Below are 57,671 nucleotides of genomic sequence, written 5' to 3' on the forward strand. Positions count from 1 at the left end.
TGCAGATGGTCAGCATAAGGTTGAAGAAGGTATGAATACATTCGGAGTTAAGTTAAATGAAGCTACTGCTGGAACGAAAAAGATAGCAGATGGTGCTACAAATTTAGCTAGTGGATTTACGAAATGGGGAACTGGGTTTACATCATTACAAGAAGGTGTAAATCAACTTGCGAGCGGGGGAACAGAGCTGAATCATGGTGCTGATCAGTTAACGAACGGACTTGTTAAACTTGACGATGGTGCGAAAGAACTTTCTACGAAATTGGGAGAGGGCGCAGAGAAGATAGCGGATGTTCGCAATGATGATGCACGCAATACGATGTTCTCAGAGCCAGTTCAGTTAGTGAAGTCAACAGTTTCTGACGTGCCTAACTACGGTTCAGGCATTGCGCCATATTTCTTATCACTTGCATTTTATGTTGGCGGAATTATGGCATCGAATATTTTACCTCTTGGCCGCAGACAAAATATGAAGGTAAGCGGAACGGTACATTTTATTAATAAACTAGGATTGGTATATTTAATTGGACTTATTCAAGCGCTACTCGTAGATGTAGTTGTGCTAGGTGTTATGAAATTAGAAGTTGCAAGTGTGCCACTCTTTGTTTTATCAAGTATCGTTATTTCCTTTACGTTCATGACGTTTATTCTTATGTTAGTAACGGTATTTGGTCTTGTTGGAAAGTTCTTAGCGGTAACGCTTCTCGTCTTGCAATTAGCGACGAGCGGTGGGACTTTCCCAGGAGAATTAAATATAGCTGTTCTTAGCAAGATTGGACAATTTCTCCCAATGTCCCATTCTCTTAGAGGATTGCAAGATGTGATTTCTTTAGGAGATTGGTCGCAATTACAAATGCAAATTTTAATATTGTTATGCTATCTTGTTGTTGCTGGTGGAATTGCTTGGATCACGAGCCATATACAACATAGGGAAACGAATGCAGAACAAGTTTCTTAAAATGAAAGAAGCTATCCGACTTTTTCGGATAGCTTCTTTTTTATTTGCGTTCCATTACCGCAAAGTAATTGTTTTCATTATCAGCAAAGTTAAAAGCTCTGCCAGTAGGTAAATCTACAACTTGTCCAACAGTAACGTTTTTCTCAGAAAGATCTTTATATAGTTGATCTAAGTTGTTAGAGAAGAACATAAGTGAAGGAGTACCTAAGTTTAATTCAGGTTGCATCTTTGCAATTAACTCTTTATCGTGAAGAACGATGCTTGTTCCTGCTTCTTTTGACGGTGCAATTTCAATCCAGCGAAAACCTTGTTCGTTATTTTCTTCCGCAATAATTTGGAATCCTACTGTCTCAGTCCAAAATTGCATGGCTTCATCTTGATTATTTACATATAGCATAATTTGTCCAATTTGATTAATCATAGGTGTGTCCTACTTTCTTTTCGTGTATGGAATTCTATTATATCAAAGATATGGTTTGAATACCTTTTCGTGATTTTTCCGAAGTGCAATCTTAGCCCATTTCATATTTGCCCTAGGAGAAGGTCCTGTAATCCACGTATGAAATGGTAGTGCACTGCAAATGACCATTGTTGAAATCGAGATTGTGGCTGTTATTGTAAATAATAATAGGCTATATAATATTGTGTTTTCTTGCAGTGTGAATAGAGAAAGAAACTTTGTACATAGTTGCAAGAAGAAAAAGTGAGCTAAATAAGCACCATATGTGTAATTCCCGATAAATCGTAAAGCTTTATATAAGAAACCGCGTCTCTGTACGATTGTAATAGAAAGCACGTAAAGTATGATAATTTCGCATACGATATATAAAAACATAGACGGTTTTAAATAAGTCGAAACGGTTAAATGAATAGAGTTTGCTCCGTAAAAACTAAATAACTCATAATTGATGAATAAAAATAAGATAAAAAATAAGATTGTAATAAGCGGAATATGTTTTATGACAAATGTACGCCACGCTTTTAGTGCGACAGCAGCGATTCCTCCCATGACGAAATAAAATGAGTAGAAGAAGAAGGAACGGTCTGTATAATGTAAAATGGTTGAGCTAGTCAATTTCTCGCCATTAAAAATGTAGTGCGAAGAATACCACATTAAGAGGAAATATAGGCAAGCAAAGACGGTCATATATTTATATATGTCTTTTTTATTTTCTGTTCGTTTTTGAAACCAATAAAATAGTGTGCACAGTAAAGGGAACAGTAGGTGAATTTGAAACATCATAATCACATACCAAAGATGGGGTGCGGCTGTTCCGAGTAATAAACTTTTTATTCCGCTTTGTAGTGTAATCATATCGTTTGTTGTTAATAAGTAAAGAATAGACCAGAAGAGATAAGGAATGAGTAAATGTGCGGCTTTTTCATAAATATATTCTGCGTAGGCAAGTTGCTTTGTATATTGACGAATTAAGTGGAAGCCGACGATAAATATGAATGCAGGTGCTGAAAATTTTGCGAGATTAAATAGCATACCCATAATGAGGGATTGCTCAAGTAAAACATGTCCTTGATTCATTGTATATAATAACGAACTTTGCAAAACGACAGCAAGGAATGCAATGCTTTGCAAAACTTTAAATTCAGGTGCGCTTTGTGTCATTAGGTCCATCTCCTTTTCCATACATGATTATAGTACGGAGAATAGATAAGAGGTGTGGAATATTTGTGAAGTTTTTAACAAATTTGTGGCGGAATAGATTATATCGACGATTTTTCGGATATATCGTTCATAACTTCAAATATATCAACGATTTTTTCAATATATCGACGTTTCGACAAGGGATATCGACTTATCAACAAATAACGACAAAAAGAGGATGCTCAAAACGAGCATCCTCTTTCTAACTATTAAGCAAATTTGTTTTTGATCCAGTTCTTACCTTCTACAAGGCGAGCTGTCATTACGGCACAAGCGTTATCTGCTGTTACGTTTAACATCGTTGCAGGAGGATCAATGATTGTACTGATTGCTGCGATAATTGGCAATGCTTCTGGCGGGAAGCCATATAAAGAAACGATTAACATTTCACCAATCATACCGCCGCCTGGAATAGCGCCCATTACTGTTCCTACTAATAGAGAAACAACAAGTGCGATTGCTAATGTTTTCGGTCCTTCGAATTCCATGTTGAAAATACCGAATAAGAAAGCAATTTTTAATACGCCGCCTAAAACAGAGCCGTCTTTATGAAGTGTAGATCCAAGAAGGACAACTGTTTCACGAACGTCAGAAGAGATACCCATTTTCTTCGTTGCTTCTAAGTTCGCTGGAATACTTGCGGCACTACTACAAGTTGCAAGAGATGTAACTGTAGGAGAGACCATGTTCTTCCAAAATACTTGTACACCTTGCTTGCGACCTGCAAGGTATGCATAGAACGTAAAGAATACAAAGAAGTAAATAAGAGACGCTGGATAGTATACCATTGCTGCTCGGAAGTAAGTTCCAAGAAGCTGTGGTCCGAATTCACCAACTAATGCTGCGAAGTAAGCAGCAAGTCCGATTGGAGCGTAGTACATAATGAAAGATACGACTTTCATTGAAATTTCTGCACCAGCTTGTAAGAATGTAGCGAATGGCTTTCCTTTTTCGCCAACTGCTGAAGTTGCAATCCCCATTAAGATAGAGAAGAAAATAAGAGCTAACATATTTTCACGAGATAGTAACTTCGAGAAGTCAGATACTGTTAAAATACCGACGATTTGATCTGCAACACTAACAGCTTTGCCGGCTTTGTCAGGTTGTGTTAGTTCTAGTACAACACCTTGTGCTGGCGGGAATACTTTCACGACAATAATCATAAAAATAGCAGCTAAAATACTTGTAAATAAGAAAGTCCCAGCCATACTAGACATAATTTTACCGAAACGTTTTAATCCATCCATATTAGCAATAGATGACGCGATGCTAAAGAACACTAACGGTACAACAATCGTAAACATTAAGTTTAAGAAAATGTCACCAAGCGGCTTTAAAGCAACTGCATCGGCACCCATGAAATAACCAATGAAACCACCAATTAGGATAGAAGATAATAAAATAAGTGGAAAGCGATATGCCTTCATAAATATATCCTCCTATCAATTAAAAAAATCATACTGAATTATTATAGCGAGTTAAAGCCCTCTTTACTAGGAGAATACGGATAGATGGAATAGCGTGAAAACCGAGAAATTTTTGTTTTTAAGCTCGGCATACAGCAGGAAATCTAGACATATATATTTGTAACCTAGTTGTGGTAAGGGATGCGCCATCATTTAGGTTGAGAAGAAGGGGGAGGGAAGCGAGATGAATATTTTGCTTTGCTGTGCAGCGGGAATGTCTTCCAGTTTGATTGTTACTAAAATGGAGAAAGCAGCAGAGGCAAGAGGAATAGAGGTAAAGATTTGGGCTGTATCAGGTTCTGAAGTAAATAGCCATATTGATAAAGCTGATGTACTTTTACTTGGGCCACAAGTACGTTATTTATTACCGAAAATGAAGGAATTATGTAAGGAGAAAGGGGTACCTGTTGATGTCATTCAATCCGTTCATTACGGACTTTGTAATGGGGAAGCTATCTTGCAAGCAGCTTTGTCAATGAAACCATGAGGAGAGTGGGATAGATGATACGGTTTTTAGAGAAATATGTAATGCCGGTAGCAGGAAAGGTTGCAGAGCAGAGGCATTTGCTAGCAATTCGTGATGGACTTGTATTGACGATGCCGTTCTTAATTATAGGATCATTTTTCCTCATCATTAGTGCTTTACCAATACCAGGTTATAATGATTTTATGGCAGGTTTGTTTGGGGAGAATTGGCAGAGGGCTTTGGGGTATCCAGTTAGTGCAACTTTTAATATAATGGCTTTAATAGCTGTTTTTGGAATCGCTTACAGACTTGGAGAATATTATAAAGTGGACGCTTTAGCATCCGGGGCATTGTCGCTTGTGACGTTTTTACTTGCGACACCATTTCAAGTTGCATATATTATACCAAGTACAAAAGAGAGTGTACTTGTAGAAGGTGCTATCCCAGCTGTATTAATGGGAAGCCAAGGGTTATTTGTAGCAATGATTATTGCACTTATATCTACTGAACTTTATCGGTTTATTGTACAAAAAAAGATAATTATAAAGATGCCAGAGACAGTTCCGCCAGCTGTGACACGTTCATTTGCCGCGCTTGTTCCAGGATTTATTGTTGTAACGGTTATTTGGCTTTTACGCTTAATTATAGAAAATACTTCTTTTGGCAGTATCCATAATATTGTAGGGCAAATTTTACAGGAACCACTTAGTGTACTTGGTGCTAGTCTTTGGGGCGCAATAATAGCTGTTATTCTCGTTCATGTTCTTTGGTCATGTGGAATTCATGGAGCTACTATTGTTGGTGGTGTAATGAGTCCCGTTTGGTTGTCGTTAATGGATCAAAACCGAATTGCTTACCAAGCAGGGCAAGATATACCAAATACGATTACTGCACAGTTTTTTGATTTATGGATTTATATGGGCGGATCTGGTGCAACGCTTGCTTTAGTTGTAGGAATGTTATTATTTGCCCGCAGTCAGCAATTAAAAAGTATAGGTAGATTGTCAATTGCGCCTGGTATATTTAATATTAATGAGATGGTAACTTTTGGGATGCCAATTGTCATGAATCCAATTTTATTAATTCCATTTATATTGGTTCCAGTTGTGTTAACAATTGTTTCTTACTTTGCAATGGAATGGGGATTAGTTGCTCGTCCGAGCGGTGCTGCTGTTCCTTGGACGACACCAATTCTATTTAGTGGATATTTAGGATCAGGTGGGAAAATTTCAGGTGTTGTTTTACAACTTGTTAACTTTGCGCTTGCATTCTTCATTTATTTACCGTTCTTAAAAATATGGGATAAACAAAAAGTGGCGGAAGAAAAGGGGGAGTAAAGAACTAAAATGGATACGATAGAAACGAAGGCCTTTCACTTAATCTTGCATGGGGGAAATGCGAGAAGTTGTTCAATGGAAGCAATTGATTGCGCGAAGCGTGGGGAGTTTACAGAAGCAGAAGCGAAATTACAAGAAGCGTTAGAGGAATTAAAAGAGGCACACCGTGTACAAACGGATCTCATACAGAAAGAAGCCGGTGGTGAAAAGACCGAAGTTACCCTTCTGATGGTGCACGCACAAGATCATTTAATGAATGCAATTACGGTGAAGGAATTAGCGAGTGAATTTGTAGAATTATATAAGAAGATGTCGGTAGCTGAATGAACCTTGCGTATGCAAGGTTTTTTATGTATGTGTCTGTACCATCAGTGGAATGTCCGTTCCACTGATGGTATTTACAATCCTCCTTTTTTACAAATGAGTAAGAGTGATATTTAATCGACAGTAACAATTTCTCCTATACCACGAATCAGTTTTTTTATATGCATCTCATTTGGTTTCAATATACTTACGATATAATCAATCGCTATTTGCGGTTCAACGGTTGTACCGCACGTATAACAGTCGATGGCTGCAAAGTTTTTTTCTGGATAAGTGTGAATAGAAAGGTGGCTTTCTGATAGTAAAACTAAAACAGTAACGCCATGCGGATGAAATTCTTTTGTACTTACGTTTAAAACGTGGGCACCAGATTGATCAGCAGCGTGAACTAAATGATGTTCTAAAAAGTAAATATCATCTAATAGGGAAAAATCCACTCCCCATAAATCTACTATTATATGCTTACCGAAAGTAGAATATTCCATAAGGTAGCGCTCCTTACTATAATGTTGTTAAAATTCCATTTCCTGTTTGTAACATTGATGTAGGACAAGATTCGATTCTGAGTTTAAAAGAGCGAGATTACGTTGTTCTAAATGTTCTTCTCTAAATTGAAATAAAGGAGAAAGAAGGGAAGGTAATGTTCGAGGCGTTGGCACTACATATAATTGCTCAATTTGATCGAGTACATAGGCAGAATTAGCGGCAATATGAAATCCCCAGTCAGTTCCGAAAGAAGGAACGATTGTATGATAACTTTTCACAGTTAATCCCGCATGTTCAATTGTATTACCGATACTCCAATATACTAGAGGTGCATCAGCAGGTGAATTAGATTGGCAGACGAATGCCCCATCTTCTGTTAAGAATGTAGCTATCCGAGCAAAAAGTTCGCTTGTATATAAAGTACTTAAAATTTCTGTTGCTGGATCAGGAAAATCAATAATAATTACATCGTATAAGGATGAAGGAGAATTTAGAAATTCTTTCGCATCACATACGTGCACATTCACGCGACTATCCAAAAATGCATTGTTGTTTAAAGATACTATTTCTGGAACATTACGTGCCATATTAATCATTGCCTCATCTAAATCAACAAGGTCTACATGTAGCACAGTTTCATATTTCAAAACTTCTCGCAGGGCAAGGCCATCGCCACCACCTAATATGAGAACACGTTTTGGATCAATTACTTTTGACATAATTGGATGTACAAGTGCTTCATGATAAATTTGCTCATCAACGGAACTAAATTGTAATTGCTTGTCCAAATATAAACGGATATCGCTTACTTGTAGCAAATGAATATTTTGATAATTGCTTTTTTCATTCAATAAACTTGTATGTTCACCAGCTTGTATTTCTTTTAAAGAAATTTCATCCCATATATCTAGGTTGTGTGAATCCGTGGGTACTATGACTACATTTTCCGTTTGTGCTTGCTTGTCCTGTTTATCCTGTTTGTCCTGCTTATTTTCTATTTCCTGCTGTTCTAGTTCAAATTTGTTAGAGTCTAATTCAGAACGTTTGTCTTTTTTATAGCTTATTATTCGATAAATCTTTATTTTGCTTTGTTTTCTATGTTTTGGCATAGGAATCCCCTTTCGAATTGTGTTACTTTACTCTATTCTATGTGATTTAGTAGAGTTTGCTTGGACAATAGATAGAGGAGTTTTTTTAATAGATTTTCACGCTAAAAAAATTTTTTAGTGTTTTTTTTGTTTTAAACACAACTAGACAACTAAACACTAATCTATTTTCATACAGTTATGTGTTAAAAGCGTGTTGTTTTATAACACACTGTGTGTTTTTTGATCGACACACTAATTGAAAGCGTTAACACACAAAGAAAATAGTCGAAAAAGTGCTGATTTTAGTGGTTTTAAAAAGTTGGCACGCTAATTGCATTAATAAATAGCGTAAAGAAAAATAAATAAAATATAAATTTTTTATACTACACAAGGGGGATTTTCAAATGAATATTTTATTATGTTGCTCAGCAGGGATGTCTACAAGTTTACTAGTTACAAAAATGGAAGCGGCTGCAAAAGCTCGCGGTCTAGAAGGAAAGATTTGGGCTGTATCTGGGGATGCAGTAAAAACAAATATCGATCAAGCAGATGTATTATTACTAGGACCACAAGTTCGTTACATGCTGTCTTCAATGAAAACGCTTGCTGATGAGAAAAACGTTGGAATCGACGTTATCAATCCAATGCACTACGGCATGATGAATGGAGAAGCAGTTTTAGATCACGCATTAACACTAAAAAAATAATTAGGGGGGAAGCGAAATGCAAAAGTTTATTGCATTTATGGAGAAATATTTAGTTCCTATCGCAGGTAGAATTGGATCGCAGCGCCACTTAGTTGCGATCCGTGATGGATTTATCGCAGTTATGCCTCTTATTTTAGTTGGATCATTTGCAGTACTTATTAATAACTTACCAGTGGATGCATTCCAAAAATTTATGAAAGGTGCATTCGGGGAAGTTTGGAAAGACGTCGGTGGCGGTATGTGGACTGGTTCCTTTGCTATACTTGCCCTCATAGTCGCAGTTGGAATCAGTTATAATTTAGCAAAATCTTACGGCGTAGATGCGTTGTCAGCAGCAATTATTACATTCGGTGCATTAATTATTATTTCTCCGACAACGCCAAAAGAAGGTGGTATTGATTTAGCTTGGACAGGGGCACAAGGTCTATTCGTTTCTATCATAGTGGCTCTTCTTGTAACTGAGGCATTTAGATTCTTTGTTCAAAGAGATATTACAATTAAAATGCCTGATGGTGTTCCACCAGCAGTAATGAAATCATTTGCAGCATTAGTTCCAGCATTCGTTATTTTAATCGTAACAGCAGGCATTCAATTAGCAGTAAAATTAGCAGGAACAAGTATTCATAAATTCGTATTTGAAACAATTCAAGTACCATTACAAGGTTTAGCAGGTACATTGCCAAGTGCCATTATTATAGCGTTGCTTATTCACGTATTATGGTTCTTCGGATTACATGGTCCGAATATTATTGGGGGTATTATTGACCCAATCTATTTGCCAGCGTTAGAAAAAAACATGAAACTATTTGATGGTGGTATGTCTGCATATGATGTACCGCATATTTTCACAAAGCCATTCTTTGATGTATACGTGTACATTGGTGGATCTGGTGCAACATTAGCATTCTTAGTTGCAGTAATGCTTGTTGCAAAAAGTGCGCAGCTTCGCGGTGTAGGTCGCGTATCTATCGGACCTGGTTTCTTCAATATTAACGAACCAGTTATTTTCGGTACACCAATTGTATTAAATCCAGCATTAATTATTCCATTTGTACTTACACCAGTGGTATTAGTTATTACTTCTTATACAGCAATCTCTTTAGGATGGGTACCAAAAACAGTTGCTTTAGTTCCATGGACAATGCCACCAATCTTTAGTGGTTATCTTGTAGCGGGCGGAAGCATTGCTGGTGCAGCATTACAAGTAGTGAACTTTGCAATTGCGGTAGTAATTTACTATCCATTTGTATTAATGTGTGACCGTACTTATGTACAAGCTGCAAAAGCTGAAACAAAAGGAAATGACAATTCAGTATCACTTTAAAAAGTATTGTTCTGACGAGTTTTTATAGCTCGTCAGAACAACTAACTTTTATATCATGTTCAAAAAGATGAAATCCATCTACAAGAACACCAAACTATCATTCATAAATTAATATTTTAATAGAAATGTTCAAACTGAAGGGGTATGTAAGTCGGTTGAACGATAATAGAGAGGGCGGTAATTATGATGACTACAGCAGAACAAATTCCATTCCAATTGATTTTAAATAGTGGTAATGCACGAAGCTTTGCGATGGAGGCACTTCAATTTGCCAAACAGGGGAAAATGGCAGAGGCTGATGAAGCGATGGTAAAGGCGAAAGAAGCGATTAATGAAGCGCATCATTTCCAGACAGAGCTCATACAATCAGAAGCAAGAGGAGAAAAAACAGAGATTAGTGTTCTTTTAATTCACGCACAAGATCATTTAATGAATGCGATTACAGTAAAAGAATTAGCAGCAGAGTTTATCGATCTTTATAAAAAGCTTGAAGCGAAAGGGGAATAAAGCATGACTGGAATTAAAATTGCTACAATCGGCGGTGGATCTAGTTATACACCAGAGTTAATTGAAGGATTTATTAAACGTTATGATGAGCTTCCTGTTCGTGAAATTTGGTTAGTAGATATTGAGGCAGGAAAAGAAAAGTTAGAAATCGTTGGTAACTTAGCGAAACGTATGGTAAAAAAATCTGGTTTACCAATTGAGGTACATTTAACGCTTGATCGTCGCGAAGCATTAAAAGATGCTGACTTCGTAACGACGCAGCTTCGCGTAGGTTTATTAGAAGCTCGTGCAAAAGATGAAGCGATTCCGTTAAAATATGATGTAATCGGTCAGGAAACGAATGGTCCTGGTGGTTTATTCAAAGCATTGAGAACGATTCCTGTTATTTTAGATATTTGTAAGGATATGGAGGAGCTTTGTCCGAATGCATGGTTAATTAACTTTGCAAACCCAGCTGGTATGGTAACAGAAGCTGTTCTTCGTTATACAAATATTCAAAGAGTAGTTGGTCTATGTAACGTTCCAATCGGAATCCGTATGGGTCTTGCAAAATTGCTTGAAGTAGATGCAAGTCGTGTTCACGTTGATTTTGCAGGTTTAAATCACATGGTATATGGATTAGACGTATACTTAGATGGCGTAAGTGTAATGGATCGTGTGTTAGAACTTGTAACAGATCCAGAAAAGCAAATTACGATGGAAAATATCGCTGCGCTTAACTGGGAGCCAGACTTTATTCGCGGCCTTCGTGCAATTCCATGTCCATACCATCGTTACTACTACAAAACACGTGAAATGCTAGAAGAAGAGAAAGAAGCTTCGGTTGAAAAAGGTACACGTGCAGAAGTAGTAAAACAATTAGAAGATGATTTATTCGAGTTATATAAAGACCCGAATTTAGATATTAAACCACCACAATTAGAAAAACGTGGCGGAGCTTATTATAGTGATGCAGCATGTAGCTTAATTACGTCTATTTACAATAATAAAGGTGATATCCAGCCTGTTAATACACGAAACAACGGAACAATTGCAAGCTTACCACATGATTCAGCTGTTGAAGTGAACTGTATTATTACGAAAGAAGGCCCAAAACCAATTGCAGTGGGAGATCTTCCAGTACCAGTTCGCGGTTTAGTACAACAAATTAAATCATTTGAGCGCACAACAATTGAAGCTGCTGTTACAGGGGATTATCATAAGGCGCTGCTTGCTATGACAATCAATCCACTTGTACCATCAGATAAAGTTGCAAAACAAATTTTAGATGAAATGTTGGAAGCACATAAAGAGTATCTTCCGCAGTTCTTCAAAAAGGTAGAGAAGTAAAAGCGGCGCTATTTAGCCCGCTTTTTTTTTATCCTATTAGGAGGTAATACGATGATTAAATTAATTGTAAACGCAGATGATTTCGGTCTTACAGAAGGTACAAATTACGGCATTATTGATGGACATATAAATGGACTTGTAAATTCAACGACGATGATGATGAATATGCCAGGAACAGAGCATGCGGTACGCTTAGCAAAAGAGTATAAAACGTTAGGGGTAGGAGTACATCTCGTATTAACGGCAGGGAAACCGCTTCTTGGAGATGTACCGTCACTTGTAAGTAGCGATGGATTGTTTCATAAACAAAGTGTCGTATGGGAAGGGAAAGTAAATCCAGAGGAAGTTGAGCGAGAGTGGACTGCTCAAATTGAGAAATTCCTATCTTACGGATTAAAACCAACTCATTTAGATAGTCATCATCACGTGCATGGATTGCCAATTTTGCACGATGTTCTTGAAAGGTTAGCTGTTAAATATAATGTTCCAATTCGTCGTTGTGAAGAAGAGCGAGCAGTACGCCCATTTTCTGACGTATTTTACAGTGATTTTTACGCAGATGGTGTGACGGAAGATTACTTTGCGAAGTTAAAAGAAAGAGTACAAGGTGAACAAACGGTAGAAATTATGGTTCATCCAGCTTATATTGACCCAGAGCTTGTGAAGCGTTCTTCTTACGTAATGGATCGCGTGAAAGAATTGCGTATTTTAACAGAGAGTGAGTTGCCTGAAGGAATAGAGCTTGTAAAGTTTTAATAGAAAAAAGACGGCTACATTATGCCGTCTTTTTTTATTTACAAAATGGATAGAATATATCCGCCAAAGGCTCCAAGTATAACGATAACCCAAGGTGGTGTTTTCCAAAAAGCGAGCAAGCAAAATAGAAGAGATGCAAAAACAAAATCTACAGCGTTCTTAATCGTGCTTGTCCAAATAGGGTCATAAAAAGCGGCAATTAAAATACCGACAACGGCCGCATTGACTCCAAGTAGTGCGCCTTGTATGAAAGATATTTTTCTCACACTGTCCCAAAAGGGTAAAACACCAATAACGAGTAAGAAAGCAGGAAGAAAGATCGCAATTGTTGCAAGTATGGCACCAAGCGTCCCGTTTAACACTGCTCCTATATAAGAGGCGAATGTAAATAGTGGTCCTGGCATTGCTTGTGTTAATCCGTATCCAGCTAGGAATTGTTCTTTCGTCATCATTCCGTTTTGTACGAACTCACCTTCAAGAAGGGGGAGGACGACGTGTCCGCCTCCAAATACAAGTGCGCCAGAGCGATAGAAACTATCAAATAAAGCGATGTAATAAGAGAACGGTCTTAATATTGGTAGCAGTAGTAATAGTCCGAAGAATAAGACGAGACAAGAAACTGCTATCTTTTTTGAAATAGGTACTTTTATATGTTGAGATTGACTAATTGGTTGGTTGCGATATAAAAGCCAGCCGATAAAGCCAGATATGATAATGAGAGTGACTTGTGTCCAGCTACTTGGCCATAATAGGGCGATTGAGGCAGTTGCAATTGCAATCGTCGCACGATTTCGGTCTGGCGTTAATTTTTGCGCCATTCCCCATATGGCATGAGCGACAATAGCGACTGCTACAAGTTTTAGTCCATGAATCCAGCCAGTACTTCCAAGGTCGAACTGATTAAGGAATGAGGCGAAGAAAACTAAAACAAGCACAGACGGTAAAGTGAATCCAATCCATGAAATAATAGCTCCTAATAGTCCGCCCCTTAATAATCCAACGCCCATACCGACTTGGCTGCTAGCAGGACCAGGGAGGAATTGACATAGTGCTACTAAATCTCCATAGATTCGTTCATCCATCCATTTTCTTTTTTGTACATATTCATGGTGGAAATAGCCGAGATGGGCGACGGGGCCACCAAACGAAGTAAGTCCTAATTTAAATGAGACGAGAAAAATCTCTAATAATGTGTGAAAAGTGTATTTGTTATTTTCCAAAACGACCTCCTAGAATGTTTTTCTAAGTGCATTATACAAGAGGTAGTAAAGAAAAAGGAACGATTCTAATGTAAAGATTATGTGAATCTTTTCTTCGTAATTAACACTTGAAAAAGTCATAAATGATTATGTATAAACCATAAAGTAGTAGAAGTAGTGCTGGGAAATTTATATAAGGAGAATGCCCGTATGACAACACATTTCTTTGCGAGGTTAACAGGTAAGAGGGAAATACCTCCTGTAAATACAGAAGCTTATGGCGTAGCAGAGTTTATATTTAGTGAGGATTTAAAGAAGTTGCAATATCGGGTCATATTGAAAAACATCGAAAAAGTTACATCATGCCAAATTCATTTAGGGAAAGCAAACCAAATTGGTCCAATTGTTTTAAGTTTATTTGGCCCATTAAAGCAAGGTATTAGTGTCAATGAAGGAGTCGTCACTGGTGTAGTTAATGTGGGGGATTTTGAAGGGCCTTTACAGGGGCGAGCGTTTGATAGCTTACTGCAAGAAATCATTCAGGCGAATGTATATGTAAATGTTTATACGAAGTCCCATAAGAAGGGTGAAATAAGGGGGAGAATTAGGAAGGTAAAGAAGTAGCAAAAAGGCTGTTCATATTGAACAGCCTTTTCTGTTATAAGGTGTGAATTTTAGCGATTATTGACGGTAAATCGATATATTAGAAAAATCGCTGATAAAACTCGAGTTGCGCTGATATATTTTGAAAATCGCCGATAAAACCTGAGTTGCGCTGATATATTTTGAAAATCGCTGATAAAACTCGAGTTGCGCTGATATATTTTGAAAATCGCTGATAAAATCTGAGTTAAGATCGATATACTAAAAAACTGCCACGATTAATTTTTTAGAGGCTGATTTTTAATGAAGAAGTCCATAACATAAAACACTTCGTCATCAGGTATTTGTATTTCAAATGTATTTTCAATTGGCTGCAGTGCTTTTTTTACTTTCATATACATCCAGTATTCATCTTGTCTTCGTTTCTCTTTATCTGGATGAGGGAGAAGGCTTTCTCCCTTTTGAAGACGGTCAACCATACAGCTCATATGCAGAATAACACCCATTAAACTGTCAGGAGTTAGCTGTAAGGAAATTAATTCTTGAATTGTATTTAATGCGTAACGAATTGTTTTGATAAGTAATGCTCCGTCGTTACGCTGCATTTGTTGTTCAAGAATATCAGCCATTTTTGCATATGTTTCTTCATACGTAATTAATTCTTGAATTGGCTGAATCGCTGTGTAGTTTACAATGTCTTGGAAATGATACGTTAAGCATGGCACTTGTACATCAAAATTCGTAACAATACAAATGATATTCCGCTCTTTTTTTATGTTCTCAATCATTTTCGTTAAATCTTTTTCATGGACGATACTAATCGGAATGATTTCAATTAAGTCTTTGTCAAATCGTAAATAGTTCTCCAACATTTTTTGAATAGCTAAAGCACTGCCTTCCCCAGTTAAACAAGCTGTCAAAATAACAGATTTCATTGGTGATAGTGGTTTTTTCTTTTCTTCTTGTACGTTTAAGTAAAACGGTGTTAAGTTCTTCACCGTTTCATATAATGCATCTAACGAGTAGCCAAGCTGAGCTTTTCGAGCCGCTTCTAGTGCATGTGGAGTGCTTGTCATGGAAAGAACACGCACTGGAATTTTGAACTCAGTTTCTAATATATCACCAATATAAGCGAGAGATCCCATATCAACGAGTAAGAGAAGCCCGTTTACATTTTGGAGTGTTTTCATATACACTTTCACACGCTCTAAGAAATCTTTCGGCGATTCATGTAACGGCATATCGATACCGGTTACTTCGTCAATGCCGAGCAGTTCATTTGCGACGTTTGCCATTTCTGTTGCTATGCCGTTGCCGTGCGCTAATATTAATACTTTTACTTCTGTTTGTGAGGCAGGAATTGGATCAACAACGAAGAACATTGTTAAAAAGCCTGCTTCATCGATAGGCATTGTTATTTGTAATTCGTCTTCCAGTAGTTGAATGCATTGCATAGCTACGGAAAAAGCTTCTTTATATTTCGTACGAATTTGATTTAATTGCGGGTGATGAATTTGTTTTCCGGCCTGTAAACGTTGTAGAGTTGTCTGTACATGTAAACTTAAAGCGAGAAATACTTTTTCATCGAACGTTTTGGATAAATGTTTTTCAGCAAGTTCAGCAATTTTTTCACAAACGGAAACGATATTACGATCTACAATTTTAAAAACATTTTCATGACTTGTCTTTTTTGACATTTGGTTAAAATATTGTACGAAAAAGCTTTGAATATCATTTTCTATTAGTAATTCTAATTCTTCCTCTTCAATACCACGAGCTTGAAGTTCTTCATATTTATAGTCAATATAATCGTAAATAGAAGACTGTTTTTCATTTTCTATTTTATGATTACTCCAACCTTCATCACCTGTAAATATAAATGTTTCATTCGGTATTTGGTATAGATGACGGCTCTTTCTTTCAATGAATAGTCCTTCTTTCATATACCAAGGTAAGTCTGTGCTTGAAACATAGACAGAATCACGTTTCTTTGTCACGAAGTCAGAATAGGCTTTCGCACAGGCAATTTGTACATCCGTTTTTAATTGGCCGATGTTATTAGGACAATTGTAAAAGACGAAAGCACGCATTGCATTCGGGCTAACGTGAATTTCTTTTCGCAAGCGAATTGCTTCATTTGTGAAAAATAGTTGCAGTAAAGCAAAACGTTCTTTATGTGTACGCTCACGAAGTGGTGGCAGCGTGACAGTCATTGGTATACGTCTTGTAAATGTTTTTAATAAAAATGAATTTGGTTCTTCTGTTGTTGCAGTAATGATCAATACTTGTGCTTTACGTTCGTTTTCTGTTTCTCCAAGGCGGCGATATACTCCGCGGTCAATAAAGGTGAAAAGCATTTCTTGTCCCTCTGGAGGAAGGCGATGTACCTCATCTAAGAAAAGGATCCCTTCATGTGCTTTTTCAATTAACCCTTTTTGATCACTTGCCCCTGTATACGCTCCTTTTTTAATCCCAAATAATTGCCCGAGTAGTAGCTGTGGGTTGTTTGCATAATCAGCACAGTTAAAGACGATAAATGGTGCATTTTTAGGAAGCTGTTCAACTTCAATTGCATATTCGTGCATTAAAGAAGCAAACATGGATTTTCCGACGCCTGTTTCTCCGAGCAGTAAAGTATGCATACCGTTTGGAGGATAGAGAATAGAAGCTTTCGCTTTTTCGATTGCGATTTTAAGGCTCGTATTTTCAACTGCAAATGTATCTAATGAAGTTGCTTCTTTTGAATGCGTTTCCAACGAAGTGTTCGTTTCTATATAAAAACGAACAGGACGCGTATTTGTTTTTAATAAACGTTTATCTTTTACGAGTTTGTTTAAGTCGCTACTTACATTGGCTCGATCTAGCTGCAACAGGGTAGCGAGTTCTGATGCAGTTACACCTTCTGTATAATTGCTTTTTTGTATTGCGTTAAAAATGAGATCTATTCGTTTCATTTCTATTCACCTCGAAACTTCATCACTATTTAAAATTTTACACAAAAATGGGAAGGGTGGGAAGAGAAAAATAAAACAGCTTTAGCACATAGGCACTAAAGCTGTTACAATCTTGTGTCTTTCCAAAAGTTTACTTCGAGATGAGAAGATGGATTATAGGGAAGAAGCTTGTATCCTTGTGACTGTAAGTAATCAATTACTTGTGGCAGTATTTGTACGGTTACACTCGAATCATGCATTAAAATTACTTCGACTTGTTCATCGCTCTGATTACGTACCCTTTCTAGTATGGCAGAAGGGTTATCATAGCTTTTCCAGTCGTATGTATCGATTGTCCAATCCCACATTTTATACTGGGCTGATACAAGTGCATCACGGTAATTTTTTTTTAAATAAGGCATGCTACCATACGGGACACGAACGAGATGTGAATTTAATTTTGTAACTTGCTGAACGATGCTTTGTGTTTGTTCCATCTCTGTAATTAAAGCAGATGGATCACCGGTGTAAAGGCGTTTTACATCATGTGACATACTGTGAAGCCCGATATAATGTCCGTCTTTAATTAATCGTTGCATTGTCTTTTTATAATGTGGCACTTTTCCACCAATAACAAAGAAAGTTGCTTTTCCGTTCTTTTCTTTTAAGATGTTTAAAATTTGCGTAGTATATTTGTTTGGTCCGTCATCAAATGTTAAGTACGCGATTTTTTTGGTAGAAGAGGTAGTTTCGGTATTTGGATGATGTTCAGCAGGGGGAATGGTAGTCGCTCCTGCATGAGATGACGCGTACATAGTAATCGTTAAAAATAAAATAATGTATTGAAATACTCGCTTGATCATAACATTCACCCTCAGTTTGACAATCAAGATGTAAAAAAGAAAATATAATCTTTTTCTTATTATGTATATCTTTCTCCAATAGTGGAACTCTCAAACAAGCTATATTTTGGAAATGTAAAATAATGAATAAAAAATAGCATCCTCTTATAAGAAAGAGGATGCTATTTGAATATTTCATAATAGTAAAGGCTATACTACAATTAGTCTTCGCGTTTTTTCACTTTTTTATAAAAGGAAATAAGTGGTTTGTAACGTTCATGTACAAGTCCAATTACTTCAGCAATAATTTCTGTAAAGAAGATTAAAACGAAAAGAAGAATAATGGATAACCATAATGTTGCACTAGTAAAAATAATAGCATTTACGCTAAAGAAGATACCAAACGCGTATATAATTAGTACCGTTTTGCGATGTGAGAAGCCCATTGCAAGTAAACGGTGATGTAAATGCGATTTATCTGGTGCTGAAATAGGTTTTTTATTTACGATACGACGGATAATTGCAAATGCCGTATCAAATACAGGTACGCCTAAAATGATAACTGGAACGATAAAGCTGAATAACGTTACACTTTTGTATAATCCAAGTAACGATATAACAGAAATACAGTATCCTAAAAATAGTGCTCCTGTATCTCCCATGAAAATTTTTGCTGGATGGAAGTTGTAGAATAAAAATCCAATTGTACTTGCAAGTGCAATTAGTGCTAGCGGTAAAATGATAGCCGTTCCAGTACCCCATGGGCTAGTGAAGGCCATGTATGCTAGCGTTGCCAGTACGATAGATGAAATACCAGCGGATAATCCATCTAAGCCGTCAATTAAGTTGATTGCATTTGTAATACCTACAATCCAAAATACTGTAATTGGGTAAGCAAGCCATCCAAGTTCAGTATCCCCGAGGATTGGAATATATAATACTTGCACTAATAATCCACTTTTTACAATCATAATGGCAACTAATAGTTGTCCACCGAATTTTACCTTCGCAGATAACTCGTACATATCATCTAAAATACCGATGATTACAATGATAATCGCACCTAGCGTTATCGATAACATTCTTTGTTCATATAAGCCACCGACAACAAATCCAACAGCCACACCAATAAATATTGCTAACCCGCCAAGACGAGGCATAATCTTTTGGTGCACTTTACGCGCGTTTGGCTTATCTGTTGCTCCTATTTTAAAAGCTAACTTAATAACTAAAGGAGTAACGACGAGTACAGTGATGAAAGATGCCAAAATGGCATAAATCACTTGTGAGTCCATTAATACCCCACCCTTTTATAGTCTAACGTAATTTTTTTTAATATATTTATCTGAAAATTATGATGTTTATTTACAGGCTCATAACATATGGTATCACAAAAAGATTAGAATTCAATCTTTTTTTCGTTTTATGGTAAATGGAAGCAGATAGAATATATGACAATGGTATACAGAATGTTGAATCGTTTGAGAAGGTTAATCGTATTGGGCTTTGGAATATGACATTTTCTCTTTCTCTTTAATAGCGAATAATTTTATTTCAATATTATAAGTGTTACACGTAGAAATGAGTAAGTTCCGTGTTAAAATGTGGGAATTTTTCAAGTCTGAACGTGCAGCTTTAATCTCGGTAAAATTTCTATTTGTTTTATGGACAATATTTAATTTTACAAAAACTTAAAAAAGAATGAAGAAAGCAATTCATATAATAAAGAAGTAAAAAAGTTTTCTCATTTTTAATGTGAGAGGGGGAAGCACAGGGGAAATTCTATGTATTCGTATATTTTCTATTGTATATTCCTGTGCGAAAAGGAAATGAAAATTACGATAATAGGTACCGGATACGTTGGATTGATTACAGGAGTAGGATTGGCAGTATTGGGACATTCGGTTACATGTTTTGATATAAATGATGAGAAAATTGAACGGATAAAACAAGGGGATCTGCCTATTTATGAAGTTGGCTTATATGAATTAATACATGATGCGTGTGAGAATAATCGTTTAACTTTTACAACAAGTAAAGAAGAAGCATTTCATGATGCAGAATTTATATTTATTGCAGTTGGAACGCCATCGTTATTAGATGGGACAGCAGATTTAACATATATTCAAAATGCATGTTTTGATATTGGAACATATGCGACTAAAGACATTATTGTTGTTACAAAAAGTACTGTTCCTGTAGGGACGAATGGTGCTATGAGGGGATGGATTGAGGAGACATTACAAAATAGGCATGAATTACATATTGTATCGAATCCCGAATTTTTACGGGAGGGTTCAGGGATTTACGATTTTTTTCAGGGAGATCGTATTGTAATTGGAGCTGATAATGAGGAAGCGGCGCGAAAAGTTGAGAATTTATATAGTAAATTACATTTGCAAACGTATGTTACAGATATAAAAAGTGCAGAGATGATTAAATACGCATCGAATGCCTTTTTAGCGACAAAAATTAGTTTTATCAATGAAATTTCAAATATATGTGAGAAGGTAGGAGCTAATGTATTAGATGTTGCAAAAGGAATGGGAATGGATAAGAGAATTGGGTCGTCTTTTTTAAATGCGGGCATTGGTTACGGGGGATCGTGTTTTCCGAAAGATACGAAAGCGCTTGTGCAAATTGCAGGGAATGTGGCACATGATTTTCGTTTGTTAAAAGCCGTCATTGAAGTAAATAATAAACAACAGCTATTATTGATTGAGAAAGCGAAGAAAGTAATAAATATGAACAAGAAGCGAATTGCAGTGCTGGGAGCAGCATTTAAACCGAATACAGATGATATCAGAGACGCACCGTCCCTTATTATGATACAAGAATTAATGAATATAGGTGCAGACATAGTGCTATATGACCCGAAGGCGATTCAAAATATGAAAAATATCTTTGGAGAGGCTATACAATATAGCGAATGTATAGATGAATCGATTAGAGGAGCGAGTGCGGCTTTTATCGTGACAGAATGGGAGGCTATCCGAACGTATCCGTTAGGAAAGTACGTACAACTTATGAGAGAACCTATTTTATTTGATGGAAGAAATTGTTATACTAATGAGGATGTTAAGAAACAAGGAATAGATTATTATTCTGTTGGAAGAGAAAGTATTCATAAGAGGGATTTTTCCGTTATTCGTTAAAAAGGTATGTATTCATGTATATTCTTATATGTCATAATAGGATTTGTAACTAGTGAAAGAAAAGAGGCAATGAAATGACTGAACGTTTAAAAGTAATGACAATTTTCGGGACACGTCCAGAAGCAATTAAAATGGCACCTCTTGTATTAGAGTTGCAAAAGCATCCAGAGAAAATTGAATCGATTGTGACTGTAACAGCACAACATCGTCAAATGTTAGACCAAGTATTAAGTATCTTTGGAATTACACCAGATTTCGATTTGAATATTATGAAGGATCGCCAAACTTTAATCGATATTACAACGCGTGGTTTAGAAGGTTTGGATAAAGTAATGAAAGAAGCAAAGCCGGATATCGTACTTGTACATGGTGATACGACGACAACGTTTATCGCAAGCTTAGCTGCTTTCTATAATCAAATTCCAGTAGGTCATGTCGAGGCAGGACTTCGTACATGGGATAAATATTCTCCATACCCAGAAGAGATGAATCGTCAATTAACAGGTGTAATGGCAGATCTTCATTTCTCACCTACAGCAAAATCAGCAACGAACTTACAGAAAGAAAATAAAGATGAATCACGTATTTTCATAACAGGAAATACAGCGATTGACGCACTAAAAACGACTGTAAAAGAAACATATAGTCATCCTGTACTAGAGAAACTTGGAAGTGATCGTCTTGTACTTATGACAGCTCACCGTCGTGAAAACCTAGGAGAGCCAATGCGTAATATGTTCCGTGCAATTAAGCGTCTTGTTGATAAGCATGAAGACGTACAAGTTGTGTATCCGGTTCATATGAACCCTGTTGTTCGTGAAACTGCAAATGATATTTTAGGCGATCATGGCCGCATTCATTTAATTGAGCCGCTAGATGTAATTGATTTCCACAATGTTGCAGCTCGTTCATACTTAATGCTAACTGATTCTGGTGGTGTACAAGAGGAAGCTCCGTCATTAGGTGTACCGGTTCTTGTTCTTCGTGATACAACAGAGCGTCCAGAAGGTATTGAAGCAGGTACGTTGAAATTAGCGGGAACAGACGAAGAGACAATCTTTAGTCTTGCTGATGAGTTGTTATCAGACAAAGAAGCTCATGATAAGATGTCAAAAGCATCTAATCCGTACGGTGATGGCCGTGCATCAGAGCGTATTGTAGAAGCAATCTTAAAACATTTTAATAAATAAAAAACAGCCAAATCGCATGCGATTTGGCTGTTTTATTGCTGATTTCTCATAATCCACTCTGCATGAGCATTCGTAGAAGGAGGGGGATCAGTTGGTGTTTTGTTCTGATTCTGATTCGTTTCTTTCTTTGCTTTCTCGTTAGAGTTCGAATTTGAAGAAGGAGTGGATTCCGTTTTTGTTGTTGAATTTTCTTGCGTGGTTACCTTTTCTCCTAGTTCTTTTTTAATTTCGTTACGTACTGCCTCAACACCGTTTGGATCTGGAAGGAAGTAATAAATACCACCTATTTTTTTGTCTTCTCCTTCAAGTTTGAGTGTTTGTATTGTGGAAGGATCAAACCCAGAAAGTTTCTTGTAAAGAGCAAGGCCATCAGAAATAGGAATGTCAGTTTTTATATATTTTCCAACGACTGCTGTCAAATCTTTAATTTTAAATACGGTAGAGGTGGAATTTAGTTTTTGAGCAACAGCAGCTAGTAATTGTCTTTGTCTAGCAGCCCGGCCATAGTCACCATTCGGATCTTGCTTTCGCATACGAACGTAAGCGAGTGCTTCTTCACCATTTAATTCTTGTTGTCCTTGCTTAAATTCGATTTTTTTGTAGTAATCCACGTCTGAACGCTCCCAAAAATCGAAGGGGACATCAACAGTAACACCGCCAACAGCATCAACAATACCTTTAAAGCCTTGGAAATCAATTTTAAGATAATGGTCGACAGGCACTTTTAGAAAACCTTCGACAGTTTTGATTGCCATTTCTTCTCCGCCGTAAGCATGCGCAGCGTTAATTTTGTCCTCTTTATTCTTTCCGACAATTGGAACGCGACTATCCCGAGGAATACTCATAAGCGAAATCTTTTGCGTTTTCGGATTGACTGTCGCAAACATTAATGAATCTGTACGACCGTTTTGGCCGTCTGTTGCATAATCTTCTATACCCATAATAAGGAGTGTAAAAGGCTCCTTTGTAATTTCTACATCTTCGGTTCTCAAATCCGATTTTTCACGAGTAAAACCACTATACATCCCCATGAGAGAAGAGTAGGAATTTAATATATAAAGTCCTACACTACCAAATAAAAATAAGAAAATAAGGAAGTAGAAAAACTTTCTTCTTCGTTTCTTTTTTATTCTGCTATTTTGGAGATGATAATAACGTTCTTCCATATATAATCTCCTTAGTTCATTTGTAGGAAAGTAATTCACTACATTAATCTTTAAAGGCGATACAGTATTTATTCTTAGATAACATCTTGTTCTAAGTACAACATATCTCCTTCTGTAATTGTACATTTCCCATTTGTTAATTCAATCATCCAATCCGTGAATGGTTGTTTTCCATCTTCTTCTACATACGTATCAAATGTGACATTTTCGAGGTAATGTATATCTTTAATGGCATATTTTGAATTGCGTAATTCATTTTCAATTTTACCAAGTAATGTGTAATCAATTTCGGTCTGCATAACACGCATTAATTTTCGCTCGACAACACCGACATGATTAATGCCTTCGCTTGTACATTTTCCATATGCGCGAATTAATCCACCAGCGCCCAGTTTGATGCCACCAAAATAGCGGGTAACGACAACGACGGTATCTTTTAAACCGCGTTTTTTTAGTACCTCTAACATAGGTACGCCAGCTGTACCGCTAGGTTCACCATCATCATTTGCTTTTTGAATTTGATCTTGTTCGCCAATTAAATAAGCAGAACAATTATGTGTTGCATTCCAGTTTTGTTTTTTGATTTTTTGTATGAATTCTTGAGCCTCTTCTTCGGTTGTAGCACGACTAACATAACAGATGAATCTTGATTTTTGAATAACAATTTCGTGTTCACCGTAGTCTTTTATTGTTAAATATTGTAATAACACTTGTATACGCTCCTATCCATCAAAATGACTAGTACTTTACATTTTAAAAGCGGGCGTTTTTATATTCAAACATTTTTTATAAATAAGCTGAAATTTTTGGTGAGTGTTTTACCTTTTTGTTGTAATTTGTCGAGATGATGAGTATAATTTCAAACCCGCATTTTCATGTATGGATGCACCATTTTTAGTTTTCGTGTAAAATTAGGAAATAAAAACTTTTTTATAAGGCAGGTACGAAAATGAAAACAGCTATTGTTACTGATAGTACAGCATATATACCGAAGCATATTCGTGATGAACTCAATATATATATGATTCCATTAAACGTTGTGTTTGGAACGGAATCTTATCAAGAAGAAGCTGAAATTTCAGCAGATGATTTTTATGTAAAAGTACGTGAGCAAGAAGAACTTCCAAAAACTTCTCAACCAGCAATCGGAAAGTTTGTTGAGCTATATGAAGAATTATCTAAGGATTATGATGCAGTTATTAGCATTCATCTTTCAAGTGGGATTAGTGGTACATATCAAACTTCAACGACAGCTGGTCAAATGGTAGAGGGTATTGATGTATATACGTACGACTCTGAAATTAGTTGTGAAGTACAAGGATTCTACGTGCGTGAAGGTGCAAAGCTAGCAAGTGAAGGGAAGGATCCAAAAGAGATTATCGCCCGTTTTGATGAAATGAAGAAAACGATGGACGCTTATTTTGTAGTAGATGATTTACACCATTTACAACGTGGAGGCCGATTAAATAGTGCGCAAGCTTTCATCGGTAGTCTGTTACAAGTAAAGCCGGTTTTATATTTTAGAGACAAAATCATTATCCCGTTTGAAAAGATTCGTACGCGTAAAAAAGCGTTAAAACGTATCATTGAAATTTTTGATGAGCAAGCAAGTAAAGGTGTACCTATGGAAGCAGTTATCATTCATGCACAACGTGAAGAGGAAGCGAATGAATGGAAGGCAGAATTAGAAGCAAAATATCCTCATGTTACAATCCGTACAGGTTATTTCGGTGCTGTAATTGGAACGCATTTAGGTGAAGGTGCACTAGGTCTTGGATGGTATACGAAGTAATAAAGATATAAAAAGCTCTCTTTCGGAAGAGGGTTTTTTTACGGATATTTTACGTGAAGTTGACAAGTTAATATTTGGAAATGGTAAAATGTACGTAAAATAAAATAATGAGGAAAGTTTTATAACTTACTTTTTACAAGAAACTATATTATAATAGAAGAGAGGTGAAACATATGGAGCATAATTCTTGTTTATGTCCAAAGTTTGAGTCAGCTTTTACTTTGCTTAGTAAGAAGTGGACTGGCTTAATTATTAAATCTTTGCTGGAAGAGTCAAAACGTTTTAGAGAAATCGCAGATATTATACCGAATATGAGCGATCGTATGTTATCAGAGCGTTTAAAGGAATTGGAAAGCGAAGGCATTGTAGTTCGTAATGTTTATCCAGAAGTACCAGTTCGAATCGAGTATGGCTTAACGGACAAGGGAAAAGCGTTAGAAAGTGTTATGGATGAAGTCCAAAATTGGGCTGAGAAATGGATGAAATAACGTTTTGATTTCATCCGTATTAGTATATTTAATAAAACGTAAGGGAAACCTTGCGTTTTTTTCTTTGCTTAAAAAACTTTTAAAACTCTACACATATATACAAAAATATGCATATTTTGCGATAGAGTTACATATAATATTACATTTGTTTTACAAAAGCGTAACATTAGCAAAAAAAATCCCGAATTATGGTATAAATTTTATAGGTTATATACGGAAAAAGAAAAAAGAAAGCGGTGTAAAAAATAAAATGAAAAAGCTAAAAATGGCATCTTGCGCATTAGTGGCAGGGTTAATGTTTTCAGGACTAACACCAAATGTATTTGCAGAAGATAAAATTTCTGACGTGAAATCACAAATTAATACACAAAATGACACTTTACATAAACAACAACAAGAACGTGATGAATTACAAAAACAAATGAATGACTTAAACAAAACAATTCAAGGTTTAGATAAGTCTGTTCAAGAGAATGCTGCAAAGCTTGATGAAACAACGAAAAAAGTTGCGGACACTGAGCAATTAATCGAAAAGAAAAATAAAGATATTGCAGAATTACAAACGAAAATTGCAAAACGTGAAGAGTTATTAAGAAAACGTTTAGTTGCACTTCAAGAGCAACCAAACACAAACGTTGTAACAGAAGTTCTTGTAAACTCTAAAAACGTTGCAGATTTAGTTGATCGTTTAACTTCTGTTTCTAAAATTCTTGAGTCTGACGAAGATATCATGAAAACACAACAAGAAGATCAAGCGAACGTGAAAAAAGATGTTGAAACGGTAAAAACAAAGCAAAAAGAATTAAAAGAAGCACAAGCTCAAATTGAAACTGCTAAAAAAGAACTTGACGCTGAAAAAGCGAAAAAAGCAGCAGCAGTAAACGATTTAAGCGGTAAAATGGATACAGTTGTAACTTCAATGACAAGTACGGAAAGTCAATTGAAAGATCTTGAAAAACAAGCATTACAATTACAACGTATTGCTGAACAAGAAGCGCAAGAAAAAGCTGCACAAGAGGCTGCTGCTCAAAAACAAGCAGAGCAAGCTGCTAAAGATGCGCAAGCTCAACCAGCACAAGCGGCACCAGCAAACAACGGTGGACAAGCTCAAAAAGAAGAACCTAAAAAGGAAGAGCCTAAAAAAGAAGCACCTAAAAAAGAAGATAAAAAACCAGAACCGACACCAGGCCCAGCTCCAGCTCCTGGCGTAATTGGTAAAGCGCAACAATACTTAGGCTTACCATATGTTTGGGGAAGTGCATCTCCATCAAACGGTGGTTTTGACTGTAGTGGATTCATTTCTTACGTATTCGGTGTAGGTCGTCAAGATGTTAATGGTTACTGGAATTCAGTTTCTAAAGTAAGTAGCCCACAGCCAGGGGACTTAGTATTCTTCCAAAATACTTATAAAAATGGTCCATCTCACATTGGTATTTACGTTGGCAATGGCCAAATGATTCATGCTGGTGACAAAGGGATTGCTTACTCTAGCTTAAGCAGTAGCTACAACCAAAAACATTTCTTAGGATACGGTAGATTCTAGGATTTATAATCGAATAAAACATGTGTATAAAGTCGATAGCTTATTATTTTATAAGTAGGTTATCGGCTTTTTTGCGTTTTTACGAGATTATAAGAAAGGTTTATAGTAATGCTGGAGGTGAGTGCTAATGCTTGCTGGAAAACAGTTGCTATTAGAAGAACTCTCTTCAGATTTACGGAGAGAATTAAGTGATTTGAAAAAGAAGGGAGAGGTTGTATGTGTACAAGGTATAACGAAGAAGGCTTCTAAATATATATGTCAGCGCTGCGGAAATATAGAGCAGCGGCTATTTGCATCATTTTTATGTAAAAGGTGCGGTAAAGCATGCGCGTATTGCCGGAAGTGTATCACGATGGGGAGAGTTAGTGAATGTGCTGTACTTGTTCGCGGGATTCATGAAAGAAACGGAGACAGGGAGCTAAATCCATTACAGTGGAATGGGGCTTTATCGATTGGTCAGGAGTTGGCGGCGCAAGGAGTTATAGAAGCGATTAAGCAGAAAGAATCTTTTTTTATTTGGGCTGTGTGCGGGGCTGGAAAAACAGAAATGTTATTTTACGGTATAGAAGAGGCGCTCCAAAAAGGAGAAAGAGTTTGTATCGCAACGCCAAGGACTGACGTTGTACTGGAATTAGCGCCGAGATTACAAGAAGTGTTTCCAAGTATAACTGTAGCTGCTTTATACGGAGGGAGTGTAGATCATAAAAAAGATGCAGCGTTAGTCGTTGCAACGACTCACCAACTGTTACGTTACTATAGAGCGTTTCATGTGATGATTGTAGATGAGATTGATGCCTTCCCGTATCATGCAGATCAAATGTTACAGTATGCAGTTAGGCAAGCAATGAAAGAGAAAGCAGCGCGTATTTATTTAACTGCAACCCCTGATGAAAAATGGAAGCGTAATTTCAGAAAGGGGAAACAAAAAGGTGTTATTGTGTCAGGAAGATACCATCGTCACCCGTTACCAGTTCCTCTATTTAGTTGGTGCGGAAATTGGAAGAAAAGCCTCCATCATAAAAAAATTCCTCGTGTGTTACTACAATGGTTAAAAATGAACTTAAACAAAAAGTATCCTATTTTTTTATTTGTTCCTCATGTGCGATATATAGAAGAAATAAGTCAGTTGTTGAAAGGGTTGGATAATAGAATCGATGGCGTGCATGCAGAAGATTCGATGAGAAAAGAAAAAGTAGCATCTTTCAGAAAGGGAGACATTCCGTTATTAGTTACAACGACAATTTTAGAAAGAGGAGTAACTGTGAAGAACTTACAAGTGGCTGTGTTAGGAGCTGAAGAAGAAATTTTTTCAGAGAGTGCGCTCGTACAAATTGCAGGCCGAGCGGGGCGTAGTTTTGAAGAGCCATATGGTGAGGTTATGTATTTTCATTACGGTAAGACAGAGGCAATGGTACGCGCGAAAAAACATATTCAAAGTATGAACAAAAATGCGAAAGAACAAGGATTGATCGATTAATGCATTGTTTACTTTGTGATGAGTATATGGTGGAAACAGTTAGTTGGTACCCCTTTTTTGTAAAGTCCCCCAAAAAATATGTATGTGATAGATGTGAGCAAAAACTTTCCTATATTATAGGAGGAATTTGCATGGATTGTGGTCGTCCTTTAGATGACTTACCTACTCGATATAAAGAAAATGACATTTGCATGGACTGTGTAAGATGGAGGAATGAGGAAGGATATCGTCCTTTTAAAAATCGTTCGTTGTACGTGTACAATGATGATATGAAAGGTATACTAGCGCAATTTAAGTTTCGAGGTGATGCGGAGTTAGTTCGTATTTTTTATCAATCTTTTCGGGAGTTATTTCAAAAGTATTTTACGGACGTTTCAACCGTTATTGCTGTTCCGCTTAGTAGGGAACGGGAATATGAACGAGGTTTTAATCAAGCAGAGTTATTAGCAGCTTGTTTGCCTGTCAAAAATTTTTATTCATCATTAAGAAGGAAGGAAACAGAAAAGCAAAGTAAGAAGTCGCGTAAAGAAAGGCTTTCGGGAAGTAATCCTTTTTATTTTCAGAGAGAAGAGATGTTTCATGGTCAACATATTTTACTTGTTGATGATGTATATACGACAGGAATTACAGTGAGACAAATTGGAAGTCTTTTCTATGATAAAGGAGCAAGCGAAGTTTCTAGTTTGACGCTCTGTAGAAGTTGATCTGTAACTGTCGAAAGAGATAATAAAAAGACGATAAGTCTTCTTTGACTTCGTAAGTTGTCATTCGTTATAGTGAAATTATGGGGCAAATGCCCTGATTTTTAGAGTGAAGGGAATGGAATGAACATGCAAGGAAGAGTAAAATGGTTCAATGCAGAAAAGGGATTTGGGTTTATTGAGCGTGAAGACGGTGATGATGTGTTTGTTCATTTTTCTGCTATTCAACAAGATGGATATAAGTCATTGGAAGAAGGGCAACAAGTTGAGTTTGATATTGTAGAGGGAGCACGTGGACCGCAAGCAGCTAATGTTGTAAAACTGTAGGTATATTGTTTTTGGGAAGAGAAAGCTGCGCTTGTGGCAACGTTATATATATGGTAGAACCTCTTGTTTTTTTGCAAGGGGTTTTTGTTATAAAATGAGTTGTCAAAAAGTTGTTTCTTTTCTGTAACGAATTGTCCACAGTTATATTCGTTATTCACGATGTTAATAGGATAAAATAAAGATAGAAACGATGCATCTTTTCATTTCAACAAAAAACGATAAAAAAATCGCAATTCCACTAATTTTTTTAAAAAAGTTAGAAGGAGTTTTTAAGCCGGTGTCGAAATTATAGTACATAGGCTTGAAAGGAGGAATTCATCTATGAAATTCAACATTCGTGGTGAAAATATTGAAGTAACTCCAGCATTAAAGGAATATGTAGAGAAAAAACTAAGTAAGTTAGAGCGTTATTTTGATACATTCCCAGAGATTAAAGTTAATTTAAAAGTATACTCTGACAAGCAACGTGTCGAGGTAACAATTCCATTTACTGATTTATTACTTCGTGCAGAAGAAACTAATAGCGATATGTACGCTGCTATCGATTTAGTAGTTGATAAACTTGAGCGACAAATTCGTAAACATAAAACAAAAGTAAATCGTAAGTTACGTGAGAAAGGTTCTATGAAAACGAACTTTATCCTTCCAGAAGCAGTAGCTGTTCTGGATGAGGTAGAAGAGGATGAACTAGAACTTGTACGTACAAAACGATTCGATTTAAAACCGATGGACGTTGAAGAGGCAATCCTACAAATGGATATGCTAGGACATAATTTCTTCGTCTTCACAAATGCTGATACAAATGAAACTAACGTTGTATATGGCCGTAAAGATGGGAAATATGGTTTAATTGAAACTAAATAATAATTCAAAAGCGTAGCCGAAATGGCTGCGCTTTTTTTATATTTTAGTTTTTGTTTTTCGAAAGGTGAGTTACTCTTTATGATTTGGAACAGGCATAGGTAAGTAGTTATCTCTATAAGTAATTTTTTGCTAGGAGTGTATTATTATTTTTGTTAATTTGTCAAAATGTTTACCATTATAAATATAACATTAAGTTTTCTGAATGCTATTGAGAGTACATCGAGAGATTGTTATTGTTATATTGCGTTATAGAGATTTTATTTATTCCCTCGGTGAAAAAATAAGATTAGTATAATGCTACAAATTATCGGAGGTGCTTTTAGTGAGTATTAAGAAAAAAAGTCGTTTTATGCTTGGATCTGTTTTATCTTTAGGTATTTTAGCTAGTACTTTCGTTTTAACCGAACCAGCTAATGCTGATACAAGGGATGATCATGTAGAATTTACCTTTAGACTTTGGAGTGCATATGATTTTACTAACGCACGTCCTAAAGAGACACCTACTTCTATGTATATGCGTGTGAAGAGCAGTGAGAAGGGCGGTGGTTCTTTCAATGTTTGGACAGAAGCGGATAAAAATAAAGGTAAAGGTGATAGAGATTGGGTAAATGTTTCAGGTGAGTCAGGTAAGCATGAAGGAACGGTGCGACCAGGTAAAACGTATCTTTTCCAAAATTACGCATATGAAAACTATGGGAAAAATGTACCTGTGAGATTCGGTGGTTATTCTAGAGAAAATAATGCTTATCCTACTGCTTGGAGTCCTGATAGTGTAAGACCTAGTGGACCTTACACTGAATATTGATTTAGAAATTATAAATTAAAATCATTTATTGTGTAACGTTAGAAAAAGTCGTCTAGTTCGTCATCTGGATTATACGACTTTTTCTACTATTTCATTTTTTGAATAGGAGGTGCTGCAATGAAGCTTATTTCAAAATATATTTTATTCTGTTGTTTTATATTGATTATTTGTTTATTAGCTTCTTGCCATAAGAAAGTAGATGAACCTATTGTAAATATTGAAGATACTTTAACGGAAAAAGATAATTTGAAAAGTATTCAGTTGAAAGAAATTAATAAAAATACTGTTTTTGAACAAGTATTTTTGGAAAATGAAACTGGTGATGATTTCTTTCAAGGGCAAATAGATAGAAATGATATTGCAATAAAAGATAGGCTTTTAGATAAAAATTTAAAGTCAGGAGTTATACCAGAAAATTATTATGTTTTTTTAACGGGTGTTACGAACAAGAAAAAACCAGCGTATCTTTTGGGGCGGATTGAACAAACTGATGGAAAAGTAATACAGTGGAAACAAGAAGTTAAGAGTGTAAAAAGAAAAGGTACAAATGATGTTTATCAGTATGAAGTTGAGTTTCCTAAATTTGAAGGTGAGAGAGTAAATGTTTCTTTTCGTTACATCTGGTTAAATAAAGAAAATAAATGTTATGGTGTTGCGGATCAAATGTTCATGTTAAAAAAGATTTAAATTTCATTAATGGTTTATGGAGGAGCTGTAGATGAGTTACTTTTTAGGAAGGATTTTAAAAGGTAGGATGTTTTGGTTGTCTTTATTTATTATGTTAGTAATTGTCATTGCTCAATATATTGCTATGTTTGTTACAACTAAAGGATTTAACGATGCTGGGATTATAAAGGTATCTCCATATTTATCTAACATTTTACATTTTAATAGATTACCATTTTATAGTGAATTTTATCTACTTATATTTCCTGTGATTTCTGCAATGGCTGTAGCTGGGATTTATAGAATTGATAAAAATTATGGATTTATTTATCCTGTCATTTCTAAGATGGGAACGCGTCATTATTTTAGATTACTTTATTTTATTAATTTTATTGTATCTTTTTTTATTATAAGTGTCCCTTTACTATTTCATTTTTATTTATATGTGATGACTTATCCGACAGTTGCTCCGCATCCGATATTAAATTATATGGCTTCTACTGTTTCGCCAACAGCTCAATTTCATATAGTTTATTATAAGTACCCTACTTTATATTTTCTAATGTATGTATTTTTAAATGGTTTATACGGTGCGGTTTTTTCGAGTTTAGCTTTATCAGTTTCGTTTTTTATAAAACGAGTTTATTTTGTTTATTTAGTTCCATTTATTTTACATATTTTTTGGCTTGGTATTGGAAAGGGAATTCTCAATCCTAAAGATTATTTAATTAAAGATTTTGGGTTTTTTGAATTACAAATTTTTCTTAGTGTACTGTTATGTATTTGGTTTTGTTCTGTAGTTCTTTATTTACGGGGGAGTAGGAAGCATGTTCTTTTATAATGTTATGAAAGAAACTATAAGGATGAAATATGTTTGGTTAAGTATTCTCTTTTTACTTAATGCTAGTATCATTGGTTGCTTGTTCAATTATTTTGAATCTGGAATTGTAAAAGAGAAAATGAACGAATTGGAAACCCTGTATAAGGTTATGTCGTTTTATAATTTGTCGACCATATTTATTCCTTTAACAATCGTTTTTTCTGTATATTCTATGTCGAGTTTTTTTAGTATTTATGTAGTTTACCGAGTGAATAATGCATGGAAATTAGTTTCTATATATTATTTGAAACTATTCGTTTTCGTTTGTTTTTTCGCTGGGAGTATGATTTTACAGTTATTTTTGATGTCAAATATGATGGCTGTAAATAGTATTTCTGTGAATTATCCATTATTATTTTGCATTCAATTATTTGCGACTATTTTTATATGTATGATAAGTGCTTTGTTGCAATTATTTTTACCTAGTTTACTTGTAATAATATGTATGATTACTGCCGTTTTATTAGATAGATTTATATTACATGGATTTTTATTTACAAATGCTTTTTATATAAATGTGTTTGAAGATGCTACTGGTTTACTTATACGCTTATTTGGATGTTTTTTTATCTTTTTTATAAGTGTATGGATTTTATCTAAAAAAAGTTATATTGCTATGAATGATGAGACAGAGGTGATCTAGTTTACATTATGATTTTATATCATTTGTTAAAAAGAGATTTACATGTAAGGTTTAGAGATTCCGTCAAGATAATGGCTTTTTTATTCTTAATTTACGCTATGATTGTAGTTACCTTTTTATACAATCAGCCTCTGAGTAATGGTAAAGAACCTGTATTAGTAGATGTTACCTTTTATCGATTTTTTCATGGAGTAGACTTTGTGGATTTATCTTATTTTTATAAGGAGGGGCGATTTTCTATCCCGTTTTATTGGATATTTTTTCAAATTACTCCTTTGTTGCTAGTAGGGAAGTTTGCTTTTTCAGATATTCAGCAGAATGGTGTTTATTTATTTCCTCGTGTTAAGAAGAAGCATTTTCTTTGGTTAACGAAAATACTATCTTTGTTTTTTTACATAATTAGTATTTGGATTGTTATGTATTTGATTTGGTTTACTGTTTATTATTTGCTTACTTTTGGCGGGCATTCTTTTTCAAATGTATATAGTCAATTTTCTTATAAGATAGTAGGTACTATGCTAATTCAAATTATTATAAGCTTTTTATTAGCTTTGATTTTTGAGTTTTTAACATTTTATATACCAATAACTATTGTTTTTGTACTAATGTTGTTATACCTATTTTTGTCTATTTTCTTTCATAGTATTTATTTTTTAGGCTCTTTTGTTATGCCAAATCGTTGGTATTTTGTTGATCACAGCTCAATTCAATTGACTTTAGGTAATAATCAATCTATTCAATGGCATGAGTTACTTTTAATCGGAGTAGTAATTGTTGTTGTAATGATTTTGTTAGGTAGTTTTTGTTTAAAAAAACTAGATGTGATAGGTGAATAATTTATGGACAATTATATTAAATGTGAATGTATGACGAAAAGATTAAAGGGAAATATTGTGTTAGATAATATTAGTTTGTCAGTAAAAAAAGGAGAGTTTTTAGTTTTGAAGGGGCATAATGGTTCTGGTAAAACGATGATTTTACGCGCTATCTCAGGGTTAATGCGTTTGAATTCTGGAGTTGTTTATATAGATAATGAAATAATTGGAAAACAAAAGCAATTTCCTGATTCTATGGGAATATTGATTGAATATCCAAGTTTTATTCCAGGGTATACTGGTTTTCAGAACTTGAAATTTTTATCATCGATTAACAATAAAATCTCCGATGAGGAGATTTATAATATTATTCAAAGGGTTGGACTTGATAAAACAGATAAGAGAAAGTATAAAAGATACTCTTTAGGTATGAAACAACGTTTAGGGATAGCGCAAGCTTTAATGGAACAACCAAAATTACTGTTATTAGACGAGCCAACGAATGCTTTAGATAGTGATGGGATAAAAGATGTTTTGGATATTTTGAAAGTAGAAAAGTCTAAAGGAACGACTATTGTTGTAGCCAGTCATGATGTGCATGTTCTAGATAATGAAATAGTAGATCGTATTGTACATGTTAATAATGGAAAGTTGGTAGATTAAGAGTGGCAAGAAAATATGTCTTAATAAGCGTTGGATTGTGTCTGTTGCTATGTACATTTGCTAGTTTCTTTAGATTTAAAACATTAAATCAAAATAATGAATCTTATAAAGTCATAAAAGGTGAGCTTTTATCTAATAGAACTTTTGAAGATGGTCAAGGGGTTACATTTCATGCACTTAATCCTCTTGATCCTACAAAAGTGTATGATCCCTATGAAGACCGTGAAGTAGTGACGTATGTTTTACCTTTAGATATTACAAATACAACAAATCGAGATATTAACTTGCTTAGTAATAAGTCTATTTCCGATACAATGTTTTATTCTAAAATAGGTGAGTTTTATAATGTAATCCCTTATTCAATGGAATTACCTAAAAAATATCAGTTTGATCCTGTAATACCTGCTGGTAAAACAGTACGAGGGTATATAGGGACAAATTATTTTATAGGAGATGACCCTTATAAAAATTATAAAAACTTTTCAAATGAATCAACTAAAGTGAAATTCATTTCGTGTATAAAGGATAAGGAAGGGAAATATCATGAATTAGAAATACCGATAAATTAATAAAATTTATGATTGATACAGCTATATTTTAATGTTGTTTGTAGATCTTGCAACATAACAATATTTTTTAAAGTCGGAGTTTTTTTGCAGGTGTAAGTACCCATGGATGCTACACCTGCGAAGTTTCCGGCTTTTTGTAATTGTCGATTTAGATTTTATTAAGGAATTTCTGGTAGTCATGTTCTTTAAAAGGAAACTTGAAAGAATAGGACTTAGATTTAATACGAAATTTGTAACGTGAAATTGAAATAGCGAGACAGAGAAAAGGAACGTAACAAATAAAATAAAAACTTTTTTTGAATATAAGGCCCGACATTTTGCCGATTGTTGTCATAGTTATAAGACAAGTGTTACAATTATCATTAGGTATATACATTTTAGTTTTTTTAATTAGGAGAAAAATTGGCATAACATACATTTGATTTTTATAACGACTGATTGTAATAGAGAAAAAGAAAAAACAATCGGAAGTTTTATTTTAATAAAAAGAGGAGCGTATTTCCTATGATCGGTATTTTAAAAAAGGTGTTTGATGTAAATCAACGCCAAATTAAACGTATGCAGAAAACAGTTGAGCAAATTGATGCATTAGAGTCATCTATTAAGCCATTAACTGATGAACAATTAAAAGGGAAGACGCTTGAATTTAAAGAACGTCTAACAAAAGGTGAAACAGTAGATGATCTACTACCTGAAGCTTTTGCGGTTGTTCGTGAAGCTGCGACTCGTGTTCTTGGAATGCGTCCGTATGGTGTACAGTTAATGGGTGGTATTGCCTTACATGAAGGGAATATTTCTGAGATGAAAACGGGTGAAGGTAAAACGTTAACATCTACATTACCTGTATATTTAAATGCTTTAACAGGAAAAGGTGTTCACGTTGTTACAGTCAATGAATACTTAGCACAACGTGATGCGAGCGAAATGGGACAACTTCATGAGTTCCTAGGATTAACAGTAGGAATTAATTTAAACAGTATGTCACGCGAAGAGAAACAAGAGGCTTATGCTGCTGATATTACGTATAGCACAAATAATGAGCTTGGATTCGATTACTTACGTGACAACATGGTTTTATATAAAGAGCAGTGCGTTCAACGCCCACTGCACTTTGCTATTATCGATGAAGTCGATTCTATCTTAGTCGATGAAGCGCGTACGCCACTTATTATTTCTGGACAAGCTCAAAAATCAACAGAGCTGTACATGTTTGCAAATGCATTCGTTCGTACGTTAGAAAATGAAAAAGATTATTCATTTGATGTGAAGACGAAAAATGTAATGTTAACAGAAGATGGTATTACGAAAGCGGAGAAAGCTTTCCATATTGAAAACTTATTTGATTTAAAACATGTAGCGCTTCTTCACCATATTAATCAGGCACTTCGTGCGCACGTTGTTATGCATCGTGATACAGATTATGTTGTACAAGAAGGCGAAATCGTAATTGTAGACCAATTTACTGGTCGTCTTATGAAAGGTCGTCGTTATAGCGAAGGGTTACACCAAGCTATCGAGGCAAAAGAAGGCGTAGAAATTCAAAATGAAAGTATGACGCTTGCGACAATTACATTCCAGAACTACTTCCGTATGTACGAAAAGTTATCTGGTATGACTGGTACAGCGAAAACAGAGGAAGAGGAATTCCGTAACATTTACAATATGAACGTTATCGTAATTCCAACGAACAAACCGATTATTCGTGATGACCGTGCAGATTTAATCTTTAAATCAATGGAAGGTAAATTTAATGCTGTTGTTGAGGATATTGTAAATCGTCATAAACAAGGGCAACCAGTTCTTGTCGGTACAGTTGCAATCGAAACGTCAGAACTTATTTCAAAAATGTTAACGCGTAAAGGTGTACGTCATAACATCTTAAATGCGAAAAACCATGCGCGTGAAGCGGATATCATTGCAGAAGCAGGTATAAAAGGCGCTGTAACGATTGCGACGAACATGGCAGGTCGTGGTACAGATATTAAGCTTGGAGACGATGTGAAAAACGTTGGTTTAGCCGTTATCGGTACAGAGCGTCACGAAAGTCGTCGTATTGATAACCAGTTACGTGGTCGTGCTGGTCGTCAAGGGGACCCAGGTGTTACGCAGTTCTACTTATCAATGGAAGATGAACTAATGCGTCGCTTCGGTTCTGATAATATGAAAGCGATGATGGATCGCCTTGGTATGGATGATTCTCAGCCAATCGAAAGTAAAATGGTTTCTCGTGCAGTAGAATCTGCGCAAAAACGTGTAGAAGGAAATAACTATGATGCACGTAAGCAGTTACTACAATATGATGATGTACTTCGTCAGCAACGTGAAGTTATTTACAAACAGCGTCAAGAGGTAATGGAGTCTGAGAACTTACGCGGTATTATTGAAGGTATGATGAAATCTACAGTAGAGCGTGCGGTTGCACTTCATACACAAGAGGAAATTGAAGAAGATTGGAACATTAAAGGTCTTGTTGACTACTTAAATACAAACCTTCTGCAAGAAGGAGATGTGAAAGAAGAAGAATTACGTCGCCTTGCTCCGGAGGAAATGAGCGAGCCAATTATCGCGAAATTAATAGAGCGTTACAATGACAAGGAAAAGCTTATGCCAGAAGAGCAAATGCGTGAGTTCGAAAAAGTTGTTGTATTCCGTGTTGTAGATACGAAATGGACAGAGCATATCGATGCGATGGATCACCTTCGTGAAGGTATTCATTTACGTGCTTACGGTCAAATTGATCCACTTCGTGAGTATCAAATGGAAGGGTTCGCAATGTTCGAATCAATGATTGCTTCTATTGAAGAGGAAATTTCTCGTTACATTATGAAAGCTGAAATTGAACAAAACTTAGAGCGTCAAGAAGTTGTTCAAGGTGAAGCTGTTCACCCATCTAGCGATGGCGAAGAAGCGAAGAAAAAACCAGTTGTAAAAGGTGACCAAGTGGGCCGCAACGATTTATGTAAATGTGGTAGCGGTAAAAAATATAAAAACTGCTGTGGTATCGGGAAGTAATATAGGGCGGTAGCCCAGGCTGCTTTGCAAACTTTTACATCAAAAATGTATAATTAAGAAGGATTAAACTCTCTCCGTCATAAGTGGAGAGAGTTTCCCTTGTTTTCATACGAAAGTAACAGCAATTACATAGAGGTGAAGGAAATGGAATTAGTAGAAATTAGACAGGAATTAGAGAAAATGGCTAAGAGATTAGCGGCTTTTAGGGGGTCTCTTTGACATCCCTACTAAGGAGAAACAAATTTCAGAATTAGAAGAGAAAATGATGGGCGCAGGATTTTGGGATGATCAACAAGGCGCACAAGCTGTCATTAACGAAGCAAATGCGTTAAAAGATATGGTTGGGAGTTTCCGTCAGTTAGATGAGACATTCGAAAATTTAGAAATAACGCATGAACTTTTAAAAGAAGAGTATGATGAAGATTTACATGAGGAGCTTGAATCAGAAGTAAAAGGCTTAATTCAAGAAATGAATGAGTATGAGCTGCAGTTACTACTTAGCGATCCTTATGATAAAAATAACGCCATTTTAGAATTACACCCAGGTGCTGGTGGAACAGAGTCACAAGACTGGGGTTCTATGTTATTACGTATGTACACACGTTGGGCTGAAAAACGTGGGTTTAAAGTAGAAACTGTTGACTACTTACCAGGTGATGAAGCTGGTATTAAGAGCGTTACTTTATTAATTAAGGGTCATAACGCTTACGGTTACTTAAAAGCTGAGAAAGGTGTACATCGTCTTGTACGTATTTCACCATTCGATTCTTCAGGCCGTCGTCATACATCGTTCGTATCTTGTGAAGTTGTACCTGAATTCAATGATGAAGTTGAAATTGAAATACGTACAGAAGACTTGAAAATTGATACGTATCGTGCAAGTGGAGCGGGTGGACAGCACGTCAATACGACAGATTCAGCAGTTCGTATTACGCATACACCGACAAATACGGTTGTAACGTGTCAGTCAGAGCGTTCTCAAATTAAAAACCGTGAGCACGCGATGAAGATGTTAAAAGCGAAATTATATCAAAAGAAATTAGAAGAGCAACAAGCGGAGTTAGATGAAATTCGCGGAGAACAAAAAGAAATCGGATGGGGTAGCCAAATCCGTTCTTACGTATTCCACCCATATTCTCTTGTGAAAGACCACCGTACAAATACTGAGGTCGGTAATGTGCAAGCAGTTATGGATGGAGAAATTGATCCGTTTATTGATGCTTACTTACGTTCTCGCATCTAATAAGCTAAGTGAAAAAAAGCCAACAAAATTGTTGGCGCACGTTGAGGATATAGAGGACATAAAGAGTGCTATTTTATTTATATGGATGAAGTACAGAGGAAGAGAAGTTGGAAACGACAACTTCTCTTTTTGATGGGATTATATGTAGCATACAATGTTGTATATTGTTTTGTAAAAAGTAGAAAATAGTAAAACAGATTGGCAATAGAGTAAGGTTTTCTACAGAATTTTTCTAAATTCCCGTTCAAAAAGAATCCTTTATAAAAGCTTTATATCATTAGGGTTCTCACTTTATTTTTGAAGAATATGAAATACACCTTAGTTTTTCTATATAAAGATAATGCTTATAATGAAAATGAGTGTGTTAGGAATGAAAAGAATATCAACAATGGGGAGCGATAGAAGTGAAAAAGAAATTATTGGCTATTGCGCTAGGAACATCAGTCGTTTTTGCTTTAGGAGCGTGTGGAAATAAAGAAGAGAGTAAGTCTTCGAACCAGTCTGCAAGTACAGACAGTGCAGAACAAATTTTCCAAAGAAGTTGTGCTGGGTGTCACGCAACAGATTTATCAGGAGCAACTGGACCTGATTTAAGAAAAGTAGGCGGGAAGTACGACGCTGCAGATATCGAAGAAATTATTAAAAAAGGTCGCGGTTCAATGTCGCCAGGACTTATTCAAGGTGAAGATGCGAAAAAAGTAGCTGAGTGGTTAGCTGAACATAAATAAAAAGGGGTAAAATGGACGAGTTGATTCATATAATCAACTCGTTTCCCTTTTTTTGGAATGTAACATAACTGTAACAAAAATGTATCCAAACTGGAAACCGTTTGATGTTACAATGAGGTTTGTAGAATTTTGCTGAAATATATTACATAGAGTAGTATTGCTTAGAAAAAGAGTATAAGTAGACTACCTTCAACAAGAGTGGTTTAAAAGAGAATAAAGGTTTAGCTTTTATTTTCAAATGTACAGAAAAGTATTTCGAAAAAAATCATTAAGTATTGGGTGATAAATAATGATAAAAATGACGAATGTTTATAAGGAGTACCCGAATGGTATGAAAGCCATTGCTGGTCTCACAGTTAACATTAAACAAGGCGAGTTTGTATACGTAGTTGGACCGAGTGGAGCCGGAAAATCTACATTTATTAAAATGATGTATCGTGAAGAGAAGCCATCTACAGGATCAATTAATGTAAATGGTCTTACTATCGAGTCATTAGCAGAAAGAGACGTTCCATATTTCCGTCGTCAATTAGGCGTGATTTTCCAAGACTTTAAATTACTACCTAAATTAACGGTATATGAGAATGTTGCGTTTGCCTTAGAAGTAATTGAAGAAGAGCCAGATGCAATTCGTGAGCGTGTAACAGAAGTGTTAGGTCTTGTAGGTCTTGAAGATCGTGCAGACGCACTTCCAAGCGAACTTTCAGGCGGGGAGCAGCAACGTGTTGCGATTGCGAGAGCAATTGTTAATAGACCAAAGGTTGTAATTGCCGATGAGCCAACAGGTAACTTAGATATTGAAACAGCTCTTGATATTATGAAGATTTTCACGCGCATTAATGAGCGTGGTACAACGATCGTTATGGCGACACATAACGCAGATATCGTAAATACAATCCGTCATCGTGTAATCGCGATTGAAGGCGGAAAAATTGTTCGAGATGAGATGGAGGGAGGATACGGATATGAAGGCTAAGACCCTTAGTCGACATTTGCGAGAAGGTGTAAAGAATCTATCACGTAACGGATGGATGACGTTTGCTTCTGTTAGTGCGGTAACAGTTACATTATTACTTGTAGGTGTCTTTTTAACAGCGATTATGAATATGAACCATTTTGCGACGAAAGTAGAGCAAGATGTAGAAATTCGTGTACACATTGATCCAGCAGCAAAAGAAGCTGACCAAAAGAAATTAGAAGATGATATGAGTAAGATTGCAAAAGTAGACTCTATTAAATATTCTTCTAAAGAAGAAGAGTTAAAACGTTTAATTAAAAGTTTAGGCGATAGCGGAAAGACATTTGAGTTATTTGAACAAGATAACCCACTTAAAAACGTATTCGTTGTAAAAGCAAAAGAACCAACAGATACAGCAACAATTGCGAAAAAGATTGAAAAAATGCAGTTTGTAAGTAATGTTCAGTACGGAAAAGGGCAAGTTGAACGATTATTTGATACTGTAAAAACTGGTCGTAACATCGGGATTGTGTTAATTGCTGGTCTTTTATTCACAGCGATGTTCTTAATCTCTAATACAATTAAAATTACAATTTATGCTCGTAGTACAGAAATCGAAATTATGAAACTTGTAGGTGCAACAAACTGGTTTATTCGTTGGCCGTTCTTATTAGAGGGATTATTCCTAGGAGTATTAGGATCAATTATTCCAATTGGCTTAATTCTAGTTACGTATAATTCGTTGCAAGGTGTGTTTAACGAAAAACTTGGCGGAACAATTTTCGAACTTCTACCATACAGTCCATTCGTATTCCAATTAGCTGGTTTACTAGTGTTAATCGGGGCTTTAATCGGTATGTGGGGAAGTGTAATGTCAATTCGTCGCTTCTTAAAAGTATAAAAAGTTGCAAACATAATTCGTACAAGCTTATCATATAGTAGAAATAGGTAAAGGCATCACACACTGTGTGATGCCTTTTGCTACACCACCTGTGTGTTTTGGAAAGGGGAATTCCGCATTGAAACGTAGAGTTGCAATTATTGGAATGGTTGTTGCATTTTTAATTGGTGCTGGCGGAATGTTTGCGGGTATGTCTTTATTTGGGGTTAACCCAGCAGAAGTAACGCAAACAATTTCGAATGGAAACGCTAGCACTGCGCAAGGGAATTTGGCAAAAATTAATGAGGCGTATGCACTAATTGATTCACGTTATGTGGAAGACGTGAAAGATGAAAAATTAGTCGAAGGTGCAATACAAGGCATGTTGTCTACGCTGAAGGACCCTTATTCCACGTATATGGATAAAGAAACGGCTAAACAGTTTAGTGAATCACTTGATCCCGAGTTAGAAGGGATTGGGGCTGAGGTGAACAAAACGGACGGTAAGCTTATTATCGTATCTCCAATTAAAGGCTCACCAGCAGAAAAGATTGGAATTAAACCGAATGACCAAATTTTATCTGTAGATGGAAATAGTGTGAAAGATTTATCACGTGAAGAAGCAGTATTAAAGATTCGTGGTAAAAAAGGAACGACTGTTGCGATTGAAATTAAGCGTGCAGGAGTAGCTGATCCGATTGTATTTAAAATTAAGCGTGAAAAAATTCCAATCTTCACAGTGTTTAGCTCTGTGAAACAAGAGAGTGGAAAAGATATCGGTTATATGCAAATCACTTCTTTTGCTGAAAATACAGCGAAAGAATTTAAGGATCAGTTAAAAGAGTTAGAGAAGAAAAACATAAAAGGCTTAGTTATTGACGTACGTGGTAATCCAGGTGGCTACTTAAATAGTGTAGAAGAGATACTAGGAGAAATTATGACGGATAAAAAGCCGATGCTACAAGTAGAGCAAAGAAATGGTGAGAAGAAGAAATTCTCTACGGAACTAAAAGAGAGAAAGCCATATCCGATTTCAGTATTAATTGATAATGGAAGTGCTTCTGCTTCAGAGATTTTAGCGGGTGCGCTAAAAGAGGGAGAAGGATACGATTTAATTGGTGAAAAAACGTTTGGCAAAGGTACTGTTCAGCAAGCTGTTCCATTTAAAGATGGCAGCAACATCAAATTAACGATGTTCAAATGGTTAACACCGGATGGAAACTGGATTCATAAAAAAGGAATCAAGCCAACTGTAGAAGTGAAACAACCAGATTATTATCATGCGACACCAATTCAAATTGAAAAGACACTTTCATACAATGCAAATGATGTACAAGTAAAACATGCCCAAGAAATGCTTAAGAGTTTAGGGTATGTACCAGGACGTGAAGATGGCTACTTTAGTAAAGAGACAGAATCAGCACTGAAAGCATTCCAAAATGCGAATAAGATGGAAGCGACAGGACAGCTCGATAAAAAGACAGCTGAGGCGATTCAAACGAAAATTATTGAAAAAATCCGTTCTGGAGAAAATGATCTACAATTACAGTCAGCATTAAAATTAATGGCGAAGTAAAGTGAAACTTTAATCAGTGGGGGGCTTCATCCCCCGCTGATTATTAGTTGAACCAATCGGACTTTTATGGACAGTTGACTCCCCACCTAAATTCTTTGTTTTCGCTGAATTTTGAGGTGGGAGGCTTACTGCCCATTAAAGTGGGATAAAAAGAAATACAGGCGGTTTGCTGCCTGTATTTTTTTGTGTTAAACAAACGTTTGTCCAGTTATGATAATATAAAAAGAAAGAATGATATAAATGGTGGTGAATGGGTTCGTGGAGGCGTGGATTTTTGAAATAATGCGGGCAGTTGGACGTTTTTTCTTACACCCTGCTGTCTATGTATTTCTAATAAGTAGTATCTTCGTTGGATACTTACGTATGTTACGAGAACGAAAAGATTTTTCTTTTAAAGTTTATGATATTTGGTTTGAACTGCGAACATCTTTATTGGCGGGAGTTAAATACGGATTAATCGTATCTATCATTACGATTGGGCTCGGACTTGTTGTTTCTAAGGCGAGCTTATGGGCCATTTTACTTTGGACGTTACTATTTGGATTAACTGCTATGTATCGATATTTATCAGCGGCTTATACGTTTAGTATCGCGATTGTATGTGTTCTATTATCTTCTAAGCTACCAGTTTCTTTCTTACAGCTTGGAGAAGGTGAAGAGAATACAATCGTATCCCTTGCTATTTTGCTAGGCATCATGCTCGTTGTAGAGGGCTTGTTGATTTCTAAAAATGCAGTAGGATATTCGACGCCAAAGATTAGGAAGGGTAAGCGCGGATTAAAGATTGGTTTACACGAATCAAAGCGTTTATGGATCGTTCCTATTTTTATTCTTGTACCAGGTGACGCAGTAACGCAGTTTATTTCATGGTGGCCTGTCGTTTCAATCGGTTCACATACATATTCTCTATTCCTCGTTCCATTTTTAATTGGATTTATGAGAAGGATTAGAAGTTATGAGCCGACGGAAGCTTTATTATTTACAGGAAGACGTGTGTACGGATTAGCAGGACTTGTGCTTGTTTTAGGAATCGCAAGTTATTGGTGGCACGTACTTGCCATTATTGCAATGGGCGTTGCAATGCTTGGACGTTTTACAATTTCCATGCAAGAGAAAATTGCGGATGAAACAAGACCAGCGTACTTCGCTGCACGTAATGATGGACTCGTTGTACTAGATACAATTCCAAATACAATTGGAGCAGAGCTGAATTTACTGCCTGGAGAAATGATTACGAAAGTAAATGGAGTCATTCCAAGAAGTGCTGAGGAATTTTATGATGCGCTTCAAACGAAGACGACAGGAGCATTTTGTAAGTTAGAAGTTTTAGATACAAATGGAGAACTTCGCCTTGCTCAAACGGCATTATACGCTGGTGGACATCACGAATTAGGTATTGTGTTTGTTCAGCAGGAGCATGAGTGGGATTCGGAAGCGATGTAATAGAAGAAAAGGTATCATCTTGTGGTGATGCCTTTTTTGTGTAAGCAGGGCGGTAGTTATAGTACATGAAATTTATATCGGCGATTTTGCAAATATATCAGCGCAACTTGAAATATATCGGCGATTTTGCAAGTATATCAGCGCAACTCGAAATATATCGGCGATTATTCGAATATATCGACTTTCCGGCCAAAAACGACAACTATCGCAAAGCTTATTTTCAGTTTCATAGACGGATAACTTGAATAATTATTTGATAATGGTTATCATTTAGGGAGTCTTTTTAATTTTGGAAAATGGAGGTAAGATATGCTGCGTAAATTTTTTTCTTACTATAAACCGTATAAAGGTTTATTTATACTCGACTTTTCTTGTGCGGTTGTCGCAGGATTATTAGAACTCGGCTTCCCGCTTATCGTAAATCAATTTATTGATAAGTTATTGCCAGGGCAAAACTGGACGCTTATTTTATGGGCTTGTTTCGGTTTACTCGCAGTTTATATGTTAAATGCAGGCTTACAATATGTCGTTACATATTGGGGACATATGCTTGGTGTTAACATTGAAACAGATATGAGGCAGAAATTATTTGATCATATTCAAAAGCTATCATTCAGATTTTTTGATAATAATAAAACAGGTCATTTAATTTCACGCCTTACAAACGATTTAATGGAGATTGGGGAAATTGCTCACCACGGGGCAGAAGATTTATTTATTGCCGTTATGACTTTAGTTGGGGCATTTTCATTTATGATGATGATCAACTGGAAGTTAGCGCTATTAACGTTCTTCGTCATTCCATTCTTATTATGGTTAGCACTTTACTTCAATAAAAAAATGACAGGTACATTTAGACGTTTATTCTCAGATGTTGCTGATTTCAATGCATGTATTGAGAACAACGTTGGTGGTATTCGCGTTGTACAAGCATTCGGAAATGAAAAGTTTGAGAAAGAGCAATTTGCTGTTAATAATGCTCGTTTCCGTACAACGAAATTAATGGCGTATAAAATTATGGCGCTAAATTCGTCAATTAGTTATATGCTTATGCGTCTCGTAACGCTCTTCGTCTTAATATGCGGTACGTGGTTTGTTCTGCAAGGAGAATTAACGTACGGTGGATTTATCGGATTCGTTCTATTAACGAATATTTTCTTCCGTCCAATTGAAAAAATTAATGCGGTAATCGAAAGCTATCCGAAAGGGATCGCCGGTTTTAAAAGGTATGTAGAGCTTCTTGAAACAGAGCCAGATATTGTGGACTCTAAAGATGCAATGGAAGTAAAACATGTACATGGTGATATTCAATATAACAACATTACATTTGGATATGAAAACAAAGAACCGATTTTAAATGATATTAGTTTGAAAATACATGCAGGTGAAACAGTTGCGTTCGTTGGGCCATCTGGAGCTGGAAAAACGACGTTATGTAGTTTATTACCACGCTTTTATGAGCAATCATCTGGATCGATTCAAATTGATGGTATTGATACGAAAGACATGACGTTATCTTCACTCCGTAAGCAAATTGGAATCGTGCAGCAAGATGTGTTCTTATTCTCAGGAACAATTCGTGAAAACATTGCTTACGGAAATTTAAAAGCATCAGAGGCTGAAATTTGGCAGGCGGTAAAGAGAGCTCAATTAGAAGATTTAATTTACTCACAACCAGACGGTTTAGATACTGTTATCGGTGAGCGCGGCGTGAAACTTTCAGGCGGACAGAAGCAGCGTTTAGCGATTGCTCGTATGTTCTTGAAAAATCCGCCAATTTTAATACTAGATGAAGCGACTTCTGCGCTAGATACAGAGACGGAACTTGCAATTCAAAAATCACTTGCTGAACTATCTGTCGGCCGTACAACGTTAGTTATCGCTCACAGACTTGCAACGATTAAAAATGCAGATCGCATCGTCGTTGTAAATAAAGATGGGATTGCAGAACAAGGTTCACATGATGAATTAATTGAACAAGGCGGAGGATACAGTAGGTTATACGAAGCTCAGTTTAGTTCGTAAATATAATTTTTGCCGAATTAGCGCACCATAAGTAAGTGAAAATCTTATATGGGAGGCTATACGGTATGATTGTAACAACAACTTCTACAATTCAAGGGAAAGAAATTATTGATTATGTCGATATCGTCAATGGAGAAGCGATTATGGGCGCGAATATTGTTCGTGACCTTTTTGCCTCTGTTCGTGACGTTGTCGGCGGTCGCTCAGGCGCTTACGAAAGCAAATTGAAAGAAGCACGTGACATTGCAATGGAAGAGATGAAAACTCTCGCAAGGCAAAAAAATGCGAATGCCATCGTTGGTATCGATGTGGATTATGAAGTCGTTCGCGAAGGAATGCTAATGGTTGCTGTGAGCGGGACTGCTGTTCGTATCTGAAGTAAAAAGCCGTGCTGATGCACGGCTTTTTATATGCTATGTCGAAGATTCAATATTTCTTGGGAAATGCGGCAGGTTCCGTCGATATATAGGGAAGACATTAGAGCGCTTCTTTACATTTCCGGATTTGAACTAATAATGTTTCGTATTCTTGTTCGAGAGATGTGATGTCATCGTGATGATTTTGTATGGAAATTCGGCCGATGATTTCTGTTAATTTTGTTTGTAATCGTAACAATTCTTGTTCAGTAACATTTACAGAATCCTCGGTTGTTCTCTTGGTGTATTGCTCGTAATTGCCGTGGAATACTCTAGGTTCACTCTCGTCTACTTGTAGAATATGGTCTGCCACAGAGCGAATAAAGGCACGGTCATGGCTAATGAAAAGTATAGTGCCAGGATATTCTTGTAACATGCTTTCTAATTCTTCTTGCGTTGCTAAGTCTAAATAGTTTGTCGGTTCATCGAGCAGAAGCATATTATAGTTTCCTAAAAATACTTTTGCGAGTGCAACCTTCATTCGCTCACCCCCGCTTAGAACGTGCACAGGCTTATGAACATCTTCACGGCGGAATAGAAGCCTTGCAAGTATTGTGCGAACGAACGATTCTGTATAATTTGTTTCTTCTAGAACATTTTCTAAAATGGTTTTATCTGTTTTTAAAATAGATAGTGTTTGTTCGAAGTATCCAATTTTACAACTCTTTGAGAGCTGAATGCCACGCTCGTTTGCGAGAAGCATGTTGAACAAAGTCGTTTTTCCACTTCCGTTTGCGCCTAAAATAGCAAGCTTTGCACCTGGAGCAATAGTTCCATTCAGATTTTTAAATAGTGTACGATTACCTATTTTCTTTGTCGCTTTATTGAACTGTACTGCCACTTTACTATGAATAGGTGTATGGTATTGCACGTCAAACTGAGCTTGAGAAAGATCCTTTGGCTTTTCCTTCTTTTCTAGTTTTTCGAGACGTGTTTCTAATGCTTTCGCTGCTTTACTAACCTGTTCTTGGCCATGAGCCCCACTTAATTTATAAAGTTTAGATTCAGATGAACTGAACCGTGTTGGGATTTTTGTCATGCTAGAAGCACGTTGCTTTTTTTGTAAAATGGACTGCTCTAAACGATTTTTTTCTTGTACATATTGCTCATATTCTGCTTGTTTTTGTATTCGTTCACGTTCTTTTTGCTTGCGATAGTTTGAATAATTACCTTTATACTCTTGAATCGTACCATCTTCGATTTCGATGATTTTTGTACATATCGCATCTAAAAAGTCACGATCATGTGATATTAAAACAAGTGCCCCTTTATAAGATAAAAGTGCCTTTTCTAATTGTTCTGTACCGGCCATATCTAAGTGGCTTGTTGGTTCATCAGCGAATAAAATGCCTGCATTCTGTTCAAGAGTATGGGCAATCTTTAGACGCATTCGTTCACCGCCGCTCATTGAATTTGAAACGTTTGAAATGCTCCATTTTCCTTTTGCGAGAGAAGAAGTGGTTTCCGGTACTTCCTCGCTAAGCTGAGGAATGATGCTGATAGAACTATGATGAGTTACTATGCCAGTGTCAGCTTCTATTTCTTTACTTAATATTTGTAATAACGTAGATTTACCAGCACCGTTGATTCCAACAATTCCTATGCGATCCTGCGCTTGAATTTCCAGTGATGGTAACGTAAATAGTGTACGATCACCAAAGCTCTTTTCAATATTACGTGCGAATAAAATAGTCATAAAAAAACCTCCCTAGTTTCACTAGAGAGGATAAACGTCGCCCTTGCATGTAAAAATCGTACATAAATAAACGATTTTTCACATGATCGTTTCGAAAGAAAGTATCGACAAATGGACAGACTAATCCTCTGCTAGTTTTCATCATTTTTGTTCACTATTTGTGATGGATGAAATAAATAAGAGAATTAGAACTTCATTGGTCAAAGTACCTTCCTTTCATAATATTACTTTTATTGTATGCGCATACAAATAAGTTTGTCAAACTTATTTCAGCTTGTGATTTTTGAATTCGTTATTATAAATTTGTGCCTTCGCTAGCGCCTCAGCATCATTTTGGATTTCATCTAATCCATTCGCATCCCCAATAATATAACCTTCAAATGATGAACCAACAAAATCAAAGATGTATTGGAACTGGGAGATAAGCGGTAATGCTTTTAGTTTTGGATTATCGCCGCCAACGATAACAACGTACATTTTTTTGCCTTTCATTTTTTCTTTGAAATGAAGGGATGTATTACGCAAGCTTTGTGACCAGCGATCGACGAAGTTTTTCATATGACCGCTCATCCCGTACCAATATAATGGTGTAGCAAAGATAATTGTGTCGTGCTCTAACATGCGTTTCGTTAACTGCTCGTAGTCATCATCTACAGGTTGGAATCCTTCTGCATCATGACGCTGGTCTGTAATAGGGTAGACTGTGTGATCACGTAAATAAATTTGTTCTGTTTCAATTCCATCAACCATCATATGTGTTAAAGCTTCCGTATTTCCATTTTGTCTTGAACTGCCGTGTATAACAAACATGTAATCATTCCTTTTCTTTTGCTTGTTCTAGGAGTGAAACGTGTTTTTGCAAATTCGTTTGAATGTTGGAAAGCAATGAAATTTGCTTTGTTACTTCATTAAGTTTATCTTCATAAAGCGTAAGGATGCTGCTGCACGGATTGTCGTATAAGTGCGGTTCAATTTCAAGGCAGCGCAGCATCCTTGCCGTCTCTTCTAAATTTAAGCCAATTTGTAAGTACATTTGAATAAGCTCCACTTTTTCGATAGCACTTTCGTCAAAATCACGATAGCCATTTGTGAGGCGCTTCGAAGGGAGCAATCCCTTTTCTTCGTAATGTCTTAGTGACCTTTCGCTAACGCCAGTTTCTTTTGATAACTCCCCAATTCGCAATGCGTTTCACTCCTTTTACATGTATTGTAAACCTTCACACTAATGTGAAGGTCAATGCTGTTTTTTCGCAAAAGAATTTACATGATTTAGAAACACTTGAATAGCTTTAGACGGAATAAAATATTTGCCGCGCACGATGGAGAATGGACGGATGAGTTGTTCATCTGGAACTTCGACGTGGAATAGTTCTTTTGCCAGTAGCTCTTTCCGTACAGTCCAATCGGAAAGGATAGCGATGCCAAGCCCGGCAGCAACAGCTTCCTTTACGCTTTGGATACTACTAAAGGTAAAGAATCGTTTCATTTTTAAATGGTGTTGATGAATAAAGCGATCGCTATAAGCACGTGTTCCAGAACCGCTTTCTCTTAATACCCACACTTGATCTTGGAGTGTCCCTTCATTTATTTCATTTGTGCGGAGTAGTGGATGGTTTGGCGGGACGACGAGTTTCATTTCATCTTGCATAAACGTTTCAACGTCAACGTCGGCGTATACAACTTGACCTTCTACTAAGCCGATATCAATTTGATTAGAGCGAAGGCTTTGCAAAACGTCTTCTGTATTTGAAATAAAGGTATGAACTTCGACGCGTGGATTTTCATTGGCATAATTAGCGAGTATTTTTGGAAGTAAGTATTCGCCAATTGTAAAACTAGCACCGATGCGAAGCGTTCCTGTTACAACGTTATGTAGTTCGTTAATTTCTTGTTTGGCATCTTCGTAAAGAGAGAGCATTTGCTTTGCGTGTATATATAATATGTTTCCGGCCTCGGTCACTTGAACGTGCTTCGGGGATCGCTGAATGAGTGTAGTTCCAAATTCGTTTTCTAAGTTGCGAATGTGCATACTTACGCCAGGCTGTGAAAGGTTTAATAATTCTGCTGCACGGGAGAAATGTTTCTGCTCAACGACAGTAACAAAAATTTTTAAAATGTCTACGTTCATATCATCTGCTCCTTTCTTTTTCTATCATCTTATCATAAGTATTTCTGATGATAGAGATTTGGTATTGGTATTAAACTTATTATAGAAACTCTCTTATAATGTAAGTAGAAAGAACATGCATGTTCCAATACGATTATTGGAGTGGTTCAAAGTGGAACAAACACTTGTTATACAAAAGAAGAAGCGTTTTGGATTTTCGCAAGGGATTGGGATTACACTATTAATCGCAATTGTGGCGAAATATTTAGCGGAGCTTCCATTTTTAAATATTATGGGACAATTAGTAATTGCTATTCTAATTGGGATGGTTTGGCGTGCGACAATTGGAGTCCCTCATGAAGCAATTGCGGGGACGAACTTTGCGAGTAAGAAGTTGCTGCGCTTTGGGATCATCTTACTTGGAATGCGATTAAATCTTGTTGATATTGCGAAGGCGGGACCGAAAGTATTGGTCATCGCAGCGGTTGTTATTACATTTACGATTTTCGTTGTATACGGACTAACGAAAGTATTTAAAGTAGAGAAGAAGCTTGGAATTTTAACAGCATGTGGAACAGCAATTTGCGGCGCGGCAGCGGTCGTGGCAATTGCGCCGCAAGTGAAAGCAGAAGATGATGAAACAGCAGTTGGGGCTGCAATCATTGCTATTTTAGGTACGATATTTACGCTTATTTATACGCTATTATATCCAGTGCTTGGCTTTTCTCCGTACGGCTACGGTGTATTCTCGGGTGCGACGCTGCACGAAATCGCTCATGTTATCGCAGCTGCGGCGCCAGGAGGAAGCACGGCTGTAGACATCGCAGTTATCGTGAAGTTAACGCGCGTTGCAATGCTTGTACCAGTAGCGATTTTGATTGGATTATGGTTTGGTAAGAGTGAGGGAAGCAAGGAAAAAAGATCATGGCGCGACCTTCCAATTCCGTGGTTCATTTTCGGATTTTTAGCGATGAGTGCGGTGCATTCTCTTGGCGTGATTCCAGAAGTTGTTGCGGGATATATTGTAGTCATCGCTTATATGCTTATCGCAATGGCGATGGCGGGGCTTGGCTTAAATGTAGAGTTTAAAACGTTCCGGAAGTTAGGAAGTAAAGCATTCGTGGCAGGGCTAATTGGCTCGGTTTGCTTATCGGTGCTTGGATATGTTCTTGTATATGCATTAGGATTTATGTAGTAGGAAGAAGAAGCTGTTCCAAAAGATATTTTGGGACAGCTTCTTTCTTATGTTTATAGTGCTACGGATGTCGGTATTTGTCGGTAAGTCGATATATTGAAAAAATCGCCGATATAAATGGAGTTGCGCTGATATATTTGGGGAATCGCCGATATAATTTCAGTTGCGCTGATATATTTAGGAAATCGCTGATATAAATTTAATTCCCTCTGTACTTTGTTAGAAAAGATGTTCAGTGAAATATTTTTCTAAAATTTGTAAAGATATCTTTACTTATAACTGGAAAATATTTATAATTTAAGTAAAGATATCTTTACTTTTGAAGGTGGAGCCTATGGGTGTGAAAAATAAAATTAAAGAATTAAGAAAGCAACATCATATAACGCAAGTTGAAATGGCAAAGGCGATGCAGGTGACGCGGCAGACAATCGTGGCGATTGAAAACCATCATTACAACCCGAGTCTAGAGTTATCCTTAAAAATTGCCAAATATTTTGGAGTGAAGGTGGAAGAAATATTTACGCTAGAGTAAGGGGAGGAAAAATGAACGATACGAAAAAGCTATTGATCGGTGCGACTTTTGGATTGTTTTTGGGAGACGTTATAGTTCATATTATGAATCCGGCTATACCAATTTTACCGCTCGTATGTAGTAATATTTTAGCGATTGTATTTCTAGTGTTGTATACAAATTACAAAAATCGTAAGTACAGAAAAGAAGAACTTCCCGATATAGATGAGCGAGTAAATGAAAATATAAAAAAATATGTAAATGTTTCATTTGTATTCGCATTTCTGTTGCTTATCGTTTATATTGTTGCGAGCAAGGTGATAGGCAGGACTGTTATACCTGTACAAGAGATATTTATAATATGTAGTTCCTTATTTGCAGGCAGTCTCATCATAGGAGTTATGGTAGGCAAACGAGCATAGTGATAGGAGGAATGAAAAATGCAGGATGAGTTTGAGAGATTTCAGTCAGATAAAGCGTTTAAATATTTAGGGTTGTTTTTAGCGATTAGTTTAGCCATATGGAGTTTGTACAATTTAATTGTTTACGGAAGTGCTGGTATGCCGCTTGTTTTATTTGTACTAGGACAGTGGGTGTATTTTCTTGTGAACTATTGGCCGAAGTGGAAGTATAGAAATCAAAAAGAGGCGGATCATGTATGAGTAAGCAAGATGTTATAAGGTTTATAGGAAGTTTATTTTTAGCGGAGCTTATTTTAAATGCGAGTTTAATAATGTTAAGTATTTCATGGAGAACTATTTTCATATCGAATGTAGCACTAGTCATTTTATATGGCATTGCGGAATATAGAGAACAGAAGCGTTTGAAAGAAGAGGGAATACCGTCGATTGATGAGCGAGTTGTGAATAAGATGAAGTCATATTTTACGATTAGTATGACAAGCTTCGTTTTCTTGTTCATTATGTATCTTTGTGTAAATAAGTATTTAGACAGGCCAGTAGTACATGTAAATGAGTTATTATATATTGCTATTTTTGGTCTATTAATAAGTATGGCATCGACGAGCGTGTTAGCAACAAGGAATAGATAGAAAAAGGGGAACTGGGATGGGATTACCGGTATTATGTGTCGCTACGGCTATTTTTGCTTTGTTTTGGGGAATGCAGAACTTCTCTCATAATCCAGTGCCGAGTATTTGTATTATGCTTGGTACTGTAGGTTTATCGTATTATTTATTAGTTTCAGCTCATTATCATAAAACAGCAACGAGTGTTGTTGTTGGGGCACTTATTTTATTTTGTGGTCGTGCTGTGCAAAAGGGGTTATTTCCGTAAAGGCTGTTTATACGAAGTGTATAAACAGCCTTTTGTATTTTTTTTACAAAACACTTGAAAGTTACGTAACGTCATCTTTTATAATGAAGGAGAAGAGGTGATGGTAGTGATTTCAATTCAACAATTGACGAGAGAAACAGGGGTTACGGTACGTACATTACGTTATTATGATCAAATAGATTTATTAAAGCCGAGTGGTAAAACAGAGGGTGGACATCGGTTATATAGTGAAGCGGACGTTATTCGTTTGCAACAAATTTTGTTTTTAAAGGAAATGGGATTTTCGTTAAAAGAAACTGCGAATATGTTAGTAAAAGGTGAGTTAGATTTAAAAAAATCGCTTGAAAAACAACTTCGGTTTGTACAAGAAGAACAAAAGAAATTTAATCGAATGGAGAGTGTTTTACAAGCAGTTGTTTATTCGGTAGATGTGGAAGGAGAACTCGATTGGAAAGTTATGTTTGAACTGATTCAGCTTTCGAAGCAGTCTTCTCGTATACGTGAAATATTTCAAAATGAAGTATTTTCAAAGGAAGAACAAAAATTGCTTCATAATTTACCAAACATGAGTAAGGAAGATCCGAATGTTTTAGAATGGGTAGATTTATTAAAGCAATTCCGTACTTTTATGAAAGACGGTAAAGAAGTAGCTAGTGATGAGGTACAAGGGGCAACGAAGAGATTAATGCAGAAATGTTTAGAAATGGCTAATGGTGATGAAGCGTTTTTAGATAAGTTATGGGAAGTTAGAAAATCGAAGGAAGATTCACAGAAAATGAGTCTGTATCCGATTGAAGAAGAACTTTTACTATATATGGATGAAGCTTTTCGTATCTATGATGAAAAGGAGAGGGCTAAATGAGTATGCTCGCAGAATATCGTTGGTATTTTTTAATTGGGGCAGAAATTGTATTTTGGTTAGCGGCTATCGGTTTCTTTTTACTCCGTTACGGATTTCGTTTGAAAAAGGCGAGTTTTATTATGGGAATTGTGCTACTCGTAAATGAAGTGTTTATTTTAACTTTAGGGGTAGTGGACTATTATCAAACAGGAAAGTTTTCTAACTTTCAAATCATTACTGTAATCATTTTATTGTATGCAGTCTTTTACGGGAAAAAGGATTTGAAGAAGCTTGATATATTTGCGCAAAAATTAGTTGCGAAATGGCGGAATGAGCCGGCGCCTATTATAGAAGAACAGGTAGAATTAACAGGTATGGCTTATGCGAAGCAGGAAATAAAAAATTGGGTATTGCACCTTAGTTTGTTTGTTGTTGTGCATATTTTCTTTTTCTTTCTGTACGGTCTTGCCCCGGTTGAACAATGGCGTAATTGGTTAGAAACGGGAATTGTTTTAAATAAAGCAGCGAGTCGGGTTAGCCAAGTTTGGGCGATTATACTTTTAGTGGATACAGTTATTTCATTTTCATATGTTCTTTTTCCGAAGAAGGAGAAGGGGAAAGAGAAGCTACTTTCTTAGAGGAAAGTAGCTTTTTTAGTATACCGATAGTTTGTATAGGAGAGGATGACAGTAGGAAAAAGAGCTGATTTTAAATGAAGTGGAATCTTAATCAGTGTGGTGCTTACTGTTTGTTCATGCGGAAGAAGATTTGATAAGGAAGGAAGTGTACTCTCCTTCCTTTTTCTATATATATTGTCGAAAACTTTACCGAATATCTGTTCGTTTTTTTAGGTTTTTTATGGGCATTCGTGGTAAAATAATAATACAGATTTTTATGAGGAGGTCGGATTTTCTTGGAACGTCAATTTGAAATTGTCTCAGCGTATTCCCCACAAGGTGATCAGCCGGTAGCTATAGAGAAGCTTGTAGAGGGAATTAATAGCGGAAAGAAAAAGCAAGTGTTGCTTGGAGCGACAGGAACGGGTAAGACATTTACGATTTCAAATGTCATTAAAGAAGTGCAAAAGCCAACGCTTGTCATGGCTCATAATAAAACGTTAGCAGGACAGTTATATAGTGAGTTGAAAGACTTTTTCCCAAATAATGCAGTTGAATATTTTGTTAGTTATTACGATTATTATCAACCAGAAGCGTATGTGCCGCAAACAGATACGTTTATTGAAAAAGACGCACAGATTAATGATGAAATTGATAAATTGCGTCACTCGGCAACGTCTGCATTATTTGAACGGGATGATGTAATTATCGTTGCGAGTGTTTCGTGTATATATGGTTTAGGTTCTCCAGAAGAATACCGCGAGTTAGTTGTTTCACTTCGAGTTGGTATGGAAAAGGATCGCAATCAATTGCTTCGTGAACTTGTTGATGTGCAATATGGTCGTAATGATATTGATTTCAAGCGTGGTACATTCCGTGTGCGCGGAGATGTAGTTGAAATCTTCCCGGCATCACTTGACGAGCATTGTATTCGAATTGAGTTTTTTGGCGATGAAATTGATCGTATTCGCGAAGTAAATGCTTTAACGGGGGAAGTATTAGCAGAACGTGATCATGTAGCAATCTTCCCAGCATCTCACTTCGTTACACGTGAAGAAAAGATGAAGGTCGCTATTGAAAATATCGAAAAAGAACTAGAAGAGCGTTTAAAGGAATTAAATGATAACGGCAAGTTGTTAGAAGCGCAGCGTATAGAGCAGCGTACACGTTATGATTTAGAAATGATGCGTGAGATGGGCTTTTGTTCAGGTATTGAAAACTATTCCCGTCATTTAACACTTCGTCCAGCGGGGGCAACGCCGTATACGTTATTAGACTATTTCCCGGAAGATTTCTTAATTGTTATGGATGAGTCGCACGTATCAGTGCCGCAAGTAAGAGCGATGTATAACGGGGACCAAGCGCGTAAGCAAGTACTTGTGGATCATGGATTCCGTCT

Annotated in this window: 59 protein-coding genes (2 of these 59 only partly in view); 44 read left to right on the top strand and 15 right to left on the bottom strand. The window is 36.3% G+C overall.

The features are described from left to right. Positions 1-958, top strand: the final stretch of a protein-coding gene (locus QCI47_RS01400; RefSeq protein WP_240814495.1) for a YhgE/Pip domain-containing protein. 1,043 nt of this gene lie to the left of the window's left edge; only the last 958 of its 2,001 coding nucleotides appear in the window; its start codon lies beyond the left edge, outside the window; the stop codon is at positions 956-958. 40 nt (positions 959-998) lie between these two features. Here QCI47_RS01400 and QCI47_RS01405 read toward each other — a convergent pair whose 3' ends face one another. From QCI47_RS01405 to QCI47_RS01415, 3 genes are all read right to left on the bottom strand, one after another. Continuing rightward, a complete protein-coding gene (locus QCI47_RS01405) occupies positions 999-1,379 on the bottom strand; it encodes a VOC family protein (RefSeq protein WP_353811676.1) in 381 nt (126 codons plus the stop codon). Positions 1,380-1,421: 42 nt separating this feature from the next. Beyond that, entirely contained in the window at positions 1,422-2,579 is a 1,158-nt protein-coding gene (locus QCI47_RS01410; protein ID WP_309422822.1) for an acyltransferase, read from the bottom strand. 248 nt (positions 2,580-2,827) lie between these two features. Beyond that, positions 2,828-4,045 carry a dicarboxylate/amino acid:cation symporter gene (locus QCI47_RS01415; protein ID WP_000649376.1) on the bottom strand — a complete coding sequence of 406 codons (1,218 nt, stop codon included), beginning with the start codon at positions 4,043-4,045 and terminating at the stop codon, positions 2,828-2,830. Between the two features lie 223 nt (positions 4,046-4,268). On the opposite strand from QCI47_RS01415, the gene QCI47_RS01420 reads away from it, so the two are divergent. The 3 genes from QCI47_RS01420 to QCI47_RS01430 are packed head-to-tail and all read left to right on the top strand — an operon-like array spanning position 4,269 to position 6,214. Further along, a complete protein-coding gene (locus QCI47_RS01420; protein WP_001023546.1) occupies positions 4,269-4,571 on the top strand; it encodes a PTS sugar transporter subunit IIB in 303 nt (100 codons plus the stop codon). A gap of 14 nt (positions 4,572-4,585) precedes the next feature. Further along, the gene (gene celB, locus QCI47_RS01425) at positions 4,586-5,887 is read left to right on the top strand and encodes a PTS cellobiose transporter subunit IIC (protein ID WP_000617774.1); all 1,302 of its coding nucleotides are present in this window, start codon (positions 4,586-4,588) and stop codon (positions 5,885-5,887) included. Positions 5,888-5,896: 9 nt separating this feature from the next. Then, positions 5,897-6,214 (top strand): PTS sugar transporter subunit IIA, encoded by a 318-nt coding sequence (locus tag QCI47_RS01430; protein ID WP_000379634.1) that lies wholly within the window; start codon positions 5,897-5,899, stop codon positions 6,212-6,214. Between the two features lie 110 nt (positions 6,215-6,324). On the opposite strand, the gene speD is transcribed toward QCI47_RS01430, so the two are convergent. Then, positions 6,325-6,696 (bottom strand): adenosylmethionine decarboxylase, encoded by a 372-nt coding sequence (speD, locus tag QCI47_RS01435; RefSeq protein WP_048557375.1) that lies wholly within the window; start codon positions 6,694-6,696, stop codon positions 6,325-6,327. Positions 6,697-6,723: 27 nt separating this feature from the next. Beyond that, on the bottom strand, positions 6,724-7,806 hold the full coding sequence (locus QCI47_RS01440) for a polyamine aminopropyltransferase (RefSeq protein ID WP_309422823.1): 1,083 nt from the start codon (positions 7,804-7,806) through the stop codon (positions 6,724-6,726). A 383-nt stretch (positions 7,807-8,189) separates the two neighbouring features. Here QCI47_RS01440 and QCI47_RS01445 point away from each other — a divergent pair, with 383 nt between their 5' ends. The 5 genes from QCI47_RS01445 to chbG all read left to right on the top strand — a co-directional run bounded on the left by QCI47_RS01445 (position 8,190) and on the right by chbG (position 12,408). Beyond that, positions 8,190-8,492 carry a PTS sugar transporter subunit IIB gene (locus tag QCI47_RS01445; RefSeq protein ID WP_001023567.1) on the top strand — a complete coding sequence of 101 codons (303 nt, stop codon included), beginning with the start codon at positions 8,190-8,192 and terminating at the stop codon, positions 8,490-8,492. A gap of 16 nt (positions 8,493-8,508) precedes the next feature. Beyond that, on the top strand, positions 8,509-9,816 hold the full coding sequence (celB, locus tag QCI47_RS01450; protein WP_061131818.1) for a PTS cellobiose transporter subunit IIC: 1,308 nt from the start codon (positions 8,509-8,511) through the stop codon (positions 9,814-9,816). 183 nt (positions 9,817-9,999) lie between these two features. Continuing rightward, the gene (locus QCI47_RS01455; protein WP_000989050.1) at positions 10,000-10,323 is read left to right on the top strand and encodes a PTS lactose/cellobiose transporter subunit IIA; all 324 of its coding nucleotides are present in this window, start codon (positions 10,000-10,002) and stop codon (positions 10,321-10,323) included. A gap of 3 nt (positions 10,324-10,326) precedes the next feature. Next, complete coding sequence (gene celF, locus QCI47_RS01460) at positions 10,327-11,652, top strand: 6-phospho-beta-glucosidase (RefSeq protein ID WP_000145749.1); 1,326 nt, start codon at positions 10,327-10,329, stop codon at positions 11,650-11,652. A gap of 51 nt (positions 11,653-11,703) precedes the next feature. Then, the gene (gene chbG / locus QCI47_RS01465; protein ID WP_000593482.1) at positions 11,704-12,408 is read left to right on the top strand and encodes a chitin disaccharide deacetylase; all 705 of its coding nucleotides are present in this window, start codon (positions 11,704-11,706) and stop codon (positions 12,406-12,408) included. 38 nt (positions 12,409-12,446) lie between these two features. On the opposite strand, the gene QCI47_RS01470 is transcribed toward chbG, so the two are convergent. Further along, positions 12,447-13,628 carry a chromate transporter gene (locus tag QCI47_RS01470; RefSeq protein WP_309422824.1) on the bottom strand — a complete coding sequence of 394 codons (1,182 nt, stop codon included), beginning with the start codon at positions 13,626-13,628 and terminating at the stop codon, positions 12,447-12,449. 189 nt (positions 13,629-13,817) lie between these two features. On the opposite strand from QCI47_RS01470, the gene exsM reads away from it, so the two are divergent. Continuing rightward, entirely contained in the window at positions 13,818-14,231 is a 414-nt protein-coding gene (gene exsM, locus QCI47_RS01475) for an exosporium regulatory protein ExsM (RefSeq protein ID WP_000207029.1), read from the top strand. A 257-nt stretch (positions 14,232-14,488) separates the two neighbouring features. On the opposite strand, the gene QCI47_RS01480 is transcribed toward exsM, so the two are convergent. The 3 genes from QCI47_RS01480 to QCI47_RS01490 form a co-directional block, all read right to left on the bottom strand. Then, positions 14,489-17,164, bottom strand: coding sequence for a sigma-54-dependent transcriptional regulator (locus QCI47_RS01480; protein WP_046198054.1), 2,676 nt, complete (start codon positions 17,162-17,164; stop codon positions 14,489-14,491). Between the two features lie 104 nt (positions 17,165-17,268). Beyond that, positions 17,269-18,006 (bottom strand): polysaccharide deacetylase family protein, encoded by a 738-nt coding sequence (locus QCI47_RS01485; RefSeq protein ID WP_000597163.1) that lies wholly within the window; start codon positions 18,004-18,006, stop codon positions 17,269-17,271. A 200-nt stretch (positions 18,007-18,206) separates the two neighbouring features. Next, on the bottom strand, positions 18,207-19,280 hold the full coding sequence (locus tag QCI47_RS01490; protein ID WP_000378309.1) for a glycosyltransferase family 4 protein: 1,074 nt from the start codon (positions 19,278-19,280) through the stop codon (positions 18,207-18,209). 489 nt (positions 19,281-19,769) lie between these two features. Here QCI47_RS01490 and QCI47_RS01495 point away from each other — a divergent pair, with 489 nt between their 5' ends. Next, positions 19,770-21,140, top strand: coding sequence for a UDP-glucose dehydrogenase family protein (locus QCI47_RS01495; RefSeq protein ID WP_000287649.1), 1,371 nt, complete (start codon positions 19,770-19,772; stop codon positions 21,138-21,140). Positions 21,141-21,214: 74 nt separating this feature from the next. Then, positions 21,215-22,330: a non-hydrolyzing UDP-N-acetylglucosamine 2-epimerase gene (wecB, locus tag QCI47_RS01500; protein ID WP_000140134.1), complete on the top strand. Its 1,116-nt coding sequence runs from the start codon at positions 21,215-21,217 to the stop codon at positions 22,328-22,330. Between the two features lie 32 nt (positions 22,331-22,362). Here the strand turns inward: wecB and QCI47_RS01505 are convergent, their stop codons facing one another. Together QCI47_RS01505 and QCI47_RS01510 are read right to left on the bottom strand one after the other, a co-directional pair. Beyond that, entirely contained in the window at positions 22,363-23,496 is a 1,134-nt protein-coding gene (locus QCI47_RS01505; protein ID WP_000392770.1) for an LCP family protein, read from the bottom strand. 74 nt (positions 23,497-23,570) lie between these two features. Next, positions 23,571-24,206, bottom strand: a complete 636-nt coding sequence (locus tag QCI47_RS01510) for a YigZ family protein (protein WP_000926683.1) — start codon at positions 24,204-24,206, stop codon at positions 23,571-23,573. A gap of 239 nt (positions 24,207-24,445) precedes the next feature. On the opposite strand from QCI47_RS01510, the gene QCI47_RS01515 reads away from it, so the two are divergent. From QCI47_RS01515 to QCI47_RS01625, 23 genes are all read left to right on the top strand, one after another. Beyond that, the gene (locus QCI47_RS01515; RefSeq protein ID WP_000844764.1) at positions 24,446-25,288 is read left to right on the top strand and encodes a DegV family protein; all 843 of its coding nucleotides are present in this window, start codon (positions 24,446-24,448) and stop codon (positions 25,286-25,288) included. A gap of 173 nt (positions 25,289-25,461) precedes the next feature. After that, positions 25,462-25,776, top strand: coding sequence for a winged helix-turn-helix transcriptional regulator (locus QCI47_RS01520; RefSeq protein ID WP_000400857.1), 315 nt, complete (start codon positions 25,462-25,464; stop codon positions 25,774-25,776). A 250-nt stretch (positions 25,777-26,026) separates the two neighbouring features. Continuing rightward, positions 26,027-27,319 carry a C40 family peptidase gene (locus tag QCI47_RS01525; protein ID WP_073530401.1) on the top strand — a complete coding sequence of 431 codons (1,293 nt, stop codon included), beginning with the start codon at positions 26,027-26,029 and terminating at the stop codon, positions 27,317-27,319. 127 nt (positions 27,320-27,446) lie between these two features. After that, positions 27,447-28,796 (top strand): ATP-dependent helicase ComFA, encoded by a 1,350-nt coding sequence (gene comFA / locus QCI47_RS01530; RefSeq protein ID WP_071742114.1) that lies wholly within the window; start codon positions 27,447-27,449, stop codon positions 28,794-28,796. Continuing rightward, positions 28,796-29,500 (top strand): ComF family protein, encoded by a 705-nt coding sequence (locus QCI47_RS01535; protein ID WP_309422827.1) that lies wholly within the window; start codon positions 28,796-28,798, stop codon positions 29,498-29,500. The genes comFA and QCI47_RS01535 overlap by 1 nt, the downstream gene beginning before the upstream one ends. A gap of 126 nt (positions 29,501-29,626) precedes the next feature. Continuing rightward, positions 29,627-29,824: a cold shock protein CspC gene (cspC, locus tag QCI47_RS01540; protein WP_001162041.1), complete on the top strand. Its 198-nt coding sequence runs from the start codon at positions 29,627-29,629 to the stop codon at positions 29,822-29,824. Positions 29,825-30,145: 321 nt separating this feature from the next. Then, the gene (hpf, locus tag QCI47_RS01545) at positions 30,146-30,688 is read left to right on the top strand and encodes a ribosome hibernation-promoting factor, HPF/YfiA family (protein WP_000671190.1); all 543 of its coding nucleotides are present in this window, start codon (positions 30,146-30,148) and stop codon (positions 30,686-30,688) included. Between the two features lie 322 nt (positions 30,689-31,010). Continuing rightward, positions 31,011-31,493 (top strand): hypothetical protein, encoded by a 483-nt coding sequence (locus QCI47_RS01550; protein ID WP_016718925.1) that lies wholly within the window; start codon positions 31,011-31,013, stop codon positions 31,491-31,493. Between the two features lie 117 nt (positions 31,494-31,610). After that, the gene (locus tag QCI47_RS01555) at positions 31,611-32,180 is read left to right on the top strand and encodes a hypothetical protein (protein WP_309422828.1); all 570 of its coding nucleotides are present in this window, start codon (positions 31,611-31,613) and stop codon (positions 32,178-32,180) included. A 31-nt stretch (positions 32,181-32,211) separates the two neighbouring features. Continuing rightward, positions 32,212-33,000: a hypothetical protein gene (locus QCI47_RS01560; RefSeq protein WP_309422829.1), complete on the top strand. Its 789-nt coding sequence runs from the start codon at positions 32,212-32,214 to the stop codon at positions 32,998-33,000. Further along, entirely contained in the window at positions 32,987-33,682 is a 696-nt protein-coding gene (locus tag QCI47_RS01565) for a hypothetical protein (RefSeq protein ID WP_309422830.1), read from the top strand. Before QCI47_RS01560 ends, QCI47_RS01565 begins: the two co-directional genes overlap by 14 nt. Before the next feature lie 71 nt (positions 33,683-33,753). After that, a complete protein-coding gene (locus tag QCI47_RS01570) occupies positions 33,754-34,518 on the top strand; it encodes a hypothetical protein (RefSeq protein ID WP_033678593.1) in 765 nt (254 codons plus the stop codon). A gap of 3 nt (positions 34,519-34,521) precedes the next feature. Next, positions 34,522-35,160 (top strand): ATP-binding cassette domain-containing protein, encoded by a 639-nt coding sequence (locus QCI47_RS01575; RefSeq protein WP_242302300.1) that lies wholly within the window; start codon positions 34,522-34,524, stop codon positions 35,158-35,160. Between the two features lie 41 nt (positions 35,161-35,201). Further along, positions 35,202-35,729, top strand: coding sequence for a hypothetical protein (locus QCI47_RS01580; protein WP_061131955.1), 528 nt, complete (start codon positions 35,202-35,204; stop codon positions 35,727-35,729). A 504-nt stretch (positions 35,730-36,233) separates the two neighbouring features. Next, complete coding sequence (secA, locus tag QCI47_RS01585) at positions 36,234-38,741, top strand: preprotein translocase subunit SecA (protein ID WP_000579381.1); 2,508 nt, start codon at positions 36,234-36,236, stop codon at positions 38,739-38,741. Between the two features lie 144 nt (positions 38,742-38,885). After that, positions 38,886-39,984, top strand: a protein-coding gene (gene prfB, locus QCI47_RS01590) for a peptide chain release factor 2 (protein ID WP_353811677.1) whose coding sequence is annotated in 2 segments (ribosomal slippage) — positions 38,886-38,957 and positions 38,959-39,984 — 1,098 coding nt in all. Because the reading frame shifts where the segments join, the coding sequence is not laid out codon by codon here. Positions 39,985-40,388: 404 nt separating this feature from the next. After that, complete coding sequence (cccB, locus tag QCI47_RS01595) at positions 40,389-40,712, top strand: cytochrome c551 (RefSeq protein ID WP_000727972.1); 324 nt, start codon at positions 40,389-40,391, stop codon at positions 40,710-40,712. 289 nt (positions 40,713-41,001) lie between these two features. After that, positions 41,002-41,688 (top strand): cell division ATP-binding protein FtsE, encoded by a 687-nt coding sequence (gene ftsE, locus QCI47_RS01600; protein WP_000594318.1) that lies wholly within the window; start codon positions 41,002-41,004, stop codon positions 41,686-41,688. After that, positions 41,678-42,571 (top strand): permease-like cell division protein FtsX, encoded by an 894-nt coding sequence (gene ftsX / locus QCI47_RS01605; protein ID WP_000645019.1) that lies wholly within the window; start codon positions 41,678-41,680, stop codon positions 42,569-42,571. The genes ftsE and ftsX overlap by 11 nt, the downstream gene beginning before the upstream one ends. 118 nt (positions 42,572-42,689) lie before the next feature. After that, entirely contained in the window at positions 42,690-44,126 is a 1,437-nt protein-coding gene (locus QCI47_RS01610; protein WP_000830290.1) for a S41 family peptidase, read from the top strand. 240 nt (positions 44,127-44,366) lie between these two features. Further along, entirely contained in the window at positions 44,367-45,569 is a 1,203-nt protein-coding gene (locus QCI47_RS01615) for a PDZ domain-containing protein (protein ID WP_070807173.1), read from the top strand. A 309-nt stretch (positions 45,570-45,878) separates the two neighbouring features. Further along, positions 45,879-47,594 (top strand): ABC transporter ATP-binding protein, encoded by a 1,716-nt coding sequence (locus tag QCI47_RS01620; RefSeq protein ID WP_353811678.1) that lies wholly within the window; start codon positions 45,879-45,881, stop codon positions 47,592-47,594. 65 nt (positions 47,595-47,659) lie between these two features. Beyond that, positions 47,660-47,971, top strand: a complete 312-nt coding sequence (locus tag QCI47_RS01625) for a YbjQ family protein (RefSeq protein ID WP_000637521.1) — start codon at positions 47,660-47,662, stop codon at positions 47,969-47,971. 100 nt (positions 47,972-48,071) lie between these two features. Here QCI47_RS01625 and abc-f read toward each other — a convergent pair whose 3' ends face one another. The 4 genes from abc-f to QCI47_RS01645 all read right to left on the bottom strand — a co-directional run bounded on the left by abc-f (position 48,072) and on the right by QCI47_RS01645 (position 51,834). After that, positions 48,072-49,706: a ribosomal protection-like ABC-F family protein gene (gene abc-f / locus QCI47_RS01630; RefSeq protein WP_309422831.1), complete on the bottom strand. Its 1,635-nt coding sequence runs from the start codon at positions 49,704-49,706 to the stop codon at positions 48,072-48,074. A gap of 264 nt (positions 49,707-49,970) precedes the next feature. Next, on the bottom strand, positions 49,971-50,516 hold the full coding sequence (locus QCI47_RS01635) for a flavodoxin family protein (protein ID WP_073540497.1): 546 nt from the start codon (positions 50,514-50,516) through the stop codon (positions 49,971-49,973). Between the two features lie 4 nt (positions 50,517-50,520). Continuing rightward, complete coding sequence (locus QCI47_RS01640; RefSeq protein ID WP_086707049.1) at positions 50,521-50,889, bottom strand: MerR family transcriptional regulator; 369 nt, start codon at positions 50,887-50,889, stop codon at positions 50,521-50,523. A gap of 51 nt (positions 50,890-50,940) precedes the next feature. Further along, positions 50,941-51,834, bottom strand: coding sequence for a LysR family transcriptional regulator (locus QCI47_RS01645; protein WP_076868051.1), 894 nt, complete (start codon positions 51,832-51,834; stop codon positions 50,941-50,943). 151 nt (positions 51,835-51,985) lie between these two features. Here QCI47_RS01645 and QCI47_RS01650 point away from each other — a divergent pair, with 151 nt between their 5' ends. From QCI47_RS01650 to uvrB, 9 genes are all read left to right on the top strand, one after another. Next, on the top strand, positions 51,986-53,008 hold the full coding sequence (locus tag QCI47_RS01650) for a YeiH family protein (protein WP_140394816.1): 1,023 nt from the start codon (positions 51,986-51,988) through the stop codon (positions 53,006-53,008). Positions 53,009-53,342: 334 nt separating this feature from the next. Next, entirely contained in the window at positions 53,343-53,540 is a 198-nt protein-coding gene (locus tag QCI47_RS01655; RefSeq protein ID WP_000538359.1) for a helix-turn-helix transcriptional regulator, read from the top strand. Positions 53,541-53,551: 11 nt separating this feature from the next. Next, positions 53,552-53,941: a hypothetical protein gene (locus QCI47_RS01660; protein WP_353811679.1), complete on the top strand. Its 390-nt coding sequence runs from the start codon at positions 53,552-53,554 to the stop codon at positions 53,939-53,941. 18 nt (positions 53,942-53,959) lie between these two features. Beyond that, on the top strand, positions 53,960-54,181 hold the full coding sequence (locus QCI47_RS01665) for a hypothetical protein (protein WP_086707055.1): 222 nt from the start codon (positions 53,960-53,962) through the stop codon (positions 54,179-54,181). After that, positions 54,178-54,570 carry a hypothetical protein gene (locus QCI47_RS01670; protein ID WP_000043107.1) on the top strand — a complete coding sequence of 131 codons (393 nt, stop codon included), beginning with the start codon at positions 54,178-54,180 and terminating at the stop codon, positions 54,568-54,570. The genes QCI47_RS01665 and QCI47_RS01670 overlap by 4 nt, the downstream gene beginning before the upstream one ends. 16 nt (positions 54,571-54,586) lie before the next feature. Continuing rightward, positions 54,587-54,814, top strand: coding sequence for a hypothetical protein (locus QCI47_RS01675; RefSeq protein WP_000524119.1), 228 nt, complete (start codon positions 54,587-54,589; stop codon positions 54,812-54,814). Between the two features lie 100 nt (positions 54,815-54,914). Then, entirely contained in the window at positions 54,915-55,676 is a 762-nt protein-coding gene (locus QCI47_RS01680; RefSeq protein ID WP_309422832.1) for a MerR family transcriptional regulator, read from the top strand. Then, a complete protein-coding gene (locus tag QCI47_RS01685; RefSeq protein ID WP_000062166.1) occupies positions 55,673-56,293 on the top strand; it encodes a hypothetical protein in 621 nt (206 codons plus the stop codon). Before QCI47_RS01680 ends, QCI47_RS01685 begins: the two co-directional genes overlap by 4 nt. A 275-nt stretch (positions 56,294-56,568) precedes the next feature. Beyond that, positions 56,569-57,671, top strand: the 5' portion of a protein-coding gene (gene uvrB / locus QCI47_RS01690; RefSeq protein WP_000441046.1) for an excinuclease ABC subunit B. Its footprint extends 874 nt past the window's final position; the window shows 1,103 of its 1,977 coding nt (coding positions 1-1,103); the start codon lies at positions 56,569-56,571; its stop codon lies beyond the right edge, outside the window.

Origin of the sequence: Bacillus cereus group sp. RP29, from assembly GCF_040459765.1 — a bacterium.
Lineage (GTDB): Bacteria > Bacillota > Bacilli > Bacillales > Bacillaceae_G > Bacillus_A > Bacillus_A paranthracis.

Excerpts from the sequence above, each read along its gene's own strand:
- ftsX (WP_000645019.1), top strand. The coding sequence starts at position 41,678 with ATGAAGGCTAAGACCCTTAGTCGACATTTGCGAGAAGGTGTAAAGAAT.
- QCI47_RS01635 (WP_073540497.1), bottom strand. The coding sequence starts at position 50,516 with ATGTTTGTTATACACGGCAGTTCAAGACAAAATGGAAATACGGAAGCT.
- QCI47_RS01485 (WP_000597163.1), bottom strand. The coding sequence starts at position 18,006 with ATGATCAAGCGAGTATTTCAATACATTATTTTATTTTTAACGATTACT.
- abc-f (WP_309422831.1), bottom strand. The coding sequence starts at position 49,706 with ATGACTATTTTATTCGCACGTAATATTGAAAAGAGCTTTGGTGATCGT.
- QCI47_RS01575 (WP_242302300.1), top strand. The coding sequence starts at position 34,522 with ATGGACAATTATATTAAATGTGAATGTATGACGAAAAGATTAAAGGGA.
- QCI47_RS01565 (WP_309422830.1), top strand. The coding sequence starts at position 32,987 with ATGTTCTTTTATAATGTTATGAAAGAAACTATAAGGATGAAATATGTT.
- QCI47_RS01495 (WP_000287649.1), top strand. The coding sequence starts at position 19,770 with ATGTATTCGTATATTTTCTATTGTATATTCCTGTGCGAAAAGGAAATG.
- QCI47_RS01570 (WP_033678593.1), top strand. The coding sequence starts at position 33,754 with ATGGCTTTTTTATTCTTAATTTACGCTATGATTGTAGTTACCTTTTTA.
- QCI47_RS01555 (WP_309422828.1), top strand. The coding sequence starts at position 31,611 with ATGAAGCTTATTTCAAAATATATTTTATTCTGTTGTTTTATATTGATT.
- QCI47_RS01535 (WP_309422827.1), top strand. The coding sequence starts at position 28,796 with ATGCATTGTTTACTTTGTGATGAGTATATGGTGGAAACAGTTAGTTGG.
- cspC (WP_001162041.1), top strand. The coding sequence starts at position 29,627 with ATGCAAGGAAGAGTAAAATGGTTCAATGCAGAAAAGGGATTTGGGTTT.
- QCI47_RS01680 (WP_309422832.1), top strand. The coding sequence starts at position 54,915 with ATGGTAGTGATTTCAATTCAACAATTGACGAGAGAAACAGGGGTTACG.
- celF (WP_000145749.1), top strand. The coding sequence starts at position 10,327 with ATGACTGGAATTAAAATTGCTACAATCGGCGGTGGATCTAGTTATACA.
- QCI47_RS01670 (WP_000043107.1), top strand. The coding sequence starts at position 54,178 with ATGAGTAAGCAAGATGTTATAAGGTTTATAGGAAGTTTATTTTTAGCG.
- QCI47_RS01525 (WP_073530401.1), top strand. The coding sequence starts at position 26,027 with ATGAAAAAGCTAAAAATGGCATCTTGCGCATTAGTGGCAGGGTTAATG.
- QCI47_RS01430 (WP_000379634.1), top strand. The coding sequence starts at position 5,897 with ATGGATACGATAGAAACGAAGGCCTTTCACTTAATCTTGCATGGGGGA.
- QCI47_RS01625 (WP_000637521.1), top strand. The coding sequence starts at position 47,660 with ATGATTGTAACAACAACTTCTACAATTCAAGGGAAAGAAATTATTGAT.
- chbG (WP_000593482.1), top strand. The coding sequence starts at position 11,704 with ATGATTAAATTAATTGTAAACGCAGATGATTTCGGTCTTACAGAAGGT.
- celB (WP_000617774.1), top strand. The coding sequence starts at position 4,586 with ATGATACGGTTTTTAGAGAAATATGTAATGCCGGTAGCAGGAAAGGTT.
- ftsE (WP_000594318.1), top strand. The coding sequence starts at position 41,002 with ATGATAAAAATGACGAATGTTTATAAGGAGTACCCGAATGGTATGAAA.
- QCI47_RS01655 (WP_000538359.1), top strand. The coding sequence starts at position 53,343 with ATGGGTGTGAAAAATAAAATTAAAGAATTAAGAAAGCAACATCATATA.
- QCI47_RS01445 (WP_001023567.1), top strand. The coding sequence starts at position 8,190 with ATGAATATTTTATTATGTTGCTCAGCAGGGATGTCTACAAGTTTACTA.
- QCI47_RS01620 (WP_353811678.1), top strand. The coding sequence starts at position 45,879 with ATGCTGCGTAAATTTTTTTCTTACTATAAACCGTATAAAGGTTTATTT.
- comFA (WP_071742114.1), top strand. The coding sequence starts at position 27,447 with ATGCTTGCTGGAAAACAGTTGCTATTAGAAGAACTCTCTTCAGATTTA.
- QCI47_RS01645 (WP_076868051.1), bottom strand. The coding sequence starts at position 51,834 with ATGAACGTAGACATTTTAAAAATTTTTGTTACTGTCGTTGAGCAGAAA.
- QCI47_RS01415 (WP_000649376.1), bottom strand. The coding sequence starts at position 4,045 with ATGAAGGCATATCGCTTTCCACTTATTTTATTATCTTCTATCCTAATT.
- QCI47_RS01675 (WP_000524119.1), top strand. The coding sequence starts at position 54,587 with ATGGGATTACCGGTATTATGTGTCGCTACGGCTATTTTTGCTTTGTTT.
- wecB (WP_000140134.1), top strand. The coding sequence starts at position 21,215 with ATGACTGAACGTTTAAAAGTAATGACAATTTTCGGGACACGTCCAGAA.
- QCI47_RS01505 (WP_000392770.1), bottom strand. The coding sequence starts at position 23,496 with ATGGAAGAACGTTATTATCATCTCCAAAATAGCAGAATAAAAAAGAAA.
- hpf (WP_000671190.1), top strand. The coding sequence starts at position 30,146 with ATGAAATTCAACATTCGTGGTGAAAATATTGAAGTAACTCCAGCATTA.
- QCI47_RS01515 (WP_000844764.1), top strand. The coding sequence starts at position 24,446 with ATGAAAACAGCTATTGTTACTGATAGTACAGCATATATACCGAAGCAT.
- QCI47_RS01440 (WP_309422823.1), bottom strand. The coding sequence starts at position 7,806 with ATGCCAAAACATAGAAAACAAAGCAAAATAAAGATTTATCGAATAATA.
- QCI47_RS01685 (WP_000062166.1), top strand. The coding sequence starts at position 55,673 with ATGAGTATGCTCGCAGAATATCGTTGGTATTTTTTAATTGGGGCAGAA.
- QCI47_RS01615 (WP_070807173.1), top strand. The coding sequence starts at position 44,367 with ATGGTGGTGAATGGGTTCGTGGAGGCGTGGATTTTTGAAATAATGCGG.
- QCI47_RS01420 (WP_001023546.1), top strand. The coding sequence starts at position 4,269 with ATGAATATTTTGCTTTGCTGTGCAGCGGGAATGTCTTCCAGTTTGATT.
- exsM (WP_000207029.1), top strand. The coding sequence starts at position 13,818 with ATGACAACACATTTCTTTGCGAGGTTAACAGGTAAGAGGGAAATACCT.
- QCI47_RS01560 (WP_309422829.1), top strand. The coding sequence starts at position 32,212 with ATGAGTTACTTTTTAGGAAGGATTTTAAAAGGTAGGATGTTTTGGTTG.
- QCI47_RS01480 (WP_046198054.1), bottom strand. The coding sequence starts at position 17,164 with ATGAAACGAATAGATCTCATTTTTAACGCAATACAAAAAAGCAATTAT.
- QCI47_RS01405 (WP_353811676.1), bottom strand. The coding sequence starts at position 1,379 with ATGATTAATCAAATTGGACAAATTATGCTATATGTAAATAATCAAGAT.
- QCI47_RS01455 (WP_000989050.1), top strand. The coding sequence starts at position 10,000 with ATGATGACTACAGCAGAACAAATTCCATTCCAATTGATTTTAAATAGT.
- QCI47_RS01490 (WP_000378309.1), bottom strand. The coding sequence starts at position 19,280 with ATGGACTCACAAGTGATTTATGCCATTTTGGCATCTTTCATCACTGTA.
- QCI47_RS01410 (WP_309422822.1), bottom strand. The coding sequence starts at position 2,579 with ATGACACAAAGCGCACCTGAATTTAAAGTTTTGCAAAGCATTGCATTC.
- QCI47_RS01665 (WP_086707055.1), top strand. The coding sequence starts at position 53,960 with ATGCAGGATGAGTTTGAGAGATTTCAGTCAGATAAAGCGTTTAAATAT.
- QCI47_RS01520 (WP_000400857.1), top strand. The coding sequence starts at position 25,462 with ATGGAGCATAATTCTTGTTTATGTCCAAAGTTTGAGTCAGCTTTTACT.
- secA (WP_000579381.1), top strand. The coding sequence starts at position 36,234 with ATGATCGGTATTTTAAAAAAGGTGTTTGATGTAAATCAACGCCAAATT.
- speD (WP_048557375.1), bottom strand. The coding sequence starts at position 6,696 with ATGGAATATTCTACTTTCGGTAAGCATATAATAGTAGATTTATGGGGA.
- QCI47_RS01660 (WP_353811679.1), top strand. The coding sequence starts at position 53,552 with ATGAACGATACGAAAAAGCTATTGATCGGTGCGACTTTTGGATTGTTT.
- celB (WP_061131818.1), top strand. The coding sequence starts at position 8,509 with ATGCAAAAGTTTATTGCATTTATGGAGAAATATTTAGTTCCTATCGCA.